This is a genomic window from Streptomyces sp. NPDC086989 (assembly GCF_044745505.1).
Classification (GTDB): Bacteria; Actinomycetota; Actinomycetes; order Streptomycetales; family Streptomycetaceae; genus Streptomyces.
Window position 1 is genome coordinate 570,387 of the sequence record NZ_JBIVAL010000001.1, and the last position, 54,161, is coordinate 624,547.

General features: G+C 74.2%; 44 protein-coding genes and 1 tRNA gene. 25 read left to right on the forward strand and 20 right to left on the reverse strand.

The genetic code is table 11. The features are described 5' to 3' along the window. Positions 1-102: 102 nt before the first annotated feature. Positions 103-633 carry a DUF1203 domain-containing protein gene (locus tag ACIPK4_RS02715; RefSeq protein ID WP_402308783.1) on the reverse strand — a complete coding sequence of 177 codons (531 nt, stop codon included), beginning with the start codon at positions 631-633 and terminating at the stop codon, positions 103-105. A 140-nt stretch (positions 634-773) separates the two neighbouring features. Between ACIPK4_RS02715 and pepN the strand changes: the two genes are divergently transcribed. Continuing rightward, positions 774-3,353: an aminopeptidase N gene (gene pepN, locus ACIPK4_RS02720; protein ID WP_402308785.1), complete on the forward strand. Its 2,580-nt coding sequence runs from the start codon at positions 774-776 to the stop codon at positions 3,351-3,353. A 92-nt stretch (positions 3,354-3,445) separates the two neighbouring features. Here the strand turns inward: pepN and ACIPK4_RS02725 are convergent, their stop codons facing one another. The 4 genes from ACIPK4_RS02725 to ACIPK4_RS02740 form a co-directional block, all read right to left on the reverse strand. After that, complete coding sequence (locus ACIPK4_RS02725) at positions 3,446-4,345, reverse strand: LysR family transcriptional regulator (RefSeq protein WP_376195924.1); 900 nt, start codon at positions 4,343-4,345, stop codon at positions 3,446-3,448. 10 nt (positions 4,346-4,355) lie between these two features. Next, positions 4,356-5,273: a DMT family transporter gene (locus ACIPK4_RS02730; protein WP_402308788.1), complete on the reverse strand. Its 918-nt coding sequence runs from the start codon at positions 5,271-5,273 to the stop codon at positions 4,356-4,358. Positions 5,274-5,320: 47 nt separating this feature from the next. Continuing rightward, positions 5,321-6,268 carry an EamA family transporter gene (locus ACIPK4_RS02735; RefSeq protein WP_402308790.1) on the reverse strand — a complete coding sequence of 316 codons (948 nt, stop codon included), beginning with the start codon at positions 6,266-6,268 and terminating at the stop codon, positions 5,321-5,323. Between the two features lie 121 nt (positions 6,269-6,389). Beyond that, positions 6,390-7,700, reverse strand: a complete 1,311-nt coding sequence (locus ACIPK4_RS02740) for an MFS transporter (RefSeq protein WP_402308792.1) — start codon at positions 7,698-7,700, stop codon at positions 6,390-6,392. 103 nt (positions 7,701-7,803) lie between these two features. Here ACIPK4_RS02740 and ACIPK4_RS02745 point away from each other — a divergent pair, with 103 nt between their 5' ends. Continuing rightward, positions 7,804-8,298: a MarR family winged helix-turn-helix transcriptional regulator gene (locus ACIPK4_RS02745; protein WP_402308793.1), complete on the forward strand. Its 495-nt coding sequence runs from the start codon at positions 7,804-7,806 to the stop codon at positions 8,296-8,298. A gap of 169 nt (positions 8,299-8,467) precedes the next feature. Here ACIPK4_RS02745 and ACIPK4_RS02750 read toward each other — a convergent pair whose 3' ends face one another. From ACIPK4_RS02750 to ACIPK4_RS02760, 3 genes are read right to left on the reverse strand one after another with little or no spacing between them, the layout of a single operon-like run. Next, positions 8,468-8,707 carry a hypothetical protein gene (locus ACIPK4_RS02750; protein ID WP_402308795.1) on the reverse strand — a complete coding sequence of 80 codons (240 nt, stop codon included), beginning with the start codon at positions 8,705-8,707 and terminating at the stop codon, positions 8,468-8,470. 20 nt (positions 8,708-8,727) lie between these two features. Then, complete coding sequence (locus tag ACIPK4_RS02755) at positions 8,728-10,767, reverse strand: 4-alpha-glucanotransferase (protein ID WP_402308797.1); 2,040 nt, start codon at positions 10,765-10,767, stop codon at positions 8,728-8,730. A gap of 22 nt (positions 10,768-10,789) precedes the next feature. Beyond that, on the reverse strand, positions 10,790-11,053 hold the full coding sequence (locus tag ACIPK4_RS02760; RefSeq protein ID WP_402308799.1) for a hypothetical protein: 264 nt from the start codon (positions 11,051-11,053) through the stop codon (positions 10,790-10,792). Positions 11,054-11,212: 159 nt separating this feature from the next. Between ACIPK4_RS02760 and ACIPK4_RS02765 the strand changes: the two genes are divergently transcribed. Further along, positions 11,213-14,287 (forward strand): beta-N-acetylglucosaminidase domain-containing protein, encoded by a 3,075-nt coding sequence (locus tag ACIPK4_RS02765; protein ID WP_402308800.1) that lies wholly within the window; start codon positions 11,213-11,215, stop codon positions 14,285-14,287. Positions 14,288-14,465: 178 nt separating this feature from the next. Here ACIPK4_RS02765 and ACIPK4_RS02770 read toward each other — a convergent pair whose 3' ends face one another. Beyond that, on the reverse strand, positions 14,466-15,005 hold the full coding sequence (locus ACIPK4_RS02770; RefSeq protein ID WP_054226780.1) for an HNH endonuclease: 540 nt from the start codon (positions 15,003-15,005) through the stop codon (positions 14,466-14,468). A 262-nt stretch (positions 15,006-15,267) separates the two neighbouring features. On the opposite strand from ACIPK4_RS02770, the gene ACIPK4_RS02775 reads away from it, so the two are divergent. The 14 genes from ACIPK4_RS02775 to ACIPK4_RS02840 all read left to right on the forward strand — a co-directional run bounded on the left by ACIPK4_RS02775 (position 15,268) and on the right by ACIPK4_RS02840 (position 34,266). Further along, a complete protein-coding gene (locus ACIPK4_RS02775) occupies positions 15,268-16,359 on the forward strand; it encodes a mechanosensitive ion channel family protein (RefSeq protein ID WP_402308802.1) in 1,092 nt (363 codons plus the stop codon). 152 nt (positions 16,360-16,511) lie between these two features. Further along, positions 16,512-17,801, forward strand: a complete 1,290-nt coding sequence (locus tag ACIPK4_RS02780; protein WP_402308803.1) for an ROK family protein — start codon at positions 16,512-16,514, stop codon at positions 17,799-17,801. A gap of 137 nt (positions 17,802-17,938) precedes the next feature. After that, a complete protein-coding gene (locus ACIPK4_RS02785; protein ID WP_402308805.1) occupies positions 17,939-19,273 on the forward strand; it encodes an ABC transporter substrate-binding protein in 1,335 nt (444 codons plus the stop codon). A gap of 5 nt (positions 19,274-19,278) precedes the next feature. After that, the gene (locus tag ACIPK4_RS02790; RefSeq protein ID WP_402308807.1) at positions 19,279-20,241 is read left to right on the forward strand and encodes a carbohydrate ABC transporter permease; all 963 of its coding nucleotides are present in this window, start codon (positions 19,279-19,281) and stop codon (positions 20,239-20,241) included. A 1-nt stretch (position 20,242) separates the two neighbouring features. Next, complete coding sequence (locus ACIPK4_RS02795) at positions 20,243-21,214, forward strand: carbohydrate ABC transporter permease (protein ID WP_402308809.1); 972 nt, start codon at positions 20,243-20,245, stop codon at positions 21,212-21,214. 5 nt (positions 21,215-21,219) lie between these two features. Beyond that, positions 21,220-22,485, forward strand: a complete 1,266-nt coding sequence (locus ACIPK4_RS02800) for a 6-phospho-beta-glucosidase (RefSeq protein ID WP_402308810.1) — start codon at positions 21,220-21,222, stop codon at positions 22,483-22,485. Further along, positions 22,476-23,507, forward strand: coding sequence for an N-acetylglucosamine kinase (locus ACIPK4_RS02805; RefSeq protein WP_402308812.1), 1,032 nt, complete (start codon positions 22,476-22,478; stop codon positions 23,505-23,507). Before ACIPK4_RS02800 ends, ACIPK4_RS02805 begins: the two co-directional genes overlap by 10 nt. Before the next feature lie 175 nt (positions 23,508-23,682). After that, positions 23,683-25,080 (forward strand): hypothetical protein, encoded by a 1,398-nt coding sequence (locus ACIPK4_RS02810; RefSeq protein ID WP_402308814.1) that lies wholly within the window; start codon positions 23,683-23,685, stop codon positions 25,078-25,080. 5 nt (positions 25,081-25,085) lie between these two features. After that, positions 25,086-26,129, forward strand: coding sequence for a glutamate ABC transporter substrate-binding protein (locus ACIPK4_RS02815; RefSeq protein ID WP_402308816.1), 1,044 nt, complete (start codon positions 25,086-25,088; stop codon positions 26,127-26,129). 95 nt (positions 26,130-26,224) lie between these two features. Then, the gene (locus tag ACIPK4_RS02820; protein ID WP_402309065.1) at positions 26,225-27,490 is read left to right on the forward strand and encodes a hypothetical protein; all 1,266 of its coding nucleotides are present in this window, start codon (positions 26,225-26,227) and stop codon (positions 27,488-27,490) included. Further along, entirely contained in the window at positions 27,487-30,249 is a 2,763-nt protein-coding gene (locus tag ACIPK4_RS02825; RefSeq protein WP_402308818.1) for a tetratricopeptide repeat protein, read from the forward strand. Before ACIPK4_RS02820 ends, ACIPK4_RS02825 begins: the two co-directional genes overlap by 4 nt. 3 nt (positions 30,250-30,252) lie before the next feature. After that, positions 30,253-31,800 (forward strand): protein phosphatase 2C domain-containing protein, encoded by a 1,548-nt coding sequence (locus tag ACIPK4_RS02830; RefSeq protein WP_402308820.1) that lies wholly within the window; start codon positions 30,253-30,255, stop codon positions 31,798-31,800. 43 nt (positions 31,801-31,843) lie between these two features. Further along, positions 31,844-33,169 (forward strand): VWA domain-containing protein, encoded by a 1,326-nt coding sequence (locus ACIPK4_RS02835; RefSeq protein WP_402308821.1) that lies wholly within the window; start codon positions 31,844-31,846, stop codon positions 33,167-33,169. 53 nt (positions 33,170-33,222) lie between these two features. Further along, entirely contained in the window at positions 33,223-34,266 is a 1,044-nt protein-coding gene (locus ACIPK4_RS02840; protein ID WP_402308823.1) for an FHA domain-containing protein, read from the forward strand. A 15-nt stretch (positions 34,267-34,281) separates the two neighbouring features. Here ACIPK4_RS02840 and ACIPK4_RS02845 read toward each other — a convergent pair whose 3' ends face one another. Beyond that, positions 34,282-35,298 (reverse strand): methyltransferase domain-containing protein, encoded by a 1,017-nt coding sequence (locus ACIPK4_RS02845; protein ID WP_402308824.1) that lies wholly within the window; start codon positions 35,296-35,298, stop codon positions 34,282-34,284. Between the two features lie 99 nt (positions 35,299-35,397). On the opposite strand from ACIPK4_RS02845, the gene ACIPK4_RS02850 reads away from it, so the two are divergent. Next, entirely contained in the window at positions 35,398-35,802 is a 405-nt protein-coding gene (locus tag ACIPK4_RS02850; protein ID WP_054226817.1) for a globin, read from the forward strand. A gap of 216 nt (positions 35,803-36,018) precedes the next feature. Here ACIPK4_RS02850 and ACIPK4_RS02855 read toward each other — a convergent pair whose 3' ends face one another. From ACIPK4_RS02855 to ACIPK4_RS02890, 8 genes are all read right to left on the reverse strand, one after another. Then, positions 36,019-36,732, reverse strand: coding sequence for a hypothetical protein (locus ACIPK4_RS02855; RefSeq protein ID WP_402308826.1), 714 nt, complete (start codon positions 36,730-36,732; stop codon positions 36,019-36,021). Continuing rightward, the gene (locus tag ACIPK4_RS02860; protein WP_054226819.1) at positions 36,729-37,190 is read right to left on the reverse strand and encodes a thioesterase family protein; all 462 of its coding nucleotides are present in this window, start codon (positions 37,188-37,190) and stop codon (positions 36,729-36,731) included. Before ACIPK4_RS02860 ends, ACIPK4_RS02855 begins: the two co-directional genes overlap by 4 nt. A 16-nt stretch (positions 37,191-37,206) precedes the next feature. Next, the gene (gene ettA, locus ACIPK4_RS02865) at positions 37,207-38,871 is read right to left on the reverse strand and encodes an energy-dependent translational throttle protein EttA (RefSeq protein ID WP_078658346.1); all 1,665 of its coding nucleotides are present in this window, start codon (positions 38,869-38,871) and stop codon (positions 37,207-37,209) included. Positions 38,872-39,323: 452 nt separating this feature from the next. Continuing rightward, positions 39,324-40,805, reverse strand: coding sequence for a bifunctional phosphatase PAP2/diacylglycerol kinase family protein (locus tag ACIPK4_RS02870; RefSeq protein ID WP_402308828.1), 1,482 nt, complete (start codon positions 40,803-40,805; stop codon positions 39,324-39,326). Positions 40,806-40,996: 191 nt separating this feature from the next. Then, on the reverse strand, positions 40,997-42,064 hold the full coding sequence (locus tag ACIPK4_RS02875) for a thioester domain-containing protein (RefSeq protein WP_402308830.1): 1,068 nt from the start codon (positions 42,062-42,064) through the stop codon (positions 40,997-40,999). Positions 42,065-42,357: 293 nt separating this feature from the next. Continuing rightward, positions 42,358-42,765, reverse strand: coding sequence for a single-stranded DNA-binding protein (locus tag ACIPK4_RS02880; RefSeq protein WP_402308832.1), 408 nt, complete (start codon positions 42,763-42,765; stop codon positions 42,358-42,360). A gap of 122 nt (positions 42,766-42,887) precedes the next feature. Then, positions 42,888-44,720 (reverse strand): GTPase, encoded by a 1,833-nt coding sequence (locus ACIPK4_RS02885; protein WP_402308834.1) that lies wholly within the window; start codon positions 44,718-44,720, stop codon positions 42,888-42,890. Positions 44,721-44,724: 4 nt separating this feature from the next. Beyond that, positions 44,725-46,338, reverse strand: a complete 1,614-nt coding sequence (locus ACIPK4_RS02890) for a dynamin family protein (protein WP_402308835.1) — start codon at positions 46,336-46,338, stop codon at positions 44,725-44,727. 332 nt (positions 46,339-46,670) lie between these two features. Here ACIPK4_RS02890 and ACIPK4_RS02895 point away from each other — a divergent pair. Both ACIPK4_RS02895 and ACIPK4_RS02900 read left to right on the forward strand, forming a co-directional pair. After that, a tRNA-Arg gene (locus ACIPK4_RS02895) sits at positions 46,671-46,743 on the forward strand. Positions 46,744-46,910: 167 nt separating this feature from the next. Then, a complete protein-coding gene (locus ACIPK4_RS02900; protein WP_402308837.1) occupies positions 46,911-47,657 on the forward strand; it encodes a class I SAM-dependent methyltransferase in 747 nt (248 codons plus the stop codon). Positions 47,658-47,716: 59 nt separating this feature from the next. On the opposite strand, the gene ACIPK4_RS02905 is transcribed toward ACIPK4_RS02900, so the two are convergent. Further along, positions 47,717-48,226, reverse strand: a complete 510-nt coding sequence (locus ACIPK4_RS02905) for a phospholipase (RefSeq protein WP_402308839.1) — start codon at positions 48,224-48,226, stop codon at positions 47,717-47,719. A 273-nt stretch (positions 48,227-48,499) separates the two neighbouring features. Here ACIPK4_RS02905 and ACIPK4_RS02910 point away from each other — a divergent pair, with 273 nt between their 5' ends. After that, positions 48,500-49,024 carry a hypothetical protein gene (locus tag ACIPK4_RS02910; RefSeq protein WP_402308840.1) on the forward strand — a complete coding sequence of 175 codons (525 nt, stop codon included), beginning with the start codon at positions 48,500-48,502 and terminating at the stop codon, positions 49,022-49,024. 43 nt (positions 49,025-49,067) lie between these two features. On the opposite strand, the gene ACIPK4_RS02915 is transcribed toward ACIPK4_RS02910, so the two are convergent. Further along, complete coding sequence (locus ACIPK4_RS02915) at positions 49,068-49,835, reverse strand: alpha/beta fold hydrolase (protein WP_402309066.1); 768 nt, start codon at positions 49,833-49,835, stop codon at positions 49,068-49,070. Between the two features lie 80 nt (positions 49,836-49,915). Here ACIPK4_RS02915 and ACIPK4_RS02920 point away from each other — a divergent pair, with 80 nt between their 5' ends. The 4 genes from ACIPK4_RS02920 (at position 49,916) to ACIPK4_RS02935 (ending at position 54,030) form a co-directional block, all read left to right on the forward strand. After that, on the forward strand, positions 49,916-50,614 hold the full coding sequence (locus ACIPK4_RS02920) for a 4'-phosphopantetheinyl transferase family protein (protein WP_402308841.1): 699 nt from the start codon (positions 49,916-49,918) through the stop codon (positions 50,612-50,614). Positions 50,615-50,679: 65 nt separating this feature from the next. Continuing rightward, positions 50,680-51,093, forward strand: coding sequence for a GNAT family N-acetyltransferase (locus tag ACIPK4_RS02925; protein ID WP_054220840.1), 414 nt, complete (start codon positions 50,680-50,682; stop codon positions 51,091-51,093). A 78-nt stretch (positions 51,094-51,171) separates the two neighbouring features. Next, positions 51,172-52,434, forward strand: coding sequence for a S8 family peptidase (locus ACIPK4_RS02930; RefSeq protein ID WP_402308843.1), 1,263 nt, complete (start codon positions 51,172-51,174; stop codon positions 52,432-52,434). A 303-nt stretch (positions 52,435-52,737) separates the two neighbouring features. Beyond that, positions 52,738-54,030, forward strand: coding sequence for a hypothetical protein (locus tag ACIPK4_RS02935; protein ID WP_402308845.1), 1,293 nt, complete (start codon positions 52,738-52,740; stop codon positions 54,028-54,030). The last annotated feature ends 131 nt before the right edge of the window (positions 54,031-54,161 follow it).

Here is a 54,161-nt window from a genome sequence, read left to right on the forward strand (position 1 = left end):
GGGTGTGTTTTTTGTTTTGCGGGTTGGCGGGCGGCCGGGGCCGGGGCCGGGGGGGGGGGGGGCCCCCGGCGGGGCCCCCCCCTCCGCCGTGTCCGGGCCCGGTCAGTACGGCCTGCGGACCTCGAACAGGAAGCAGCCGAACTCGGTGGCGCGCACGTGCACGAGCGCGGCTCCGGGCTCGGCGAAGGCCTCCGCCAGGGCTTCTTCCAGGTCCGCGTCCGGCTCCTGCCCGAGCAACAGGGCACGTCCGCCGAGGATGCGCCCGCCGGCGTCGTAGCGGCGCACCGTGCGCAGGGCCCCGGGCTCGGCGAAGGGATGGCCGGGGCCGGCGGTCCCGTCCGGGCCTGCGCAGTCGGCGGCGTGGACGAACACCGGGCCCTGCTCGTCGTAGGCGCCCGGGTCGGCGCCGGTCTCGGCGGCCCAGCGGCGCAGCGGCGCGTAGGAGACGAGTGCGATCCGCTCCCCGGGGCGGCTGCGGCGCAGGCAGCAGCGCAGGGGCGCTCCGCCCTCGGGGTCCTCGTAGGGCCGGCAGGGCCGGCCGGCGTCGTCCAGGATCCGCAGGGCGGCGAGGGCGTCGGGGGCGACGGGGCGTACGGCGTGGAGCGCCGGTCGGGGCGCCGGGTGGGTGGTCATGCCGTCCAGGGTGCGGGCCGGGACCGGATCAAGCTGGCGGAAATCGGACGTCGCGTTTCGCCCGTGGATTACTCCGCCCCCCGGATCGGCCCCGCGTGGAAGGATGGCCGGGCAACGTCACCATCAAAGGAGATGACCGCGTGCCTGGCACGAATCTCACCCGTGAAGAGGCTCAGCAGCGGGCGAAGCTGCTCACCGTCGACTCGTACGAGATCGAACTCGATCTCAGCGGTGCGCAGGAGGGCGGCACGTACCCCTCAGTGACCACCGTGCGGTTCCGGTCGGCCGAGGCCGGTGCCGAGACCTTCATCGACCTGGTCGCGCCCGCCGTGCGCGAGGTCGTCCTGAACGGTACGGCGCTGGACGCGGCCGAGGTCTTCCGGGACTCGCGCATCGCGCTGAAGCACCTGGCGGCCGGCGCCAACGAGCTCCGCGTCGTCGCGGACTGCGCCTACACCAACACGGGCGAGGGCCTGCACCGCTTCGTCGACCCGGTCGACCAGCAGGCCTACCTGTACACCCAGTTCGAGGTGCCGGACGCGCGGCGCGTGTTCGCCAGCTTCGAGCAGCCCGACCTGAAGGCGACGTTCCAGTTCACCGTGACGGCCCCCGAGGGCTGGACGGTCATCTCGAACTCCCCGACGCCCGAGGCTGCGGATGTCAAGGACAACGTCTGGCGCTTCGAGCCGACGCCGCGGATCTCCACGTACATCACGGCGCTGATCGTCGGCCCGTACCACGCGGTGCACAGCTCGTACGAGGGCCCGGACGGGCAGTCGGTGCCGCTCGGCATCTACTGCCGGCCGTCGCTGGCCGAGTTCCTGGACGCCGACGCGATCTTCGACGTCACGCGCCAGGGCTTCGACTGGTTCCAGGAGAAGTTCGCGTACGACTACCCGTTCGCCAAGTACGACCAGCTCTTCGTCCCCGAGTTCAACGCGGGCGCGATGGAGAACGCGGGCGCGGTCACCATCCGCGACCAGTACGTCTTCCGCTCCAAGGTGACCGACGCGGCGTACGAGGTGCGCGCGGAGACGATCCTGCACGAGCTGGCGCACATGTGGTTCGGCGACCTGGTCACCATGGAGTGGTGGAACGACCTGTGGCTGAACGAGTCCTTCGCCACCTACACGTCGATCGCCTGCCAGGCGTACGCGGAGGGCTCGAAGTGGCCGCACGCGTGGACCACGTTCGCCAACTCCATGAAGACCTGGGCGTACCGGCAGGACCAGCTGCCGTCCACCCACCCGATCATGGCCGACATCCGTGACCTGGACGACGTCCTGGTCAACTTCGACGGCATCACGTACGCCAAGGGCGCCTCGGTGCTCAAGCAGCTCGTGGCCTACGTCGGCATGGAGGCCTTCTTCAAGGGCGTGCAGGCGTACTTCAAGGCGCACGCGTTCGGCAACACGCGCCTGTCGGACCTGCTGGGCGCCCTGGAGGAGACCTCGGGCCGCGACCTGACCGCCTGGTCGAAGGCGTGGCTGGAGACGGCCGGCATCAACATCCTGCGCCCCGCCGTCGAGACGGACGCGGCCGGCGTCATCACCGCGTTCGCGGTCCGCCAGGAGGCCCCGGCGCTGCCCGCGGGCGCCAAGGGCGAGCCCACGCTGCGCCCCCACCGGATCGCGATCGGCCTGTACGACCTGGACGGCGGCAAGCTCGTCCGTACGGACCGGATCGAGCTGGACATCGACGGCGAGCTGACCGAGGTGCCGGAGCTGCTCGGCCGCGCCCGGCCGGCCGTCGTGCTGCTGAACGACGACGACCTGTCGTACGCCAAGGTCCGTCTGGACGAGGTCTCCCTCGCCAACGTCACCGCGCACCTCGGCGACTTCACGGAATCCCTGCCGCGCGCGCTGTGCTGGGCCTCGGCGTGGGACATGACCCGCGACGGCGAACTGGCCACGCGCGACTACCTCGCCCTCGTCCTGGCCGGCATCGGCAAGGAGTCGGACATCGGCGTCGTCCAGTCGCTGCACCGGCAGGTGAAGCTGGCCGTGGACCTGTACGCCGACCCGGCGTGGCGGGAGCAGGGCCTGGCGGCCTGGACCGAGGCCACGCTGGAGCACCTGCGCGGCGCCGAGCCCGGCAGCGACCACCAGCTGGCGTGGGCCCGCGCGTTCGCGGCGACCGCCCGCACCGAGGGGCAGCTGACCTACCTGGCCGCGCTGCTGGACGGAAAGGCCGTGATCGAGGGCCTGGTCGTGGACACCGAGCTGCGGTGGGCGTTCCTGGAGCGCCTCGTCGCCACCGGTGTCCTGGACGAGCCGGCCATCGCGGCGGAGCTGGAGCGCGACCGGACGGCGGCGGGCGAGCGCCACGCGGCCACGGCGCGGGCCGCGCGTCCGACGGCGGAGGCCAAGGCCGAGGCGTGGGCCTCGGTGGTGGAGTCCGCGGACCTGCCCAACGCGGTGCAGGAGGCCGTGATCGGCGGCTTCGTCCAGACCGACCAGCGCGAGCTGCTGGCCCCGTACACCGAGAAGTACTTCGCGGTGGTCAAGGACATCTGGGAGAACCGCAGCCACGAGATCGCCCAGCAGATCGCGGTGGGCCTCTACCCGTCGCTCCAGGTCTCCGAGCAGACCCTCGCGGCGACGGACGCCTGGCTGGTGTCGGCCGAGCCGAACGCGGCCCTGCGCCGGCTGGTCTCGGAGTCCCGGTCGGGCGTGGAGCGCGCCCTGAAGGCCCAGGCCGCGGACGCCGCCTCCGCCTGACCCGCAGGCCCCCGGCCTCCGGCCTCCGGCTTCCGGCCCCCGGACCGTTGCGGCGGGCCGGGGGCCTGACCGGGCCCGCCGGAGGCGACGGCCTACCGAGCGGCGGCGGCGTGACGCAGGGCCGCCAGGGCGTGGGCCACCGCCGGTGCGGATTCCGAGCCGCGGCGGGTGGCCGCGATGACGTGCCGCGTGGGCCGGTCGCGGGTCAGGACCCGCACCGTCACCCCCGAGGCCCGGCTCGACACCATGCGCGGCACCAGCGCCACGCCCATCCCCGCCTCGACCATCGCCAGGATCGCCGTCCACCCGGCCGCCGCGTGCGCCTGCTCCGGCACGAACCCCGCGGCCTCGCACGCCGTACGGGCGATCTCCTGCCACGGCCCGCTGCCCCCGTAGATCCACGGGTCCCCGGACAGGTCCGCCAGCCGCAGCTCCGCCGCGCCCGCCAGCGGATGCCCCGGGGGCAGGGCCACGTCGAGCGGGTCCTCCATCAGCACCAGCCGGGTGAACCGCGGGTCCCGGGCGCTCGGGGCGTGCGCGGCCAGCGAGAGGGCCAGGTCGACGGCCCCGGCCGACAGCAGTTCGTACGACTGCGCCGCCTCGGTCTCCCGTACCCGTACCTCCACGCCCGGGTGGCTGCGCCGCAGCGCCGCCACCGCCGGGACCACCAGGACCGGAACGGCCGTGGAGAACGCCCCGATCCGGACCTCACCCGCGTCGCCGGCCAGGTATCCGGCCAGTTCGGCGTCCGCCCGCTCCAGCTGCGCGAACACGGCCTCCGCGTGCCGCAGTACGAGGTGTGCGGCGTCCGTGAGCCGGACCCGGCGCCCCTGCGCCTCCAGCAGCGGCACTCCCAGCTGCCGGGCGAGATTGGTCAGCTGCTGCGAAACGGCCGAGGGCGTCATGTGCAGCGCCTCGGCCGTCGCGGTCACGGTCCCCCGGTCGGCCAGGGTCCGCAGGATCCGCAGCTTCTTGATGTCCCACTCGGTCATGGGAGCGAACCTACCGCCGGGCCCCCAGGCTCACGCCGCCCAGGATCAGCGCCATGCACAGCAGCTGGGCCGGGCCCGTCCGCTCGCCCAGCAGCAGGAGCCCGAGGCCGGCGACGCACACCGGCTGGAGGTAGTAGACGACACCCGCGCGGGCCGCGCCGATGAGCGAGACGGCCTTGTTCCAGGCGAAGAAGGCGACCGCGGAGGACATGACACCGACGTACAGCAGCATGCCGGCGGTGCCCGCGGTGACCTCGAAGCCGCCCTGGACGGTGACGGACACGGCGTACGCGGGGGCCAGCATCAGCGCGCCGAGCACGAAGGTGGTGATGAGGAAGGCCGGTCCGCCGAGCTCGGCGGGCTTGCGCCTGAGCAGCGCGCTGTACGTGGCGAACGACAGGGCGGCGGCGAGCATCCACAGGTCGCCGGCGCCGAAGTCGAAGCCGAGCGAGCCGTCCCCGACGAGCAGCAGCACCCCGAACGCGGCGAGCACCAGGCCGAAGGTGCGCCGGGCGCCGAGCCGTTCGCCGCCGAGGCGGGCGTAGAGCGCCATCACGACCGGCGAGGCGGCCATGATCATGCCCATGTTGGAGGCGGAGGTGGTCAGTCCGGCCTGGTGCACCAGGGTGTTGTAGAGGGCGACGCCGAACAGCGAGGCGAGGGCGGTGAAGCCGAGGTGCTTGCGGATCAGCGCCCGCTGCCGCCAGGCCTGGCGGGCCGCGAAGGGGGCGACGGCGAGGGCGGCGATGATCCAGCGCCAGAACACGGCCTGGACGGGCGGCACGGTGTCTGCCATGCCCCGGGTGGCGACGAAGCTGCCGGACCAGACGACGGTGGCGACCAGGGCGAGCAGGACGCCGAGTCCCGCGGGTCCCCTCGCGGCCTGGCTGCCGCTCTGGTGCTGCGCAACGGTGCGGACCCTGTCCATGACGGCCACGGTGTGTTCTCCCCTTCGGGTGCCGGTGTGAAGTGGGTCTACCGTCGCACTTCGCCATCCGTCAGGTCCATCGAAACATTTCGATCATTCTCTTCAGTGGAACTGAACGGTTCCACCGCGGCGGGGGCGGGGGTGCGGGCGGCGAACAGCTGGCCCGCCACGGTGGCCCCGAAGGCGATCGCCATGCCCACCAGCTGGATCGGCGACAGGGACTGGCCGAGGGCCGCCCAGCCGATGACGGCGGCGGTGAGCGGGGAGAGCGGGCCGAGCAGGGTGACCGAGGTGGCGGTGAGCCGGCCGATGCCGCGGAACCAGAGCCAGTACGCGATACCGGTGTTGATCAGCATCATGTAGCCGTAGCCGAGGAAGGCCTTGCCGTCGAGCGCGGGCGGCGCCCCCTCGACCAGGGCCGCGACGGGGATGATGACCAGCCCGCCCGCGGTGAGCTGCCAGCCGGTCACGGCCAGCGGGCCGACCCCCTCGGGGCGCCCCCAGCGCTTGGTCATGACCGTGCCGGCGGCCATGGAGGCCGAGGAGACGACACCGGCGACGATCCCGACGAGGTCCAGCCGGGCCGCGGCGGTCAGGACGACCATGCTCACACCGAACGCGCCGACGACGGCGGCGAGTACGGTCCGCAGCCGGGCCCGCTCCCCCAGGACGAGGGCGGCGAGTCCGACGACGAACAGCGGGCCGGCGGAGCCGAGGACGGCCGCCACGCCGCCGGGGAGCCGGTACGCGGAGAGGAACAGCAGCGGGAAGAAGGCGCCGATGTTGAGCGTGCCGAGGACGGCGGACTTCCACCACCACGCGCCGGTCGGGAGTCTGCGGGCCAGGGCCGTGAGCAGGAGTCCGGCGGGCAGGGCCCGCATCACGCCGGTGAACAGGGGCCGGTCGGGCGGGAGCAGTTCTGTGGCCACGGCGTAGGTCGAACCCCAGGAGATCGGGGCGAGGGCGGTCAGGGCGACGGTGGCGAAGCGCTTCATGGCAGGTGACTCCTCGGACGGGTGAGGAACGCGGGACGGAAGTCGGGGGGAAGGGAAGTCGGGGGGAAGGGAAGTCGGGCGGTGGGACGCGGCGGGACCGGAGCCGGGCCGGCCGGGCGGCTCAGACCGCGGGAGCCGGAGCCGCAGCCGGAGCCGGCATCGGCGCCGGGGTCCGCGGCGCCGAGGCGGCCGCCACGACCGACGGCTGGGGGTACACGGCCTCGGCGGGCAGCCGGCGCTCCAGCCGGACCAGCGCCAGGGCGGCCCCGGCCGCGGCGACGGCGAGGACGGCCCAGGGCAGTCGGCCGTCGACGGCGAGCAGGGCGGTGAAGAGTGAGGGGGCCACGGCGGTGGCGAGCGAGTAGGACACCTGGTAGGTGGCCAGGTAGCGGCCGCGCACGGCCTCCGGGGCGGCGGAGACCGACAGGGCGCCGCCGGAGGGGCTGTGCACCAGCTCGCCGAGGGTGTAGACGACGACGATGACCATCAGGGCGACCAGGGTGGCGGTCTGCCCGGGGCGCACGGTGCCGAGCACGATCTGGCCGACGAAGGCGCCGGCGAAGAGCAGGGCGCCGAGCGCGGCGGAGCGGGTGCGGCGGGCTCCGGAGCGGCGGACCCGGCCCGCGACGAGCACGCCGATCCCGGCGCACAGGGCGGTGTTGAGGGTGAAGGCGGCTCCGGTGAGGGAGTCGGGCCCGTGCAGCCAGGTGGCGATGTAGAGCGGGAAGAGCACGGACAGGGCGGCGTAGCCCAGCGCGGTCAGGAAGTTCGCGGCGGTCAGGGCGAGGAAGGGCCGGTCGTGCAGGACCATCCGGTAGCCGGCGGCGGGCCGTCCGGCGCGGGCCCTCGGCGCGTCGTGCACCGCGCGGACCCGGCGGACGAGCAGTCCGGCGAGCGCGAAGGCCAGCGCGTTGCCCCAGACCGTGTACGTGAAGGCGGCGGTCCCCCACAGCGCGAGCACTCCGGAGACGATCAGGGCCCCGGCGCCCATCCCGGCGTTCTGCAGGGCGCGCAGCGAGGCCTGGAGCCGGTCCCGGTCGGCGCCGCGCGCGACCTCGCCGATCAGGGACTGCTGGACGACGGGGAAGGACCGGTCGGCCAGGGCGGTGACGAGGGCGACGGCGGCGAAGGCGGGCAGCGAGCCGGCGAAGGGGTAGAGCGCGAAACCGAGGGCGCGGACCCCGTAGAGGGCGAGGACGACCGGCTTGGCGCCGAACCGGTCGACGGCCGCGCCGGCCAGCGGCAGGGCCGCCAGCCCCACCAGGCCGGTGACGGTCATCACCAGGCCGACGAGAGCGAAGGAGAGGCCGGTGACGTGGTGGAAGAAGACGAGCGAGAACGGGACGTACATGCCGGTCCCCACCGCGCTGATACCGGCGCCGACGAGCAGGGCCCGCTCCCCCGCCACCGCTGTTCCCCTTGCCTTGCCCATCGCTTCCCCCCAAGTAGGTTGATGGGAAGTAGCTTACCTCTAAGCTACTTTTCGTCAAGCAACTTTCTTGCGAACAACTGGAGGGACACTTGATACTGCGTGCATGACCGAGGCCAACAAGGACGCCGTCGACGCGATCATCGACCAGTGGCACGCAGTGCGACCGGACCTGGAAACCGCCCCCATGGCCGTCTTCGGCCGTATCTACCGGATCTCCCGGAGCATGGGGGACGCGATGGAACGGGCCTACGCCCGCTACGGGATCTCGCGCGGCGAGTTCGACGTCGTCGCCACGCTGCGGCGCTCCGGCGCCCCGTACACGCTCTCGCCGCGCCAGCTGTCGGCCACGCTCATGCTCACGACGGGCGGCATGACCGGGCGCCTGGACAAGCTGGAGAAGGCCGGGCTGCTCTCCCGCAAGCCCGATCCGCACGACCGGCGCGGACTACAGGTGACGATCACCGACCGCGGGCTCTCCGTCATCGACGAGGCCGTCGCCGCCGGGCTGGAGGTGCAGCGTGCCGCCCTCACCGGCCTCGACGACGAGGAGGTCGCCGCCCTGACGGGCCTCCTGCGCAAGCTGATGGCCGGCGTCTAGTCCGCCCCGCGGGCGGGGCACGCGGCGCCCGGCTGGGGGCGCCGACGGGGGCCGTCTACCGGGCTGCGGAACGCACAACGGGGCGCCCGGGGTCCGCACCGGAGCCGCAAAGGCGTCGGCGTGCGGACCCCCGGCGCCCCGGAAGTCTGTCGGGTGCTGCCCCGCGGGGTCAGCCCCGGGTCTGCTGCTTGCGCGACTTGTCGGTCACGATCACCAGGCCCGCAATGATCGCGAACAGCGCGATCGGCGTGAAAACGTACAGGCCGAGCGTCTGGGCAATGCTCAGGCCCGGGCCCGGGTCGTCGCCGTCGTCGCGGGTCACCGCGAGGGCGGGAGACGTCATCAGCAGCATCATCAGCGTCGATCCGGCCGTGACGGCGCCGGCGCGCAGAGCGTTCTTCTTGTCCACGGTGCAAACGTAGCGAACACCTAAACGCGGCGCGCGCCCGGGGGTGCCGTACGGGCGCGCACCCCCTCCCGCACCGCTCCCAGCAGGGCGTTCGCCCGGGGAGAGGCGATCAGGGCCTCCAGCGTCAGCGGCCGGCCCGCCGGGTCCGCCACCGGCAGCCGCCAATTGGGGTACTGGTCCCAGGTCCCCGGCAGGTTCTGCGGCCGCCGGTCACCCACCGCGTCGGGCAGCCATACGCCGACCAGCCGGGCGGGGGTGCGCAGCAGGAAGCCGTACAGGGCCCGTACGGCCGCCTCCTCGCCCTTGGTGTCCAGGCCGAGCCCCTCCAGGGCGTCCAGCCACTGGGCGGTGTCGGCGGCGTCCTCGGCCCGCTCCCGCTCCGGCGGGCGGGTCAGCAGGCCGAGCCGCTCGCGCAGTTCCACATGGGCGCCGGCCAGCTTGGCGGCGGTGGGCGGCAGGTCGTGGGTGGTGGCGGTGGCCAGGCAGTCGGACCGCCACGCCTCGGGGGCGAGCGGCTGCCCGTCGCCCGCCCAGTCCCGCTCGAACCACAGCACGGAGGTGCCGAGCACCCCGCGCCGGGCCAGCGCCCGGCGGACCCGCGGCTCCACCGTCCCGAGGTCCTCGCCGATGACGGGGGCGCCGGCCCGGTGGGCCTCCAGCACCAGGATCGCGAGCATCGCCTCGCCGTCGTACGAGACGTACGCGCCCTCGGCGGGCGGGGCGCCCTCCGGGATCCACCAGAGCCGGAACAGGCCCATGACGTGGTCGATGCGCAGCGCCCCGGCGAAGCGGAACACCCCGCGCAGCAGGGCCCGGAACGGCGCGTACCCGCTGTCCGCGAGCAGGTCGGGCCGCCACGGCGGCAGGCTCCAGTCCTGGCCGCGGGCGTTGAACGCGTCGGGCGGGGCGCCGACGCTGACGTGCTTCGCGTAGAGGGGCAGGCCGAAGGTGTCCGAGCCCTTCGGGTGCACCCCGACGGCCAGGTCGTGCACGATGCCGACCGCCATCCCCGCGTCGCGGGCGGCCCGCTGGGCCGCACGGAGCTGGGTGTCCGTCAGCCAGACCAGCCAGCGGTGGAAGTCGGCCCCCGCTCTCGGGTCGTCGCCGGCGTGCCCGGCGCACCACGTGGCGTGCAGGTCCAGCTCCGCGCCCTGTTCGGCGCAGAACTCCCGGTAGTCGGCCTCGCGTTCGGGTGTGCGCGGAGCCGCGTACAGCAGCTCCAGTGCGGCGCGCTTGAGGGCCCAGACGGCGTCGCGGTCGATCAGCGCGCCCTTCTCCAGGACCTCGCGGCGCAGTTCGCCGCCCCGGGCGGCGAGTTCGGCGAGGGCCTCGGGGTCGGGGCAGGTGGCGTGCTCGGGGACGTCCTCGATCCGCAGGTGCACCGGGTCGGGGAACCGGCGCGAGGAGGGCCGGTACGGGGAGGGGTCGGTCGGGGTCCCGGGCACGGCCGCGTGCAGCGGGTTGACCTGGATGAACCCGATGTCGTGGGTGCGGCCCGCCCAGCGGGCGAGCGCGGCCAGGTCGCCGAGGTCGCCCATGCCCCAGGACTGCTCGGAGAGCAGGGAGTACAGCTGGACGAGCAGCCCGTGGGCCCGGTCGGGCGCGGCGGGGGCCCGCTCCGGGGCGACGATCAGGGTGGCGGCCCCGGTCCGGCCGTCGGGGGCCTCGGCGCTGAGCCGGTGCACACCGAGCGGCGGCACCCCGCCCGGCGAGCCGCCCGGGCCCCCGGCCGCATCCCCGCCCGGGTCCCCGCCCGGCGACCAGCCGCCGGCCTCGTCGCCCTCCAGCCTGATCCGCGTCCCGGGCGGCAGATCGGCCAGCCCGGCGGGCGGCGGTGAGCCCGCCCACCACACCAGCACCGGCGGCAACAGCCGGTGCGCCGCCTCCCAGTCGGCCTCGGCCAGGTGCCCCCGTACGGCCTGCGGGGTGTCACAGTCCACGCCCAGCTCCCGCAACACGGCCCTGACGGTGGCCTCCGGGACCCGGACCGTGACGCCCTCGGCGGGCTGGTAGGTGGTGGCGACGCCGTGCAGGGCCGCGAGCCGGGCGAGGTCGTCCATGTGAATACCCGTGTCCTTGTGTCTAGTCGCCTGCGGCGGCTGCCGCGGCGGGCGTGGTCGGTTCGCTCGTCAGCGGAGCCTCGTCGGTGAGCGGGGGCTCGCTGGTCAGGGGCGTGTGGGCAAAACCGGCGAGCGGGGGCTCGCTGGTGAGGGGCCCTTCGGCGGGCCCGGCCTGCGCGGGCAGGTGGGCGAGCGGCGGGGCGGCGGGGGCGGGTCGGCTGCCGGGTGCGGTGTTCACGGCGTTGCTCCTTGGTCCGTAAGGGCTCTGAAGGTGGGTCAGTGACATGGAACACCGCCGGGACACCGCAGCCATACCCCGTGGGCAGCGGTGCATTCCTGGCGTATCCAGGTCAGAACACCCGCCCGCATTGACACTCCGGGCGCACGGGTGGTGGGCTCGGGGTCATTCGTACGACCGCGGGACGACACGGGACGAGGGGGCTTCGTGCAGCTCAGGGGCAGGAAGCGGACGACGGCCGCGGCGGTGGCGGTCATCGGGACGCTGCTGGGCGGCGGGGTGTTCGTCATGGCGCCCAGCGCGTTCGAGCTGCCGGGCTCGCCGGCCGTCCCCGGACCGGACCACGGCTCCGGAGCTGCCGCCGGAGCCGGCGGTTCGCGTACGCCCGGACCGGCATCCGCCACCGCGGCGGGGGGCGCCGGGCCCGTCCTCGACCCGGGCGCCGACACCCCGCGGGCGGCCTCCGAGGGGCCGGCCGTGTATCCGCGCCCGCAGTCGATGACCGCCGACACGGCGCGCGAGGTCCCGCTGGGCACCGAGGCCGTTCTGGTGGCGGCGCCGGACGCCGATCCGTACGCGGTCGGGCTGGTCCGCACCGCCCTGCGCGCGGCGGGCGTACGGACCCTGCACGAACCGGCCCCCGGGGCGCCGCTGCCCGAGCGGGGCACCGTCGTACGGCTCCAGGGGCCCCAGGCGCAGGAGGCCCTGCGGGCGCTCGGCGCGTACGGGGCCGGGCCCGGAGCCGGGGCCACCGCCGCGGAGCTGCCCAACGGCGGCTACCGGCTGGCCGTGGGCAGGGCCGCGGGCCGGGACACGGTCGCGCTGGCCGGCGTGGGCGAGGACGGCCTGTTCCACGCGGCGCAGACGCTGCGCCAGGTGCTGGCCTCGGTCGCCCCGGGCACCGGGAAGGTGCCCGGCGTCCTGGTGCGGGACTGGCCGACCGCGCCCGTGCGCGGGACCACCGAGGGGTTCTACGGACAGCCGTGGACCCAGGACCAGCGGCTCGCGCAGCTGGACTTCATGGGCCGGACCAAGCAGAACCGGCTGCTGCTCGCGCCCGGCGACGACCCGTACCGGACGACCGACTGGCGCGAGGAGTACCCGGCCGCGCAGCAGGCGGAGTTCCGGGCCCTGGCCGATCGGGCCCGCGCCAACCGGGTGGTGCTGGCCTGGGCGGTGAACCCCGGGCAGTCGATGTGCCTGGCCTCGGCGGCCGACCGGGCGGCGCTGGCGGCCAAGCTGGACGCGATGTGGGACCTGGGGTTCCGGGCTTTCCAGGTGCAGTTCCAGGACGTGAGTTACACCGAATGGGGCTGCCGGGCCGACCGGGTGCGGTACGGGACGGGCCCGGCGGCGGCCGCGAAGGCGCACGCGGAGGTCGCGGGCGAACTGGCGGCGCACCTCGCCGCACGGCACCCGGGCGCGGCACCGCTGTCGCTGATGCCGACGGAGTACCACCAGAAGGGCGCGACCACGTACCGGACCGCCCTGGCGAGCCGCCTCGACGAGCGGGTGGAGGTCGCCTGGACGGGTGTGGGCGTGGTGCCGCGCACCATCACCGGCACGGAACTGGCGGGGGCCCGCGGCGCCTTCGGCCAGCATCCCCTCGTGACCATGGACAACTACCCGGTCAACGACTGGGACCCGGGCCGCGTCTTCCTCGGCCCGTACACGGGCCGGGAGCCGGCGGTGGCGAGCGGCTCGGCGGCCCTGCTGGCCAATGCGATGCCGCAGGCCTCCCTGTCACGGATCCCGCTGTTCACGGCGGCGGACTTCGCGTGGAACCCGAACGGCTACCGGCCGGGCGAGTCCTGGGCGGCGGCGGTCTCCGACCTGGCCGGGCCGGACCAGGCGGCCCGTCGCTCGCTGGCCGCACTGGCCGGGAACTCGGCCTCCTCGGGCCTCGGTCAGCAGGAGTCGGCGTACCTGCGCCCGCTGGTGGACGAGTTCTGGCGCAGCCGCGCCTCGGGTGACCAGGCGGCCGGGGACAGGCTGCGGGCGGCCTTCACGGCCCTGCGGGAGGCGCCTGCGCGGCTGCCCGGGCTGTCGGCCGAGGCGGGGCCGTGGCTGGAGCGGCTGTCGGCGTACGGAACGGCGGGCGAGCTGGCGGTGGACCTCCTGCGGGCCCAGTCCCGCGGGGACGGGACGGCGGCGTGGAAGGCCTCCCAGGCGCTGGCGGCGGCGCGCAGGGCACTGGCGGACCCGGGCGCCGCCCGGATCGACAAGGCCGTGCTGGACCCCTTCCTGGCGCAGGCCGCGGCGGAGGCGGACGCGTGGACGGGGGCGGCCCGCCAGACGGGCACGGTGTCCCGGGAGACCGACGCCTTCACGGTCACGCTCGACGCGGTGCGGCCGGTGTCGGTGGTGACGGTGATGACGGACCCCTTTGCGCCCGGGAGCCGGGGCGCGGCGGTGGAAGTGCATGTTCCGGGCGAGGGCTGGCGCAAGATCGCGGACGCGGCGGCCTCGGGCTGGACCCAGGCGGACGCCGGCGGCGTGCGCGCGGACGCGGTGCGGCTGTCGTGGGCGGGGCTGCCGGCCCCGGTCGTGCACCAGGTGGTGCCCTGGCTGGCGGACGGTCCGGAGGCCGGGTTCGAGCTGGCGCACGCGGTGGACGTGGAGATCGGCGGGGGTGCGCAGGTGATACCGGCGGAGCTGTCGGCGCTGCGCCCGGCCGGGGTCCACGGGCCGCTGACGGCCGCTGCGCCGCCGGGGATCGAGGTGAGGCTCCCGGCGGAGGCGACGGCTCCGCGGGGTACGCGGGTCACGGTCCCGGTGTCGGTGACGGTCCCGGCGGGAACCCCGGCGGGCAGCTACCCGGTGTCGGTCACCTTCGCGGGGCAGACCCGGACGCTGACCGTCCGCGCGGTCCCGCGGACGGGCGGGCCGGACCTGTTCCGCTCGGCGCGGGCCTCCTCGTCGGGGAACGAGACCCCGGCGTTCCCGGCCTCGGCGGCGGTGGACGGCTCCGCGACGACGCGCTGGTCGTCCCCGCCCGTGGACGGCGCGTGGTGGCAGGCGGAGCTCCCGGCTGCGGCCCGGATCGGCAAGCTGGTGCTGCACTGGCAGGACGCGTACCCGTCGGCATACCGGGTGGAGACCTCCGCGGACGGCGCGAGCTGGCGGCCGGCGGCTGCGGTCTCGGGGTCCCGGGGAGGTCTGGAGACGGTCCGCCTGGACGCGTCGGCGCCGGCCCGGTTCGTCCGCGTCACCTGCGACGAGCGCGCCACCAAGTTCGGCTGCAGCCTCTTCTCGGCGGAGGCCTACGCCACCGTCCCCTAGCAGCCGGCAGCCCGCAGCCGGCTGTCCGTAGCCGGCAGCCCGCGGCCGGGGTACTGCACGGCACGGCACGGCACGGCAACGGCACAGACGCCCCGGTGCGGAACCCGTCGGCGCCCCGGACCCGCGGAAACCCCGGTCCGGGGTTCCGCGGGCCGGCTCCGGGCCCGGGCGGTCAGGGTCAGGAGGCCGCCGCCGCTCCGATGCGGTCCAGGGCGTCCTCCGCGCCGTAGGGCTGGAGGTAGGGCATCCAGCGCGGGTCCCGGTGCCCCGTCCCGATGATCCGCCAGGCCAGACCGGAGGGCGGGGCCGGCTGGTGCCGCAGCCTCCAGCCCAGTTCCAGCAGGTGCCGGTCCGCTTTGACGTGGTTGCACCGCCGGCATGCGGCGACCACGTTGTCCCACACGTGCTGCCCGCCGCGGCTGCGCGGGATCACGTGGTCGACGCTCGTCGCGACGCCGCCGCAGTACATGCAGCGGCCGCCGTCCCGGGCGAACAGGGCGCGGCGGGTGAGTGGAACGGGCCCCCGGTAGGGGACCCGTACGAAGCGCTTGAGCCGGACCACGCTGGGCGCGGGGACGACTCTCGTCGCGCTGTGCAGAAAGGCGCCGGATTCCTCCAGGGAGACGGCTTTGTTCTCCAGGACGAGGACGAGCGCGCGGCGGAGCGGTACGACGCCGAGCGGCTCGTACGACGCATTGAGGACCAGGACGTGCGGCACGGACTGCCTCCTTGTACGTCGGCGGCGCGTGGCTCGCGCCGGGACGATCTGCTCTCCAGTCTCTCCTTACGGCTGGTCGAAGCGCCACCACGCGCCCGTAACGGGTCGGAGGTGTTTTCAACCACACCCGGTTCATCCCCGGGTGAGCCTGGTCTCTCCCTCGAACACGGCAACGGGGTCACTGGAATGCCCCGTTAGTGTGGATGGCCTGCCCCGCACACCCCTCTTTGAGGGCAGACCGCTACACCTGGAGGTTCCCGTCATGCCCTGGCATGCCGCCCTGCTGCCCCTGGCAGCCGACACCCCGGACCCGGCCGCTTCGGTCAAGGAGGCCCACGAGAGCGTCACGAACGCCGCCAGTTTCATCGAGGAGAACTGGGCCGGATGGCTGTACCTGGGCCTGAAGATCCTGCTGATCCTGGTGATAGCGGCCGCGTTCCGCTCTCTGGTCCGCAAGTCGCTGACCAAGCTGATAACGAGGATGAACCGGGGCGCCGAGGCCGTCGAGGGCATGGCGCTCGGCGGGCTGCTGGTCAATGCGGAACGGCGTCGGCAGCGCTCCGAGGCGATCGGTTCGGTCCTGCGTTCGGTGGCTTCGTTCCTGATCCTGGGCACGGCGGGACTGATGGTGCTCGGCGCCCTGGGCATCAACCTGGGCCCGCTGCTCGCGAGCGCCGGTGTGGCCGGTGTGGCGATCGGTTTCGGTGCGCGGAACCTGGTGACGGACTTCCTGTCCGGCGTGTTCATGATCCTCGAGGACCAGTACGGCGTCGGTGACAAGATCGACGCGGGGGTGGCCTCAGGCGAGGTCGTCGAGGTCGGTCTGCGCGTCACCAAGCTGCGCGGTGACAACGGTGAGATCTGGTACGTCCGCAACGGCGAGATCAAGCGCATCGGCAACCTCAGCCAGGGCTGGGCGACCGCGGGCGTGGCCGTCCAGGTCAAGCCGTCGGAGAGCCTGACCCGGATCCGCGAGGTGGTCAAGCACGTCGCGGAGAACATGGCGAAGGAGTCCCCTTGGGACGAGCGCCTGTGGGGCCCGGTGGAGGTGCTGGGCCTGGACGAGGTGCTGCTGGCCTCCATGACGGTGAAGGTGTCGGCGCGGACGATGCCCGGCCAGCAGTTCGCCGTGGAGCGCGAGCTGCGCTGGCGGATCAAGGAGGCCTTCGACGAGGCCGGCATCCGGATCATCGGCGGCCAGCCGGCCGTCGACGGCGACGAGGGCGAGGCCCCGGCCGACCCGTCGGCCTCCGTGGCCCCGCCGTCGGCGCTCGCGAACCCGGCCTCCCCGCAGTCCCTGGCCACCAACCCGATCCCGTCGCCCGCCGTCGGCAGCCCCCGGATCACCAAGTAGCGCTCCCTGCCCTCTGCTCCTCCGCTTCACGCCGCTGCCCCCGCAGGTTCATTTCTGCGGGGGCAGCGGCATTGACAGGGCTCGAACACCGATAGGAAACTTACCTAACAGTTCCTGGCCACCGGCGTGAGCCGATGACGGAGAGAGCGCTCATGACCGGCACCACCCCCGGAACGCCCAGTCTGCTCCGTGTCATGAACGACCGGGCGGCACTGGACCTGCTGCTGGAGCACGGGCCCCTGTCCCGCACCCGGATCGGCCGGCTCACCGGGCTCTCCAAGCCCACCGCCTCCCAGTTGCTGGCCCGCCTCGAAGCGGCCGGGCTGGTCGTGGCCTCCGGGACCTCCGGCGGCCGCCCCGGGCCCAGCGCCCAGCTGTACGGGGTCAACCCGCGCGCCGCCCACGTCGCCGGGCTGGACGTCACCCCGGGCGGCATCGTCGCGGCCGTCGCCGACCTCACCGGCGAGGTGACCGGCCGCCACGAGCTCCCGTACGCCGAGGGCACCACGGCCGTCGACCGGGTCACCCGGGCACTCGGCGAGGCCGTCAAGGACGCGGGGCTCCAGCGCTCCGACATCCACCGGGTCGTCATCGCCACCCCGGGCTCCTTCGACCCGGGCACCGGGGCCCTGCGGTACGCCGACCACCTCCCCGGCTGGCACTCCCCCACCCTCCTGGAGGAGCTGGCGGCGGCGCTGCCGATGCCGGTGGGGTACGAGAACGACGTGAACCTGGCCGCCGTCGCCGAGCAGCGGCTCGGCGCCGCCCGCGGGCACGACGACTTCGTCCTGCTGTGGAACGAGGAGGGCCTCGGCGCCGCCCTGGTGCTCGGCGGCCGGCTGCACCGCGGCTGGACCGGCGGCGCGGGCGAGGTCGGGTTCCTGCCCGTGCCCGGCCATCCCCTGGTCCGTCAGGTCACGCGGGTCAACTCCGGGGGCTACCAGGGGCTGGCCGGCGCCCAGGTGGTACCCGCGATGGCGGCCGCCCTCGGCATCGCGGCACCGCCCGGTACCGCTCCCGGCCCGGGGCACGGGGCCGGACACGGAGCCGCGGACGACGCGGGGGGCGGGGCCGGGCACGGGGCCGGCCACGACGCCGGGGCCGCGCTGGCCGCCGCCGCGGTCGCGCTGCTCGCGCAGGCCGCCGGGCACCCCGAGGGGGCGAACCTGCGGCTCCTGCGGCAGTACGCCACCGCTCTCGCCACCGGACTCGCCTCGCTGGTCGCCGTACTCGACCCGGAGATCGTGGTCCTGTCCGGCGCGGTGACCGCCGCCGGCGGGGACGTGCTGCGCGAACTCATCGGGGCCGAACTCGCCGATCTCGCCCCCTCCCGGCCGCGCCTGGTGTCCGGCACCGTGCGCGAGCGGCCCGTGCTGCGCGGCGCGCTGGAGAGCGCCCTCGCCGCCACGCGCGACGAGGTCTTCGACACCTCCCGCCGCTGACGGGCCCCCGCCCCCCGGCGCCCGTACGAGCAGCACCTCCACCGGCACCACCCGACGCGACGCCGCACCCCTGGCACACCCCTGGCACACCCCTGGCACCCCCCCGGAAGTTCCTCCCGCAGAGAGCGAGCACCGCCATGTCCGGAAACCGCCGTCTGACCGCCGCGGCCGCAGCCGTCGCCGCGATATCCGTCCTCGCCACCGCGTGTACCGGCCAGAGCGGCGGCGCGGCCGCCGACGATCCGGACAAGGACGTCACGCTCAACCTCTGGCACGGCTGGTCCGCCCCGAGCGAGGTCAAGGCGATCGAGGCGAACATCGCCCGCTTCGAGAAGGCCCACCCGAACATCAAGGTCAAGGTCACGGGCAACATGACCGACGACAAGATCAACCAGGCGCTGCGCGCCGGCGGGGACAAGGCCCCCGACGTGGTCTCCTCCTTCACCACCGACAGCGTCGGCAAGTTCTGCAACTCCGGCGCCTTCGCCGACCTGAACCCGTTCCTGCACAAGTCCGGGGTCGACAAGGCGAAGGTCTTCCCCAGGACCCTGCTGGAGTACACCCAGTTCAACGGCAACCAGTGCACGCTGCCACTGCTGAACGACGCGTACGGCCTCGTCTACAACAAGGACGCGTTCAAGGCCGCGGGGATCACCGAACCCCCCAAGACCTGGAGCCAGTTCGCCGAGTACGCGCAGCGGCTGACCAAGCCGAACGGGGACTCGTACGACCAGCTGGGCGTCATGCCGACCTTCCACGGCTACGAGACCACCCCCGTGCGCCTGGCCGCGCAGTGGAGCCCCACGTACTTCGGCGCCGACGGCACGTCCAACCTGGCCAAGGACCCGGCCTTCGCGAACATGCTGACCGCGCAGAAGGACCTGGTGGCCAAGCTCGGCGGCTACGAGAGGCTGGAGAAGTTCCGCAGCACCTTCGGGGACGAGTGGAGCGCCGAGCACCCCTTCCACAAGGGGCAGGTCGCCATGCAGGTCGACGGCGAGTGGCGGGCCGCGATGGCCAAGGAGGCCGGGGTCACGTTCGAGATCGGGACCGCGCCGCTGCCCGTCCCGGACGACCAGCTCGCCGACTACGGCAAGGGCTACCTCTCCGGCACGGTCATGGGCATCGCCGCGGGCAGCAGGAAGCAGAACGCGTCCTGGGAGCTGGTGAGGTACATGACCACCGACACGGAGGCGGTCGTGGCGTTCGCCAACGCCATCCACAACGTGCCCTCCACCCTGGCCGCCCTGGAGTCCCCGGACCTGGAGGTCACCCCGGAGTTCAAGACCTTCCTCGACATCGCCCGGCACCCGAAGTCGAACACCACCCCGGCCCGGGCCGACGGCGGCACCTACCAGCTCACCTTCCAGGACTTCGCCTACGCGGTCGAGAAGGGCGACGTCACCGACATCCCGGCCGGTCTCGCCAAGACCGGCCGGCAGATCGACACGGACATCGCGAAGGCGAAGTAGCCGCGATGACCGCCACCGTGCCCGGCCCCGCCGCGCCCGCGCTGCGGGCCAAGCGCCGGCGGTCCGCCCTGCGGACCGCGGCCTTCATGTCGCCCTGGCTGATCGGGTTCTCCGTCTTCTTCGCGTACCCGCTCGTGTCCACCGTGTACTTCTCCTTCACGAAGTACGACGGCTTCCGCCCGCCCGTCTTCAACGGCCTGGACAACTGGACGTACGTCTTCACCGACTATCCGCTGTTCTGGCCGGCCATGCGCAACACCCTGTGGCTGGTCGTGGTGATGGTGGGCTGCCGTGTCGTGTTCGGCCTCGGCACCGGCCTGCTCATCACCCGGATCAAGACGGGGGCCGGAATCTTCCGGACCCTGTTCTACCTGCCCTACCTGGCCCCGCCGGTGGCCGCGACCCTGGCCTTCGTCTTCCTGCTCAACCCCGGCACCGGCCCGGTCAACACCCTGCTGGAAGCGGCCGGCCTGCCCGCCCCCGGCTGGTTCACGGACGCCGACTGGTCGAAGCCGGCACTGACCGTGCTCGCCGTCTGGGGGGTCGGCGACCTGATGGTCATCTTCATGGCCGCGCTGCTCGACGTACCGAAGGAGCAGTACGAGGCCGCCGAGCTGGACGGGGCCGGCGCCTGGCAGCGGTTCCGGCACATCACCCTGCCGAACATCTCGCCGATCATCCTGTTCGCCGTGGTCACCGGGGTCATCCAGGCCATGCAGTGCTACACGCAGCCCCTGGTCGCCGGCAAGGTCGCCGCGGGGGTCATCGGCGGCTCGGGCCAGCAGTTCGAGCCGGGCTACCCCGACAAGTCCACGCTGACCCTCCCCCAGGTCATCTACAACGTCGGCTTCCAGCGCTTCGACTACGGCTCCGCGTGCGTCGTGGCGCTGGTCCTCTTCGCCCTCTCCATGGCCTTCACCGCACTCCTGATGCGCCGCCGTGGCGGACTGATCGGATCCGGTGACTGACATGGCCCAGCTGACCGACACGACGAACGGAACCGGCACGACGGGCGGGAAGGCCGGAAAGGGCGGCAGGCCCCGGACGGGCACCGCGTCCCGGAGCGCCACCGGCGACCTCGGCACAAGCGGCCGCGGCGACGGTCACAGCGCCCGCCGCAGGGCCCTCCTGCACTGGATCGGCGTGCACGCCCTAGGCGTCGCCGCCGCCCTGTTCTTCGTCCTCCCGTTCGTCTTCCTCCTCCTGACCTCCCTGATGAGCGACCAGCAGGCGCTGACCCGCGACCTGGTGCCCCGCACCTGGGAATGGGGCAACTACGCCGAGGTGTGGCACACCCCCGGCTTTCTGACCTGGTGGCGCAACACGCTCCTGTACGCCGGGCTGGGCACACTGCTGACCGTGGTCTCCTCGGTCCCCGTCGCGTACGCCCTCGCCAAGTTCCGCTTCCGCGGGCGGCGGCTGTCGCTGCTGCTGGTGATCGCCACGATGATGCTGCCGCCGCAGGTGGTGGTCATCCCGATGTACCTGTTCTGGGCCAGGCAGCTCGACCTGTCCGGCACCCTGTGGCCGCTGATCGTCCCGATGGCGTTCGGCGACGCCTTCTCCGTCTTCCTGCTCCGCCAGTTCCTCCTGACGATCCCCGACGAATACCTCGACGCGGCCAAGGTCGACGGCTGCGGCGAGCTGCGCACCCTGCTGCGCGTCGTCGTGCCGATGGCCAGGCCCGGCATCGCCGCCGTGGCGCTGTTCCAGTTCTTCTCCGCCTGGAACGACTACTTCGGCCCGCAGATCTACGCCTCGGACAACCCCGCCGCCTGGACCCTCAGTTACGGACTGGAGTCCTTCAAGGGCGCGCACCACACCAACTGGAACCTCACCATGGCCGCGACCGTGCTGGTCATGGCGCCGGTGATCGTCCTCTTCTTCTTCGCCCAGAAGGCGTTCGTCGAGGGCGTCACCCTGACCGGAGTGAAAGGCTAGTGCCCATGAAACTCGCAGTGGTGGGTGGCGGTTCCACCTACACCCCCGAGTTGATCGACGGCTTCGCACGGCTGCGCGACACCCTGCCCGTCGGCGAGCTGGTGCTGATCGACCCCGCGACCGAGCGGCTGGAGCTGATCGGCGCACTGGCCCGGAGGATCTTCGCCAAACAGGGGCATCCGGGGCGGGTCACCACCACCGCCGATCTCGACGCGGGCGTCGAGGGGGCCGACGCGGTCCTGGTCCAGCTGCGCGTCGGCGGACAGGCGGCCCGGCTCCGGGACGAGACCTGGCCGCTGGAGTGCGGCTGCATCGGGCAGGAGACCACCGGCGCGGGCGGGCTCGCCAAGGCGCTGCGGACCGTGCCGGTGGTGCTGGACATCGCCGAGCGGGTCCGGCGGGCCAATCCGGACGCCTGGATCATCGACTTCACCAACCCGGTCGGGATCGTCACCCGCGCCCTGCTGCGGGCCGGGCACAAGGCCGTCGGCCTGTGCAACGTCGCCATCGGCTTCCAGCGGAAGTTCGCCGCGCTGCTGGATCTGGCGCCGGCCGACATCCACCTCGACCACGTGGGGCTCAACCACCTCACCTGGGAGCTGGGGGTGCGCAAGGGCGGCCCCGACGGCGAGGACCTGCTGCCCGGGCTGCTCGCCGAACACGGCGCGGCCGTCGCCGAGGACCTGCGCCTGCCCCGTGCGGTGCTGGACCGCCTCGGCGTCGTCCCGTCGTACTACCTGCGGTACTTCTACGCGCACGACGCGGTGGTGCGCGAGCTGGGCACGAAGCCCTCGCGGGCCGCCGAGGTGGCCGCCATGGAGAAGGAGCTGCTCGGCCTGTACGCCGATCCGGCGCTGGACGAGAAACCGGAGCTGCTGGCCAGGCGGGGCGGGGCCTTCTACTCGGAGGCGGCGGTGGACCTGGCGGCCGCGCTGCTGGGCGACGGGACGAGCGCCGTGCAGGTCGTCAACACGCTCAACCGCGGCACCCTGCCGTTCCTCCCGGACGACGCGGTGGTGGAGGTGCAGGCCCGGGTGGACCGCTCCGGCCCGGTGCCGCTGGCCACGGCGAGGCTGGACCCGCTGTACGCCGGACTGGTCGCGCAGGTCACGGCGTACGAGGACCTGGCGCTCGACGCGGCCGTACGGGGCGGTCGCGAGCGGGTCTTCAAGGCGCTGCTGGCGCACCCGCTGGTGGGCCAGTTCGACCTCGCCGAGGGGCTGACCGACCGGCTCCTCGCGCACAACAAGGAGCATCTGCCATGGGCGTGAGCGGTGGCGCCCGGATGACGGAGCGGCTCTCCCGGCCCGCCGTCCTGGCCATCGACGCGGGCAACAGCAAGACGGACGCGGCCCTGATCGCCGCGGACGGCACGGTCCTCGGCACCGGGCGCTCCGGCGGCTTCCAGCCGCAGCGGACCGGTGTCGGGGCGGCGCTCGACGTGCTGGAGCGGGCGGTCGCGGAGGCGGCCGAGGCGGCCGCGGTTCCCCGGTCCGCGCCCGGTGCACCGTACGCCGACCGGGTCTCGGCCTGCCTGGCCAACGCCGATCTCCCGGTGGAGGAGCGGCGGCTCGCCGAGGCGATCGGCGCGCGGGGCTGGGGCGCGGCCACGGCGGTGTACAACGACACCTTCGCGATCCTGCGGGCCGGGCTCTCCGGGACCGAGCCGCCGCGCGGGGTCGCGGTGGTGTGCGGGGCCGGCATCAACTGCGTGGGGATGCGGCCCGACGGGCGCACGGCCCGCTTCCCGGCGCTCGGCCAGCTCTCGGGGGACTGGGGCGGCGGGGGCGGGCTGGCCGCGGAGGCCCTGTGGTGGGCGGCGCGGGCCGAGGACGGCCGCGGCGGCCCGACGGAGCTGGCGGCGGCGCTGCCGGCGTACTTCGGGCTCGCCTCGATGGCAGAGCTGATCGAAGCGCTGCACCTGGGGGCCCTGGCGCAGCGGCGGACCCACGAGCTGGTGCCGGTGCTGTTCGCGGTGGCCGCGGCGGGCGATCCGGTGGCTTCGGCGCTGGTGGAGCGGCAGGCGGACGAGGTGGTGGCGCTGGCGTCGGTGGCGCTGGCCCGGCTGGACCTGCTGGACGAGGAGGCTCCGGTGCTGCTCGGCGGGGGCGTGCTCACCGCCGGTCACGAGCAGCTGGACGGACGGATCGCGGCGCAACTGGCGCGGCGGGCGCCGCGTGCCCGTCCGTCGGTGGTCTCGGCGCCGCCGGTGCTGGGGTCGGGGCTCCTGGGGCTGGACGCCCTCGGGGCGCTGCCCGGGGCACAGGAGAAACTCCGTGCCCATTTCGGGTGAACCCGCCCCCGCGGGCCCCGGGTCTGGAACCGTGGCGGCCGTGGGGACGTATTCACGGTGAAGGGGTGGGGTCGGCGCACACAGGGGTGGATCACCGGGATCCGCGACCGGGTGCTGTGGTTGACCGCCACTAAGGCCATACTGCTGCGGAGCAGAGGACCGAGGGGGAGGTCAGGTGGCCATCACATCACGCGCGCCCGCGCCCGGGGGCGCCGTCGCCGTGCCGCCCGCCGGTCCGCCGGACGGGCCTCCCCGGCGCGGCACGGCCTGGGCCGAGGGCGTGGAGCGGCTGCGTGCGGCGGCGACGACCGAACCCGGCCGGCTGCGGATCATCGGTGCTGTCCTGGCCGCGCTGGTGCTGCTGTTCGGCGCCGTGACCGTGTGGGAGATCTCCGACCGGGTCGGCGCCGCCGACGACGTGGTGGGCCGCAGCCAGCCGCTGAGCGCGGACGCGGCGAGCATCTACCGCTCGCTCGCGGATGCCGACACGGCCTCCTCCAGCGGGTTCCTGGCCGGCGGCGACGAGCCGCGCGAGGTGCGCCAGCGGTACGAGAAGGACATCTCCAACGCCTCGAAGCTGCTGGTCAGCGCGGCCGCGAACACCGGGGCGAACGAGGACTCGCGCCGGCAGATCGCGTTGCTGGGCGAGCAGCTGCCGCGCTACACGGGCCTGATCGAACAGGCGCGGGCCACGAACAAGCAGGGCCTGCCGCTGGGCGGCGCCTATCTGCGGTATGCCAACGAGCAGATGAGCACGCAGCTGCTGCCCGCCGCGCAGCGCCTGTACGAGGCGGAGACGGACCGGCTCTACACGGACTACGACGACGCCCGGTCGCTGCCGCTGGCCTCGCTGGGCACGGGTCTGCTCGCGCTGGCGGCGCTGGCGTGGGCGCAGCGCCGCAACTACCTCCGGACGAACCGGGTCTTCAACCACGGTCTCGTGGCGGCGACGGCCGCCTCGCTGGTGGTGCTGATGTGGCTGGCCGTGGGGCACACGGTCGCCCGGTCGGGGCTGGCCGAGGCCAGGTCGGACGGGCAGGAGTCGCTGAAGGTGCTCAACGACGCGCGGATCGCCTCGCTCCAGGCGCGCGCCAGTGAGAACCTGACCCTGATCGCGCGGGGCGCCGTACTGGCCTCGGACAACAAGTCCGACAAGTACGACGTGGACTTCACGAACGAGATGAAGGAGCTGGACGCCGGGCTGGCGACGGCGCTCGGGCTCGCCGACGACAGCAGCGGGCGCGAGCCGGTCGCCCGCGCCGCGGACGGGGTCAAGCAGTGGAAGCAGCGGCACGCGGCGGCCCGGGAGACCGATCTGCGCGGCGACTACCAGGACGCCCTGCCCCAGGTCATCGGGGACAAGGACCACAAGGACAGCAGCGGGGCCTCGTTCGACACGGTGGACGCGTCCCTGGAGCAGGCTGTGGCCCATGAGCAGAAGGAGTTCACCCGGGCTGCCCGGGGCGGGCTCGACGCGCTGGGCGGTTTGGTGACGGGTTCGGCGGCCCTGGCGGTCGTCGGCGCCGCGGCGGCACTGCTCGGCATCGGGCGCCGGCTTTCGGAGTACAGGTGACGGCGATGCGGATACGCGTGAAGTCCCATGACGAGGGCCGCGACGGCACCTGGGTGCGCCGTGCGGGGGCCCGGCTGCGCGGCTGGGGCGGGGTCACCGCGATGGCCGCCGCCTGCGCGGTGACGGCCGCGGCCGTCCTGCTGCCGCTGGCCCAGGCGGCCCCGGAGGGCGGCAGCCACCCGGCCGTGGTCCGCGAACCCGCCTCGATGGCGGCCGCCCCGGCGCCCTGGACCCTCACCGACACCTGCCAGACCCCGGAGGCCAGCCTGAGCCCGTCCGCCGGGGACGGGCCGACGATCGAGCGGATCCGCAAGGCGGGCAAGCTCGTTGCGGGCGTGGACCAGAACAGCTTCAAGTGGGGCTACCGCAACCCGGTCGACGGCCGCCTCGACGGGTTCGACATCGCCCTGGTCAAGGCCATCGCCAAGGACATCCTGGGTGACGAGAACGCGGTCATCTACCGGGCCATCCCCACGAGCCAGCGCGTCCCGGCGCTCCAGGACGGCCGCGTCGACGTCGTCGTGCGCACCATGACGATCAACTGCAAGCGCCTGGAGGACGTCGCGTTCTCGACGGCGTACTTCGAGGCCGGCCAGCAGGTCCTGGCGCCCAAGGGCTCGCCGATCACCGGGTACGACGCCTCGCTGAAGGGCCGCCGGATCTGCACCGCCGCCGGCTCCACGGCCGAGGCCGCGCTCAAGGCCCAGCCGTACGGCTCGGTTCCGGTCAGCGTGCCCAACCAGCTCGACTGCCTGGTCCGGCTCCAGCTGGGCGAGGTGGACGGCATCATCACGGACAACGCGCTCGCGGCCGGCCAGGCCGCGCAGGACCCGTCGGTGCGCCTCGTCGGCTCCCCGTTCACCAAGGAGTTCTATGGGGTGGCCATGAAGAAGGACGCCTCCGACCTGGTGCGCCGGGTGAACAAGGTGCTGGAGAACTACCGCGCCGGCGGTGACAACAGCCCCTGGATGCAGGCCTACGTCACGCACCTCAAGCCCGTTCTGCCCGGGGTCGCCGGACCGCCCGCGCCGAAGTACCGGGACGGCTGAGGCCGGTGGTGGGGGTACCTCCCGCTCGCGGGGGAGAGTCGGAGCCCGATGTCAGGAAAGCGGAGGCGGGGTCTGTGGAGGCGCAGTCGGCAGTGATGGACCGGGACGACGTCGACCGTGCCCTGGCCCGGCTCGGCGCGGAGCACGAGGCCGTGGAGACCTCGCTGCTCGCCCTCCAGGACCATGCCGGGCGCCGGCTGCTGGAAGGGGCCGGGCTGACCGGCGTCACCAAGGAGCGGTGGGCGGCGGCCGACGCCGCCATCACCCGGCTGTGGACGTACTTCGACGCCTACAGCGGGGCGCTGGAGGCTGCCCGGGAGATCCGCGAGCGGCGCCGCTGGCCCGGCCGCGACGAGCTGGTCGAGCTGACCGAGCGGCTGCGCGGGCCCGGGGTGCTGATCGCGGGGGCCGCGGCGGAGGGCGCGGCGCTGGCGGAGCGGCTCTCGCTGGCCGAGCTGGTGGCCCGGATGAACGAGCTGTACGCGAGTTCGCTGGACGTGGTGGTGGCCGCCGACTCGGTGTGGTCGGCGCTGCCCGCCCGCATCGACCTGCTCGCCGCCGAACTGCACCGCACGCGTTCGCTGGCCCACTCGGTGGGGGTGCGGCCCGGGGAACACCCCTCGGGCGACGACCTGGAGGCCATCACCGCCGAGCTGACGGCCCTGCGGGAGCAGGTGATCGCGGATCCGCTGGCGTTCTGGCAGCCGGTCTCGGGGAGCTCGGCGCCCGGCGGCGGCCGTCCGGACACCACCCGCTACGACCGGGCCGCGGTCGCGCTGGAGGACGTACGGCGCGAGATCGAGGCGGTCCTGGCGGTACGCCAGGACGCCGAGCAGCGGCTGATCGCCCTGCGGGACGTGCTCTCGCGGGCCGACCGGACCCTGGCGGAGGCGCGGACCGCGCGCGGCGAGGTGCTGGCGAAGATCGCGGCTTCGGAGGTGCCGGTCGTGAGCGGGCCGCCCACGGCGCTCCAGGAGCAGCTGGCGGCGGCGGCCGAGTACCGGCGCCAGGCCCGGTGGCACCGGCTCTCGCCGCTGCTGGACTCGCTGGAGGAGCGGGCCGAGGAGGAACTGCGCCGGGCCCGCGAATCGTTGACGGCGGTGACGGCGCCCCTGGCGGTACGGGCGGAACTGCGCGGGCGGCTGGACGCGTACAAGGCGAAGGTGGCCCGGCACGGCATGGCGGAGGATCCGCTCCTGATCGAGCGGTACGACACGGCGCGGCGGATGCTGTGGAGCGCGCCCTGCGACCTGCGGGCCGCGGAGCAGGCCGTGCTGCGCTACCAGCAGGCCGTGGCCGAGTCACTGGCACCGCCGCAGCCGCAGTACCGGCCCGAGGGGCCGGGGAAGGAGGACGCATGAGTCCGGTCGGAACCGCGTGCGTTCGCCCCGGCTGCCCGGGGTCGTACGAGGACATGGGCGGTGGCGAGCTGTACTGCGACACCTGCGGTCTGGCGCCGGTCGGGGCCGTCGCGGCGGGTGCGCAGGAGCTGGTCTCGCCGCCCACGGGCATGACGAGCGCGGCCCGGAACGGGGATTCGCACGGCTCCCGGGGTTCGCACGGCTCGGACCGGTCGGGCCGGTCGGGGTCGGCGCGGTCCTCGCGGTCCTCGCGTTCGTCGTCCTCGCGGCGCTCGGTGTCGGGCCGGCTCTCCCGCTCGCTGCCGGGGGCCTCGTCCACGCGCTCGGTGTCGGTGCGCAGTTCGGGTTCGGCGGCCGGCCCCTCGGGGCGCAGCCGGCTGGGCGCCGGGCTGGTCAACATCCCGGAAGTGCCGCGTCCCGACCCTGCGGCGGCGGTGCTGGAGAACCCGGAGGTGCCCGAGCGCAAGCGGTTCTGCTCGCGTTCGGACTGCGGGGCTCCGGTGGGCCGCTCCCGCGGTGACCGGCCGGGCCGGACCGAGGGCTTCTGCACCAAGTGCGGGCACCCGTACTCCTTCGTGCCCAAGCTGCGCGCCGGGGAGGTCGTCCACGGCCAGTACGAGGTGGCCGGCTGCCTGGCGCACGGCGGCCTCGGCTGGGTGTACCTGGCGGTGGACCGGGCGGTGTCGGACCGGTGGGTGGTCCTCAAGGGCCTGCTGGACACCGGGGACCAGGACGCGATGGCCGCGGCGATCTCGGAGCGGCGTTTCCTCGCGGAGATCGAGCACTCCAACATCGTGCGGATCTACAACTTCGTGGAGCACCTGGACCAGCGGACGGGTTCGCTGGACGGGTACATCGTCATGGAGTACGTGGGCGGCAAATCGCTGAAGGAGATAGCGAACGAGCGGCGGCGGCCCGACGGCCGGCGCGATCCGCTGCCGGTCGAGCAGGCCTGCGCGTACGGGATCGAGGCGCTGGAGGCGCTCGGGCACCTGCACAGCAGGAACCTGCTGTACTGCGACTTCAAGGTCGACAACGCGATCCAGCAGCAGGACCAGTTGAAGCTGATCGACATGGGCGCGGTGCGCCGGATGGACGACGACGAGTCGGCCATCTACGGCACCGTGGGCTACCAGGCGCCGGAGGTGGCCGAGCTCGGCCCCTCGGTCGCCTCCGACCTGTACACGGTGGCGCGCACGCTGGCCGTCCTGACCTTCGACTTCCAGGGCTACACGAACGTGTTCGTGGATTCGCTGCCGGACCCGGAGCACATCGAGGTGTTCGGGCGGTACGAGTCCTTCTACCGGCTGTTGGTCCGGGCGACCGACCCGGATCCGGACCGGCGGTTCTCGTCCGCCCAGGAGATGGCGGACCAGCTGACGGGCGTGCTGCGGGAGGTCGTCGCGCTGCAGACGGGCCGGCCGCGGCCGCAGCTGTCGACGCTCTTCGGGCCGGAGATCAGGGTTCCGGACACCCGGCTGTTCACCGAAGGGGCCGGGGCCGAGGTGTCCCGGCTGGGCGCGCGGGCGGTGCCGGGGCGCGCCGTGGGCGGTCTGCGGCTCGGGCGCAGGCCCGGGGCCCCGGCGACCGGGCCCGCTCCGGCGCTCGCGGGTGCGCCGGTGCCCCCGGTGCCCGCCGGGCCTCCGGGGGCGGCGGCCCTCTCGGCGCCGCTGGGGACGACGGCCACGCACAAGGCCGGCGCCGCCGCGCTCGCCTCGGCCGGTCGCCGGGCCCCGGTGCCGGCGGCCCGGCAGGCACCTCCGGCGACTGCGGCCGCACCCGCGGCTGCACCGGGGGCGGGGCCGGTGCCGGTGCCGGCGGTGCGGCCCATCGAGCTCGCCGCGCTCGACGCCCGGGGCATGGCGCTGGCCCTGCCGGTACCGCTGGTGGACTCCGGTGACCCCAACGCCGGCTTCCTGGCCGGACTGCTGGCCACGGCACCGGGTGACCTGCTGGGCGCCCTGCGCTCGGCGCCCGCGGACTCGGCCGAGCTGCGGCTGCGCGAGCTGCGGGCCCGGCTGGAGCTCGGTGAACTCGCGGCGGCCGGTGCCGCCCTGGCCGATCTGGAGGGCCGGCATCCCGACGACTGGCGGGTGGTGTGGGCCCGCGGGGTCGCCTCGCTGGCCAGCGGGGACGACGAGACGGCGGCCCTGTCGTTCGACGCCATCTACGACGCCTTCCCGGGCGAGCCCGCGCCGAAGCTGGCGCTCGGCCTGTGCGCTGAGGTCCTGGGGCAGTTGGACAACGCCGCCGAGTACTACCGGCTGGTCTGGATCACCGACCCCGGGTTCGTCAGCGCGGCCTTCGGACTGGCGCGCGTCCAACTCGCCGCGGGCGACCGGCCCGGGGCGGTGCGCACCCTGGAATCCGTGCCGGAGGCGTCGATCCACTACACCGCCGCACGGGTGGCGGCGGTACGGGCACGCCTGCGCGACCGGTCTCCCGAGGAGGCCCTGCTGCCCGATCTCGTGGCGGCTGCCGCGCAGGTGGAGGCCCTGGAGCGGTTCGGCCTGGACGCGGTGCGCCACGAACGGCTGTCGACGGAGGTTCTGGGCTCGGCCCTGGACTGGGTACTGTCGGGTAGCCGGGGTTCCGACCCCGGCCGGACCTCGCTGCTCGGCAGTCAACTGGACGAGCGGGGCCTGCGCTTCGGCCTGGAGCGCTCGTACCGCGTCCTCGCGCGGCTGGCGCAGCGGGGCGAGGACAGGATCGAACTGGTGGAGCGGGCAAACCGTTTCCGCCCCCGGACGTGGGTGTGAGTGATGTCGATGCATCGGCCGTCTGGCTGCCCCAGCTGTGCGGAGCCCCTTGAGGAGGGTGACCGTTTCTGCGGCGTCTGCGGCTCGCCCGTGTCCGCCGCTCCCCCGCCCGTGTCCCGGGACAATCCGACGCTCCCGATCCCGACGCTCCCGCCCGCCCCGGCGGGCCCGACGGGGGGCTACGCCCTCGCGGAGCCCGCGCCCGGGTGGGGCAGCGTCGCGGCCGGGGCGGCGCCCACGCTGGTCGGCGACACCGCCGGATGGCAGGGGCAGGCGGAACCGGCCGACGACCCCGCCGCGGAGCCGGCGGCCCGGCCCGGTCCGGTCCCGCCCCCCGCCGCCGCGGCCCGGCCCCTGCCACCGCCGCCGCCGGCCGCCGCGCCCGCCCCCGTACCGCCGCAGGGCTCCTCGTACGGCACGCCCGATCCGGCGGCGGGCGGCGAGATCCGCCACGACCGGCCGGGCAGCACCCCCACCCCGCCCGACGGGACCCCGTGGGGCTCGCCCGAGGCCCCGTACGGCGGTGCCGGCCCCGGGCACGAGGACCCGTACGCCGCAGCGAGCGCGCAGGCGGGCGGTTCCGCGGACGGCGGGAAGACCTGCGTGGCCTGCCGGGCCGGGCGGGTCGACACCGACGGGTACTGCGAGCACTGCGGGCACGCCCAGCCGCGCGAGCGCGACCACCTGGAGGAGGAGCTCGGCAGCGTCGCCGCCGTCAGCGACCGGGGGCTGCGCCACCACCGCAACGAGGACTCGTTCGCGGTGGCCGCCACGGCCCTGCCCGACGGCTCGGCCGCCACGGTGGCCGTCGTCTGCGACGGCGTCTCCTCCGCCAGCCGCCCCGACGACGCGTCGGCCGCCGCGGCCGCCGCCGCCAACGAGGCCCTGCTCGAAGCCCTCCCGCGCGGCACCCACCCCCAGGAGGCCATGCACGGCGCGATCCTGGCCGCGGCCGCCGCCGTGAACGCCCTGGCCCCGGAGGTCCCGGGCGCGCAGAACGCCCCCGCCTGCACCCTGGTCGGAGCCGTGGTCAGCGGCGGCCTGCTGACCATCGGCTGGGTCGGCGACAGCCGCGCGTACTGGATCCCGGACGACCGCGAGGCGCTGCCGCGCCGCCTCACCGAGGACGACTCGTGGGCGGCCCAGATGGTCGCGGCCGGGCTGATGGGCGAGGCCGAGGCGTACGCCGACGTCCGCGCCCACGCCATCACGGGCTGGCTCGGGGCGGACGCGTACGACCTGGAGCCGCACACCGCCACGTTCAAGCCGGACCACGCGGGAGTGGTGGTCGTCTGCACCGACGGCCTGTGGAACTACGCCGAGTCCGCACAGGACATGGCCCAGGTGCTGCCCGCCGACGCAGCCGCCCGCCCCCTGCACAGCGCGCAGGTCCTGGTGGGGCACGCCCTCGACGGGGGCGGCCACGACAACGTCACGGTGGCCGTCGTACCGTTCGCCGCGCCCGCCGTCACGGCGACGGAGGCCGCACCGGGGCCGCAACAGCCGCAAGCGGAACCGGAAACGGAGGCGGAAGCACCCCCTCAGCCCTGATCCACCCGCCCCGCACCCCGTCCCTCTCCCAGGAGTCCAGTCGATGGCGAACTTCGCCAAGCCGAGCGCCCCGCGCTTCAGCGTCGAGGTGTACCAGAACGAGTTCCTGCCCGAGGGCGGTCGGGACGTCCACGCCATCGTCACGGTCACCTCCTCGGGCGGCGCCACCGCCACCCGTGCGGCGGCCGCCCACGGCTCGGCCGCCGTCGTGATCATGGTGGACTGTTCGGGGTCCATGGAGTACCCGCCGGACAAGATGCGCGGAGCCCGGGAGGCGACCGCCGCCGCGATCGACACCCTGCGCGACGGCACCGCGTTCGCCGTCGTCGCGGGCACGCACGTGGCCAAGGAGGTCTACCCCGGCCAGGGCCGCCTCGCCGTCGCCGACCCGGCGACCCGGGCCCAGGCCAAGGAGGCCCTGCGCGGCCTGAGCTCCGGCGGCGGCACCGCCATCGGCACCTGGCTCCGCCTCGCCGACGGCCTGCTGCGCCAGTCCTCCGCCACCATCCGGCACGGCATCCTGCTCACCGACGGCCGCAACGAGCACGAGGATCCGGCCGTGCTGCGCGCCACCCTCGACGCCTGCGCGGGCCGTTTCACCTGCGACGCGCGCGGGGTGGGGACGGACTGGGAGGTCAAGGAGGTGACCGGCATCGCGAGCGCCCTGCTCGGGTCGGCCGACATCGTGGCCGACCCGGCGCACCTCACCGAGGACTTCACGCTCATGATGGAGAACGTCATGGGCAAGGAGGTCGCGGACGTCGCGCTGCGCCTGTGGACCCCGGTCGGCGTGGAGATCCAGTACGTCAAGCAGGTCGCGCCCACCGTCCAGGACCTCAGCGACCGCCGCACCGGGGCGGGCCCGCGCGCCGGCGACTACCCGACCGGGTCCTGGGGCGACGAGTCCCGCGAGTACCACGTGTGCGTCCGGGTCCCCGTCGCGTCCGTCGGGCAGGAGATGCTCGCCGCCCGGGTCACGCTCCTGCTGCCCGGCGCACCGGGCGAACCGCCGGCCACCCTCGCGCAGGGCCTGGTCCGCGCGGTGTGGACGGACGATCTGGCCGCCTCCACCGCCATCAATCCCCAAGTCGCCCACTACACGGGGCAGGCGGAGCTCGCGCAGGCTATCCAACAGGGGCTGGAAGCGCGCAAACTGGGCGATGTCGACGGCGCCACGGCCAAGCTCGGCCGCGCCGTGCAACTGGCGAGCTTCTCCGGAAACGCAGACACGGCCAAATTGCTGGCGAAGGTGGTGGATGTCGTCGATGCGGCGGCGGGTACTGTGCGGCTGAAGGCGAAGGTCGCGGACGCCGACGAGATGACCCTCGAAACGCGTTCGATCCAGACCGTCCGAGTGAAGAAGTCCTGAGCAACCTGAGAAGACCTGACGCGAAGACGCAGGCTGAAGGGGGAAGAGCCGCCATGCCGACCTGCCCGAACGGGCACCAGTCCGCCTCCGACGACTGGTGCGAGGTCTGCGGCCACCGCATGGCTGCCGCCGCTGCGGCGCCCGCGGCGCCCTCCTACGGCTACGGCTACCCTCCCACGACCGGTGAGCCGACCGCCCAGGCGGAGCTCTGCCCGCAGTGCCGGACCCCGCGCGAGGCCATGGCCCCGTTCTGCGAGGAGTGCCGGTACAACTTCCTGACGCGCTCGGCGACCTCGTACACCCCGCTCGGGACGGACGCGGGAGCCGCCGGCGGTAACGGCGCCGGGGCCATCCCGCCGCCTCCTCCGCCGCCGCCCGCACCGCCGGCTCCCGCACCGGCGGCTGCCGCAGCGGCGCCCTTCGCGCAGGACCACTTCGACTACCAGGGTTCCCGGCCGTCCCGGGTCAACCGGCCGGCCGAGCCGCTGCAGGGCGAGGACGACTGGCTGCTGCCGCCGCCGGCGCACGAGCAGCCGCAGCAGGTTCAGGCCCCGGCCCCGGCCCCGCAGCAGTACCGGCAGCCCGAGTACCAGCAGCCCGAGTACCAGCAGCAGAACGAGTACCAGCAGCCGCAGCCGGCTCACCAGGCGCAGCAGCAGGTGCCCCCGCAGCCGTTCCCGCCCCAGAGCACGGGCGCCTGGAGCGCGACGATCGGCCCCGACCGCTCGTACTTCATGGCGATGATGCAGCGCAGCGGCCCCGAGGCGGCCGCGCTCAACCTGCCCGCGTACTCCCCGGAGCAGCACCTTCCGCTGTCCGGCGGCCAGATCACCATCGGCCGCCGCCGCGCTTCCACGGGCGAGTCCCCGGACATCGACCTGTCGGTGCCCCCGGAGGACCCGGGCGTCTCCCACCAGCACGCGGTGCTCGTCCAGCAGCCCGACCTCAGCTGGGCGGTGGTGGACCAGAACTCCACCAACGGCACCACGATCAACGGCGGCGAGGAGCCGATCCAGCCCTACGTCCCGGTCCCGCTCTCCGACGGCGACCGGGTCCACGTGGGCGCCTGGACCACGATCACCATCCGCCGGAGCTGATCCCGGCCCGCTCCGCTACTCCCCCAGGGGCCATACGTAGGGGCCCTGGGGGTCGTCGAGCCATGCCCACTGCCCCTCCGCGCTGACGGTCACCCCGAACCGCTCGCGGCCGGGCCGGCCCTCGCCGCGCCACAGGTCCAGGGCCTCGCGCGGATGCAGGGCGCCCGCGGTCAGCACGAGCATGAACTGGAACCGCTCGTTCTCCACCAGCTCGTACGGGAGCCCGTACGGCAGCCCGGGCGCGGCCGGCGAGGCCGTGGCCCCGCGCAGCGGGACGAAGTACGCCGGGGTGTGCAGGAAGCGGCCCTCCGCGAGGTCGGCGTCCTGGACGCGCAGCGCGATCAGGCCGGTCGACAGCGGGGCCAGGATCCGCGCCCCGGGCCGGCACTGGCCGAGCCAGGCGTGCGGGACGAGCGGCAGCGTGCAGGTCACCAGGATCCGGTCGAACGGCGCCCGGGCCGGGCAGCCGCGCGCGCCGTCCCCGGTGACCACGGCCGGCCGGTAGCCGAGCCGGGCCAGGTGCGCCCGCGCGGACTCGGTGATCTCCTCGTCCAGGTCGACGGTGGTGACGTGCTCGTCGCCGAGCCGGTGGCACAGCAGCGCGGCGGTGTAGCCGGTGCCGGCGCCGATCTCCAGCACGTCGTCCCCGTCGCGGACGTCCAGCGCCTCCAGCATCTTCGCCATCAGGGACGGCTGACTGCTGGAGGAGACCAGCTCGCCGTCGCGCAGCCGGGTGGCGAGCGGGGTGTCCGTGTAGACCCCGCGCAGCCAGCGCGCCCGGCGGGCCGGGTCCGGGTCCTCGCCCCACAGCCGTTCGTGGCCGGCGCCCCGGCCGGTGAAGAAGTACGGGACGAAGACGTGCCGGGGCACCGCCGCGAAGGCGGCCCGCCAGGCGGGGTCCTCCAGCACCCCGGCGGCGGTCAGCTCCCGCACCTGCGCGGCGTGGGCGGCGTCCCGCAGGTCCCGCGTCTCGCCCTCCGCGCCGTGCGGGGGGCGCGCGGTGCGCGTCGAGCGTCCCGGATGTGCACCCATGGCTCCACTGTCCTGCCGACGGGCGCCGGAGGCGAGCGGGGGTCCGGGGGCGGTCCTAAGTCCCCGGTCCTCCGTCCGGGCGTCTGAGACGATGGTCGGGTGAATGAGATTCCGCGGGGCACGCTTCAGGAGCAGACGTTTTACGAGCAGGTGGGCGGCGAGGAGACGTTCCGCCGCCTGGTGCGGCGCTTCTACCAGGGGGTCGCGGAGGACCCGCTGCTGCGCCCGATGTACCCGGAGGAGGACCTCGGACCGGCCGAGGAGCGGTTCGCCCTGTTCCTGATGCAGTACTGGGGCGGCCCGAACACGTACAGCGAGAACCGCGGGCACCCGCGCCTGCGGATGCGGCACGCCCCGTTCCAGGTGGACGCCGCGGCGCACGACGCGTGGCTGGGACACATGCGCGTGGCGGTGGACGAGCTGGGCCTGTCGCCCGAGCACGAGGCGCAGCTGTGGCGGTACCTGACGTACGCCGCTGCCTCGATGATCAACACCGCGGGGTAGCAGGAGGCCTCACCGTACGCACCCACGTACGCGGAACCCGGACCGGAACGCCGGGGCGGCCCGGCCGGCCGGAGGCCACGCCGACCGCCGCCCGGGCCGACGGGAGCCCGGGTCGGCGGGAGGTCAGGCCGACCGGAGCCCGGGCCGGCGGGAATTCGGGCCGACCGGAGGCCGGACCGGCGGAGGCTAGAGCGGCGGAGGCCGGAGGCGCGGAGGCTAGAGCGGCCGGACCTGGAGGGCGCCCAGGCCGCCGGCGCCGCCGGGGCGGCGCACCGCGATCGAGCCGTACGGGGTGCGCAGCCGCAGCCAGCCCCCGGAGGCGAGCAGGGCCACGGGGGCGGGGGCTTCGGGTGCGCCGGCGCCGCTGGCGACGGCCGACCGGACGGGCCGCAGGAAGCCCAGGGACTGCGCGGCGTGCACGGCGCGCAGCGGGAGTTCGGTGTCGCCGAGCGTCCGCGACCAGATCTCGCGGCCGATGCGGTCCCGCTCCGCCCGGGTCCGGTGCTGCGGGGGCAGGGCTTCGTCACGGGCCCGGAATTCGGCGACGGACGCGCTCACCGCGGCCCGCACCTGCTCGGGGCCGGGCAGCCCGGGCAGCTGCTGCCAGCCACCGCGGGGCGGGAGCACCCCGGTCCAGGGCGGGCCGGTGACCGGCCCGGGGACGACGGCGCTCGCGGCGTCCTCGTCGACGGATTCCAGCAGCTCACCGGCGGACACGGTCACGTCCAGCGGTCCGGGGACGGGCACGGCGAGGCGCACCGTGCGGATGGCCAGCACCTCGAAGGAGGCCGGCCGTCCGAAGACGGCGACCGCGCCGCCACCCGCCTGGAGGCGGACGGCGGCGGCCCGGTCGTAGTGCAGCAGCCGGCCCAGGAAGGCGGCGAGGTCCGCCGCCTCCCCGGAGTCGGCGAAGCACAGCCGTTCGGTCATGCGGCGATGCGGCCTTCCGAGCGCGGGCCCACGGGCTCGTCGAGGTACTTCTCCAGGAAGTGCTTCTCCTCGGCCGTGATGCGGCGGGGCCGGCCCTCGGCGAGGTTGTACGGCACGACCACGGTCGAGGCCCGTACGTAGACCTTCTCCGGTGCGTCCTCGGTCGCCTCGTCCTTGACCTCGTAGCCGATGGTCAGCGACGCGGCACCGATGCGGGTCACCCAGGACTCGATCAGGACGGGCTCGTGACGGTGCACGAGGGGCAGCTTGTAGTCGATCTCGTGGCGGGCCACGACGGACCCGCCCGTGAAGGACTCGCTGCCCTCCCCCGGCGCCAGCCGGAACATGAAGTCGATCCTCGCCTCCTCCAGGTAGCGGAGGAAGACCACGTTGTTCACGTGGCCGAAGGAGTCCATGTCCGACCAGCGCAGCGGGCACCGGTAGTGATGTCTGGCCATGATGAAGGTCGCAGCCTCAGCCTCGGGTGAGCTTCTTGTACGTGGCGCGGTGCGGACGGGTGGCGTCCGGGCCGAGCCGCTCGATCTTGTTCTTCTCGTAGGACTCGAAGTTGCCCTCGAACCAGAACCACTTCGAGTCGCCCTCGTACGCGAGGATGTGCGTGGCGACGCGGTCCAGGAACCAGCGGTCGTGGGAGACGACCACGGCCGCACCGGGGAACTCGAGCAGTGCGTTCTCCAGGGAGCCCAGGGTCTCGACGTCGAGGTCGTTGGTGGGCTCGTCGAGGAGCAGCAGGTTGCCGCCCTGCTTCAGGGTGAGCGCGAGGTTCAGGCGGTTGCGCTCACCGCCGGAGAGCACGCCGGCCGGCTTCTGCTGGTCCGGGCCCTTGAAGCCGAAGGCGCTGACGTACGCGCGGGACGGCATCTCGACGTTGCCGACGTTGATGTAGTCCAGCTCGTCCGACACGACCGCCCAGAGGGTCTTCTTGGGGTCGATGTTGGCGCGGCCCTGGTCGACGTACGAGATCTTGACGGTCTCGCCGACCTTGATCTCGCCGGAGTCCGGCTTCTCCAGGCCCTGGATCATCTTGAAGAGCGTGGTCTTGCCGGCGCCGTTCGGGCCGATGATGCCGACGATGCCGTTGCGCGGCAGCGTGAACGACAGGTCGTCGATGAGGACCTTGTCGCCGAAGGCCTTCGAGAGGTTGTTGACCTCGACCACGATCGAGCCCAGACGCGGGCCCGGCGGGATCTGGATCTCCTCGAAGTCCAGCTTGCGCATCTTGTCGGCCTCGGCCGCCATCTCCTCGTAACGGGCGAGGCGGGCCTTGGACTTGGCCTGGCGACCCTTGGCGTTGGAGCGGACCCACTCCAGCTCTTCCTTGAGGCGCTTGGCGCGCTTCTCGTCCTTCTTGCCCTCGACCTTGAGGCGCTCGGCCTTCTTCTCCAGGTAGGTGGAGTAGTTGCCCTCGTAGGGGTGGGCGCGGCCGCGGTCGAGCTCCAGGATCCACTCGGCGACGTTGTCGAGGAAGTAGCGGTCGTGGGTGACCGCCACGACGGCGCCCTTGTACTGGGCCAGGTGCTGCTCCAGCCAGTTCACGGACTCGGCGTCGAGGTGGTTGGTGGGCTCGTCGAGGAGCAGCAGGTCGGGGGCCTCCAGCAGCAGCTTGCAGAGGGCCACGCGACGCTTCTCACCACCGGAGAGGTTGGTGACGGGCCAGTCGCCGGGCGGGCAGCCCAGGGCGTCCATGGCCTGCTCCAGCTGGGCGTCGAGGTCCCACGCGTTGGCGTGGTCCAGGTCGTCCTGGAGCTTGCCCATCTCCTCCATCAGCTCGTCGGTGTAGTTCGTCGCCATTTCCTCGGCGATCGCGTTGAACCGGTTGAGCTTCTGCTTGATCGGGCCGACGCCGTCCTCGACGTTCTCCAGGACGGTCTTGGACTCGTCGAGCTTCGGCTCCTGCATGAGGATGCCGACGGAGTAGCCGGGCGAGAGGAAGGCGTCACCGTTCGACGGCTGCTCGATGCCCGCCATGATCTTCAGAACGGTGGACTTACCGGCACCGTTCGGGCCGACCACACCGATCTTCGCGCCGGGCAGGAAGTTCAGGAAGACGTCGTCAAGGATCACCTTGTCGCCGTGTGCCTTGCGCGTCTTGCGCATGGTGTAGATGAACTCAGCCAAGAGAAACCGTCCGGCAGATCGATGGTGGGCAGATACACCCCATCTTGCCAGTCGTCCACCCCTACGGGCGAATGGGTAGGTCACCCCCGGGGTCAGCGCAGGCGCAGGGCGCCCGGGCCCGGCCCCCGATGATCTCCCCCAGGACGTCGAGCAGGGTCGGGCCACGGCGGCTGCCCGCCTGCACGAGCTCTCTGGCCGCGCGACCGCCGTTCGTCGGGTGGCAGCGCGCGGGCCCGCCCTCCGGAGGGCGGGCCGTCCCAGGGGTGGCCGAGCGCTGGGCGGGACAGCTCGTGATCGCGCCACTCGACCTGCGGCCCCCGAGCCCAGGCCACCGCCCCGGCTGGCCGGGCGGTCGGGCGGCCAGGGCGGCTGGGCGGCCGGAGCGGCCGGGCCGGGCGGAGCGGTCGGGCCGGCTGGGGCGGCCGGGCCGGCTGGGGCGGCCGGAGCGGTCATTACGGGCGGTAGACGGTCAGGGCGTCCGGGAGGGTGTCGAGGACGAGCGCGACCGGGGCCCGGCTGTACTCGCCGTCGTAGGCGAGCGGGGTGCCCGGCGGGATCTCCCCGATCCGCAGGCTGCGCAGCCGCGTGGCCGTGTGGACGGGGCTGCGGCTCAGCGGTCCCGCGAAGGCGGCGGCGAGCAGACGGGGGCCCGGGCGGCCGCCGCCGTGCACGAGGCGGAGGTCGAGCAGGCCCTCTCCGAGGCTCTCGCGGCGGCGGGGGGTGGGGCCGGTGCCGTGGTAGGTGCCGTTCCCGGCGAACAGCAGCCAGACACTGCGCGGACGCCCGGCCAGCAGGAGCCGTACGGGCCGCTCCGCGCGCAGGACCCGCCAGGCGGCCAGCAGCGCGGCGGGACCGCCGCCGATACGGGGCCCCCAGCGCAGCCGGTGCCGCAGCAGTTCGGGGTAGGCGCCGATGCTGAAGGTGTTCAGGAAGTAGCCGGGCCGGCCGTCCTCGGGGTCCGGGCCGGGGGTGAAGCGGCCCACGCCGACCCGCACCGCACGGCCGGCGGCGAGGGCGCGGCAGGTGTCCTCGGCCCCGCCCAGTCCGAGGTCCAGCGCGAAGTGGTTGAGCGTGCCGCCGGGGAACACGGCCAGCGGAATCCCGGCGCGCAGAGCGGCGGTGGCGGCGGCGTTTATCGTGCCGTCGCCACCGCACACGCCGAGCACGGTGGACCGGGCGGCCGCGGCCGCCAGTTCCGCGGGCAGGTCGGCGCCCGCGCAGTGGACCACCTCGGCCTTGGGCAGCCGGGTGCGCAGGATGTCGAGGCCCGCCTCGGCGGCCGTGCCGGACCCGGTGTTGACGACCACGGTGAGCCCGGACCCGTCCGGCAGTGCGGGTGCGTCGCCGGCCGTCCTTTCGGCGCCGGGCGACAGCCGGGCCTCCTCCAGGCGGCGCACGACACGGCGTACGGCGAAGCCCGCGGCCACGCCCAGCGCCGCGCCCGTGACCACGTCGGAGGGGTAGTGGACCCCCGTGTAGACGCGGGAGAACGCCACCGACGCGGCCACCGGCGCCAGTGCGGCGCCCCACCCGGGCGCCTGCAGCGCCAGCCCGGTGGCGAAGGCGAACGCGGACGCCGAGTGGCCGGACGGGAAGGAGGTGGTCGTCGGCTGCTTCACGAGCCGGCGCACCTCGGGGACCCCTTCCAGCAGCGGCCGGGGCCTGCGTACGGACCACTTGCCGATGGTGTTGACGGTCGCCGAGGCCAGCGCCAGGGAGGCGGCTCCGCACAGCGCCGCCTTGCGCGCCCGGGCCGAGCCGACGACCGCGATCACCGCGGCGGCCCCACCCCACAGCACCCCGTGGTTCGCGGCCCGCCCCAGTCCGGGCAGCACCCGGTCGGCCGCGGGCCAGTGCCGGCGGGCCACCTCGTCGAACAGCTTCCGGTCCCAACGCGCGGCGGCGCCCCGCCAGGTCAGCTCTTGATCAACCATTTCGAGCGCTTACCCGCAGCACCCGCCCCGGAATCAGCCCTCTTTGCCCAACCATCCCGAGGAAGCGTCCCGCCAGCCGAATGCCGGAGCGGCCCCGGTGAACAGGTCCCGGTCGTGTCGTCGACGTCCCGTCCCGCCGGCGGGGCCGGCCCCGCCCTTCCGGCGGCCGACGCTACTTCGACGACGCTCCCCTAGGCCTGGTCCTCTTCCTCGTCCAGCGGGCGCTTGCGCAGCAGGAGGACCACCAGGCCGCCCAGCACCACCAGGCCCACCGCCAGCGAGGCGATGACGGGGGTGGCGGCCGAGCTGCCGCTGGTGGCGAGCCGTTCCTCGTCCGGGCTGGACTCCGACGCCGCCGCGGCCGCGGCGGCAGCCGCTGCCGATGCCTGCGTCGGGGACGGCGCCTCCCCGGCGGCCGGTGCCTGCGCCACGACGGGCTGCGGCCAGACCGCGTTCGCCGTCACCGCCGACGCGGACTCGCTGGAGCCGGCCACGATCTGCGCCTGGGCCGGCAGCTCACCGGTGAAGACCCGCCCGACCGGCACCTTCGTGGATCCCTGGACGGTGACCGAGGCCGTGCCGTCAGGGGTGCCCGCAGGCACCTCGAAGTACAGCCGGCTGCCGTTGCCGGCGGTGGTCAGCGGCCGCCCCTCGGCGTCCACCACCCGCACCCCCATCGCCACGGCCGCCGCGTCCGGGGTGACCGTCACGCTCTGCGCGCCGGTGCGCACGGTGACCGGCCCGAGGCGGGAGCCCACGGGGCCCGACACGCTGCCGGGATCCAGCCCCAGCGAGGCCGGCGGCTCCGGGAGCCTGCCCGCCGACCGCTGGAGGTAGTCGGCCAGCTTCTCCGCCGCCGGGTCGGCGGCCTCCACCTGTGCCCCGTCCGCCAGCCGCCAGATCGCGACCTGGGTGCCGGCCGCGGCGCTCTCCGCGGTCAGCGCTCCGGCCCCGGCCGCCTTGGCCAGTCCGGCGAGGTCGTTCAGCTGCGGATAGGAGTGTTCGAGGACCCAGCGGATCCGGCCGGCCTCGCCGTTGCCGGCGAGCAGGCTGCCGTTCCAGCCGGTCTCCGTGTACCGGGTCTGCGGCAGGGCGTTGCCCGCCACGCCGACTCCGTAGGTCTGGAGCATCCCGCCGCCGTCGACCCGCATCTCGTACAGCCCGGCGGGAATCTGCCGGACCGACCCGTCCTTGGCGCGCAGGACCGCCTGCCCGTACGTCTTGAGTCCGTCCAGCACCGCGCTGGCGCCCTCGCTCATCCGGGGCGTGGATCCCCCGGTGTCGGCGGCCGCCCGCGCTCCGGGGGCGGCGGCCAGGGCCGCGGCCAGCAGCGCGGCCGCCAGCGGTCGCCGCCCGGCACCCCGCGGGGACGACGGACGAACGGAATCCGGAACCGATTCGATGAACGAAGCAGGTACCGGACCAGGTACCGGACCAGAATCGGAATCAGGAGCGGAGGATGCGGGAACGGCAATCGACACAGTCTTCCCCTTCGGGCCGGCAGCGGCCCAGGTGCCCGTGAGTACCGGGGAATCCTAACCGCCACGAACACTCAGACCACCGCCGCCTTCTGAGTGGCCATCAGTGGGGGTTCCGCCTTGACGACCCGCCGGAACGCCGCCGTCCCCCGGTTCAGGTCGTGTCCGACGGCGGTCGCGTCGATCTCCGCCGAGATCCACCGGTTGCCGTCGCCGTCGGGTGGGTCCTCCCGCACCCGCAGCCTCCCGTGCACCACCAGCGGCTCCCCCACCGCGACGGATCCGGCCAGGTTCACCGCGAGCGTGCGTCGCGCCCACACGGTGTAGAAACTGGTGGACCCGTCCGTCCAGGCGTCCTTGCGCCGGTCGAAGTACCGCGGCGTGACGGCGAACCGGAACCGCGCCGACGGCCCGTTCACCGTCTCCTTGTAGTCGATCTGCGTGGCCACATGGCCGACCAGCGTCACCAGGGTGTCGTTCATCCCGGCAGCCCTCCCCCGTTTCCGTACCCGTGTCCGCATCCGCGTCGGGCCCCGCACGGACCATCCGCACGAGCTGCGCACCATGCTGGCGGGACCCCACGCTTCCCGCTCGGGCCTGTGGACTACTGGCGGGTTGTGGACAACCTCGTCCCCCCTGCGGACACCGTCGCGTACTGCTCGCGCACCTCGCGGTAGCGCAACAGCTCCGCCGCCACCGGCTCCAGCACCCGGGCCCGCCCGCAGCCCGCCGCGGCCTGCCTCAGCCGGCGCTCCGCGTCCTGCCCGTACCGTCGCGCCGGGCCCCGGGCCGCGATCGAGCAGGCCCACTCCACGAGCGGCCCGCCGACGATGCCCGCCGCCATCAGCAGCACCGGCGGCATCAGGCGCGGCCCCAGCACCCCGGCGATCTGCCCGACCAGCCACAGCCCGCCGTAGATCTGCACCAGGGTCATCGCGGCCTGGGCGAGCACCGCCGCCGGCCACCACCTTGGCCGCGGCGGCTTGACGCTGGGCACCGCGACCGCGGACCCGAGCGTCACCGCGATCTCGTCCAGCGCCTCCGGGAGCTGCTCGGCCCCGCGCACCGCGGTCTCCCGTACCGCCTGCGCCCAGGCGTCGGGCAGCCCTTCGGCCGCCGCGTCGGCGACCGTCCGTACGGCCTGTTCCACGCGCTGGCGGGCCGTCACCTCCTCCTCGGCGGGGGGCTGCGCCGCTGCCGGGCCGCGGCCGCCGATCACCGCCAGTGCGGCCAGCCCGGCCAGTGTGCGCGGGGCGCGCCGGTTCTCGTACCAGCGCCACAGCCGCAGCCACGGGGTGCCGCAGGCCTTCCCGGCGTTGCGGCGCCAGGCCCGCTCGGCGGCGAGCCCGGCCGCGTACGCGCCGACCGCCTCCGCGAGGCGGTCCTCGAACTCGGCGCGCGCCGCCTCCCCGATCTCCGGCCCCGGGTGGCCGTCGGCCACGTACAGCGGGCGCAGGCGCAGGGCGGCCCGGTCGACGTCGGCGGAGATCCGGCGGGTCGCGGCTCCCTTCTCCTGGGTGAACTGGGCGAGGAGCTCCCGCAGTTCCCCGACACCCTCGCCCGTCAGCGCGGACAGCCCGAGGACGGTGGCGCCGGGTTCGTCGTGCTCGCCGAGGGCCATGCCGTCGTCGTCCAGCAGCCGCCGCAGGTCGTCCAGTACGAGGTCGGCGGACTCCCCGGGCAGCCGGTCGATCTGGTTCAGGACGACGAACGTCACCTCGGCGTGTCCGGCCAGCGGCCGCAGGTACCGCTCGTGCAGGACCGCGTCGGCGTACTTCTCCGGGTCGACGACCCAGACGACGGCGTCGACGAGGGCGAGCACCCGGTCGACGTGCTCGCGGTGGGCACCGAGCGCGGAGTCCAGGTCCGGCAGGTCCACCAGGACCATCCCGCGCAGCGCCCCGGCCTCGGAGGTCTCGCGCGGCCGACGGCGCAGCCGGCCCGGGATCTCCAGCCGGTCGAGCAGCCCGGCCGCGCCGTCGGACCAGCTGCAGGCGATGGGTGCGGCGGTCGTCGGCCGGCGCAGTCCCGTCTCGGAGATCTGCACTCCCGCCAGTGCGTTGAAGAGTGTGGACTTGCCGCTTCCGGTGGCTCCGGCGATCGCGACGACGGTGTGCTGCGGGGACAGGCCGCGCCGCGCGGCCGCCTCGTCCAGCACCCGGCCGGCCTCGGCGAGGGTCTTGCCGTCGAGCCGGGTCCGGGAGAGCCCGACCAGCTGGCGCAGCGCTTCGAGGCGGGTGCGCAGGGCCTGCCCTTCGGGGCTGAGCGGCGGCGAGGGCACCTTGCCCCCGTCGCTGCCGACACCGGAGACGGCACGGACCAGCGCGTCGTCGCCCTCGTCGCCCCCGTCCTCGACGTCGGTCTCGCCGGTGCGGCGCGAGCGTGCGATGAAGCCGTCGTCCCAGCGGTCGTCGGTGCGGTCGGTCACGGTGGTCACCGCGTCACCTCTCCTTCTGCAGTAGGGACAGCGCGGCGATCAGCTCGGCCTGCGGTTCGGGCGTCACCTCGAGCGCCTCCAACGGGGCCAGCCGGCGGTCCCGTTCGGCGCGCAGCACCTGTTCCAGGTGTTCGGCGACCAGTTCGCCGCCGCGGTCGCGCAGCCGTACGGCGGCCTGTACGCCGATCCGCTCGGCGAGCTTCTCCCCGGCGGGCCGGGCCCGTTTGCCGCCGAGGAGGGCCGCGACGAGCAGGGCGGCGATCCCGTCGGGGTCGGGCGCGGGCTGCTTGTCGAGCCGGGCGACCTCCTCCTCGGCGAGTTCCTCCAGTACGCGCCGCCAGCGCCGTACGGCCACGCCGATACGTTCCGCCGCCACGGGGTCGGGCCCGGGCAGCCGCACCGCCCCGGCGGCCGGCTCGCGCCGCCAGGCCTGGGCGATGCGCTCGTCGGCGGCGGCCACCGCGCACTGGAGCAGCGCGGCGAGCGACTCGGCGAGGGAGTCGAGCAGTTCGTCGGCGCTGGTGTCGAGGGGGTAGCCGCGCCAGCGGGTCAGGGCGTCCCCGGCCAGTACGGCGCCCTGGTCCAGCCGGTTGCGCACCCGCTTGCCCTCCCTCCTGTACGCGTCCTCCACGGCCGCGGTCAGCCGTACGGCGGCGGCGTGCTGGGCGGCGACGGCGGACGCCAGCTCCGGCATCCGGCGCCCGAGGGAGTCCAGCGCGCCGAGCGCGGTCCGCCCGACGGCGTACTGCCGGGCGGCCGGGTCCTGGGCGTGGTGGGCGAGCCACGCGAACAGCGGGGCGACGGCGCTGGCGGGCAGCAGTCCGCCCCCGCCGGCCGATTCGGGCAGCTCGGGCACCGTGAACCGCGGTACGTCGCCCAGCCCGGCCCGGGTGAGCAGGGCCCCGTACTGCCGCGAGACCTCGGCGAGCACCTGGTGCGGGACCCGGTCGAGGACGATGCCCAGGGTGGCCTTGTACTGCTTGGCGGTGCGCAGCAGGTGCCAGGGGACGGCGTCGGCGTACCGCGAGGCGGTGGTCACCATGACCCAGACGTCGGCGGCGCAGATGAGCTGGGCGGCGAGTGTCCGGTTCTCGACCACGAGGGAGTCGATGTCGGGGGAGTCGAGGATGGCGAGTCCGCGCGGCAGGCCGGCGACGGTCTCGATGCGCAGCTCGCGGGTGGCCGCGGTGTTCTTGTGCCCGCGGTGGGAGCCGCGGTGGGGGCCGGGGAGGGGGTCGTCCTCGCCGGGCGGCGCCCAGACGCGCATCAGGTCGGGCAGCACCCGCATGCCTGCGAACCAGTGGTGGTCGTCCGGATGGCAGACCAGGACGGGGATCCGGGTGGTGGGGCGCAGTACGCCCGCCTCACTCACCTGGCGTCCCACGAGCGAGTTGACGAGCGTGGACTTACCGGCCCCGGTGGACCCGCCGACGACGGCGAGCAGCGGCGCCTCGGGCGCCTTCAGCCGGGGTACGAGGTAGTCGTCGAGCTGCGCGAGCAGCTCGGCTCTGGTCTGACGGGCGCGCGGGGCGCCGGGCAGGGGCAGCGGCAGACGCACGGACGCGACCCGGTCGCGCAGGGCGGACAGGGCATCGAGCAGCTGAGGCCGAACATCCAAGGTCACCACATGCGAAGAATGCCCAATTTAGGACCATTTTTGAAGCTTATACGCCCTCTGCGCGCCGACCGCGACTCCAGCGGGACCTTCTGGACACAGCGGACGAGTGGGGCGCAGGCATAACGAGTGCACAACACCAGGGGCGCCGCGGCGCAAAAGCGGTGCGAGAATCGCACCTGCCTGCGATTATCGGGACCGCTTCACCGAACCTCCACATCGTGGCACGCGGGTGAAGCAACCGGGACAAGGCAACCGGAGCCCTATCCTTGACCCGGCACGGACGACAGTCCCACCCCCACCCCGGGGCTCCAGGCCACCACGGCCACCTTCCGGCCCCCGTAGCTCAGTGGATAGAGCAGGTGCCTTCTAAGCACTTGGCCGCAGGTTCGAGTCCTGCCGGGGGCACTCTCCACGTCCCACCTCCAGCCCTCCCCCCGGGGAGGGCTTTCGTGCAGGTCAGGGGCTTGCTGGGGGCCTGGTGAGGGGCCGGCCGAGGGGGCGGGGGCGGGGCGACTCCACCTACTCGGGGCGCGTTCGGTGCCGTTCGGGGGTGCCTGCGGGAGGATGGGGGGATGACGGACGGATCCCGGGAGCGGGCGCGGTCGTTCAGTTCCGCGGCGCAGCGGTACGCCGAGCACCGGCCCTCGTATCCGGACGCGCTCCTCGATGCCGTGGAGGAGCTCGCCGGGTTCGCGCTGGCCGGGGCGCGCGTCGCCGATGTGGGGGCCGGGACCGGGATCGCGACCGCCCTGCTGCACGCCCGCGGGGCTCGGGTCGTCGCCGTCGAGCCGGGCGGGGGGATGGCCGCGGAGCTGCGCCGGCGCAACCCGGACGTACCCCTCGTACGCGGGGACGGGGACCGGCTGCCGTTCGCCTCCGGTTCCCTCGACCTCCTCACGTACGCGCAGTCCTGGCACTGGACCGACCCGGCGCGCTCGGTCCCCGAGGCCCTGCGCGTGCTGCGGCCCGGCGGGGCGCTGGCCGTCTGGTCCAACGACCCGGACACCGGCGTGGGGTGGATCGCCGACCAGCAGGCGCGCATCGAGAAGAGCTTCGGCCCGGGCTGGTACATCAACGACCATCCCCGGTCGCAGGGCGGCCTGGAGTTCACCACCCGGCTGCTGCACTGGTCGCGCCGGATCCCGGTCGAGGCCCACCTCGCCAAGCTGGCGACGCACTCCCTCTTCCTGATCGGCGCGCCGGGCACCGGCGAGTTCCTCGCCGCCGAACGCGATCGGCTCCGCGCGCTGTTCCCCGGGGGGACGGTCGAGGAGCACTACGTGGTGGACCTCAGGCTCGCCCCTGCGCCGGGGGTCTGAGGAGTGTCGTCAAACTCCCCTCGTCGCCCGCGGAGCAGAAGGGACTCCGACGACCCGACCTAGGCTGCGGGCGCGCCGTGGGCGACGTCCTGCGGGACGTCCTGCGGGACGTCCTGCGGTGCGACGCCGAAGGCCTTGACGGCCTGGTAGTAGGTCCAGGCCGTGCTGTCGCAGGAGCCCTTCTTCACACCCGAGTAGGCGGAGCAGACCCGCTTCAGGTCCGCGTAGAGGGCGTCGTCCAAGCGGGCCTTGTTGGCCGGGAACGCGCCTGCGGCCTTGTAATTGCGGTAGCCGAAGTCGTGGCGGGCACAGGACGTCTGGAAGGGGAACCCGAAGGGGTTGTCGGGCGAGGAGGAGCAGTAGTCCGTCGACCAGTCGAACTTGTACGCCGCCCACTTGCCCTGGTCGCCGCGTGCCGCGACCCAGGCGTTGTGGCTGGCGGCGCTGGTCTGCGTCCAACTGCCGAGGAGCTGCGGCTTGTCGGCGGGGACGGCCGACGCGGGGGACGCGACGACCAGCACGACGGCCGCGGCCGCCGGTGCGAGGAGAGGAGCGAGACGACGGCGCATGGCATTCCTCCGGGACGGGGGTGGGGGACCGCGCCGGGTAACCCCCCGGTACGGCGTGGGATCCACCGTCGGGGCACGTCCTATCGCCGCCCCTTAACGCCGCTATAACGGCCGCTCAGAGGCCCGGGTGGCGGGCGGGAAGGGGGAGGTCGCACATCCCGGCCGTAGCCGGACCGGCCCTCAGGTATGAGGCGGCATCAGACTTCCGGCAGACATCGGGTTCGTCCTGCGGAGGGACGCGCCGGAAGGCCCCGGCGGCCGAGACTGGATCACATGAAACGCCGTCCCCTCGTCATCGCCGCCACCACCGTGGGAGTCGTCGCCGCCGCTGCCCTCGCGCTGCCCAACCTCCCGCCCAACCCGTTGACCGACTCCATCAACGACCAGGTGTTCAAGGAGAAGAGCAAGCACTTCGCGACCACCGCCGACGCGCCGACCCGCGGCAACCCGGCCTTCACGCTGCCGTCCTGGGTGCCCAAGGACGCCACGGACATACGCATACGTGCGCGCACCACCGGCGAGGCCAGGCTGATCCGCTTCACGCTCGGAGCGACCCCGCTGGACGGCCCGCAGTGCACGGCCGGCGCGCCGAGGGACCTGGGCGGCCGGCGGATGGACGCCAAGTGGTGGCCGCACGGCACCCGGGCCGAGGAGCGGCCCGACTGCCGGGACTACTACCAGTACCAGGTCGCGGTACGGGGCAAGCGGGTCTACGCCTGGACCGACGGCACCCCGTCACCGGTCGCGAAGACGGCGGACGGCGCCCCGGCGCAGGCCCACGCCCGCAGCCGCGGCTAGGGCCTGGCCTGGCGCCCCGGCCGGGCCCGGACCGGCCCCGGTCCTAGGCGGTGAGGGCGGCTGCGGTCGCCCGGGCGAAGGCCTCCGGGTTGTCGAGCATGATGTTGTGCCCGCAGTCCGGGACGGGGACCACGGACACCCCCGCGGCCTCCAGGGCCTCCGCTCCGGCGAGGGGTCCGTCGGCCGCGGGCAGCAGGTAGGTGCGCGGGACCTTCAGCCCCAGCAGCAGCTCGCGCATGGTCGGCGTGGTGCCGGCCGCGAGGTGAACGGCGCTGCGGTGCAGGGCCGTACGGTCCGCCAGGCGCATGGTGGACCACCAGTGCGCGCCGACGCGGTCGCGCACCTCGGCCCAGCCGCCGGCGAGGAACTCCTCCTCGGTGTAGGAGGCGATCCCGCTGCTGCCGGCGACGCGGGGGACGACCGGTACCGGGTCCAGGTTGGCGTCGACCAGGACCAGCCGGGACACCAGGCGGGGGTGCCGGTGGGCGAGGACGACGGCCACGGCTCCGCCCATGCTGTGGGCGATCACCTCGGCGCCGGTGACGTCCGCCGCGTCGAGGGCGGCGGCGAGGGTGTCGGCGTGCGCCTCCAGGGTGTACGGGAAGTCCTCGGGACGGTCGCTGTGCCCGTGTCCCAGCAGGTCGACCAGCAGGGAGCGGCGGCCCGCCAGCAGCGGGTGCACGGCACTCGCGGCGAAGTAGGCGGGCGAGGTCGACCCCAGCCCGTGCACGTACACGCGGGCGGGCTCCGCGCCCGGCAGCTCCACCCAGCGGATCCGGTCATCTCCCGGCGTGACGGCGGCACTTCGCACCATGGGCTCCTTGATCGACGAGAGAGCGAGAGGACGAGGGTAACCGGGGTGGCGGCGGGCGCCTCGACTACCCTCATGGCGTGAGCACGCACGTGAACCGACTCGGCGAGGACATCCCGCGGACCGGCCTGCCCCCGACGGGGACCGGCGTGGCGGTGTGGTCCCTGGACACCACCCTCGACGTGGTCGGCGGTCACCGGGTGGAGGACGCGCTGCCGGTCCTGGACGCCGACGAGCGGGACCGGGCCGGGCGGCTGCTGCGGGCCGGGGACCGGCACCGGTACCTCGCCTCCCACGTGGGGCTGCGGGTGCTGCTCGGCGGCTACCTCGGGGTGGCCCCGCAGGAGGTCTCCCTGGTCCGGGAGGACTGCCCGTGCTGCGACGGGCCGCACGGGCGGCCGGCGGTGGCGGGAGGCGCGGTGCAGTTCTCGCTCTCGCACAGCGACGACCTGGCGTACCTCGCGTTCGCGGCGGTGCCGGTCGGGGTCGACGTGGAGGCGCTGCCGAGCGCGGCGGCGGTGGCGGACGTGCTGAACGCCCTGCATCCGGCGGAGACCGCGGAGCTCTCCGCGCTGCCCGCGGAGCGGCGGCCGCAGGCGCTGGCCCGCCTGTGGTCGCGCAAGGAGGCCTACTTCAAGGGCACGGGCACCGGCCTGGCCGAGGGCCTGGCCGAGCCGTACGTGGGCTCGGGCCCCGGCCCGGCCCCCGTCCCCGGCTGGGACCTCAGGGACCTCCCGGCCCCGCCGGCCTACGCGGCGGCCCTGGCCCTGCGCCTCTGACCCCGCCCGCCGCGCCGGGGGGAAATCCCGGTCGCCGCAGGCCGGGCACGCTTATCGTGGCCGCCATGGACATCCGCGCCGCCCGCACCGTCGCCGAACTCCAGGCCGCGGAGGGTCTCTTCGACGGCCCCGCCCCGCTCGACCGGTCCGAGCGCTTCCTCGCCGCGCCGGGACACCTGATGCTCATCGCCTACGTCGACGGCATCCCCGCCGGCATGGTCTCCGGGGTCGAGATGAGCCACCCCGACAAGGGCACCGAGATGTGCCTGTACGAGCTCTCCGTCGACGAGGGCTACCGGCGCCGCGGCATCGGCCGGGCCCTGACCCGGGCCCTCGCCGACGAGGCCAGGGCGCGCGGCTGCTACGGCATGTGGGTGGGGGTCGACACCGACAACGAGGCCGCACTGGCCACGTACGCCTCCGCCGGAGCCCGCGACGAGGGCGTCTTCGCCATGCGCGGCTGGCCGCTGTCGGGCTAATCAGTCCGGCGGCGTGTCGTGCGGCCAGTCGGCGCACCCTCCGCGCGCCCGGCCCGCGGCTCGCCGAGCATCGGGCGCATGACCGCATTCACCGCGCTGCTCCCGGCCGCCGCCCTGCTGGCGGCGGCCACCGCCCTGCCGCCGCACCCCGCACTCGCCGCCACAGACCGGGCCGCCGACCGGGCCGCCGCCGTCACCGACCGGGCCTCCGCCGTCGCCGACGACCGGGTCGCCGCCACCGCCCCGTATGTCGTGGTCCTCAAGGACACCTCCTCCCGCGCCCCGGCCCGCGCCGCGCTGGCCGCCGAGGCCACGGCTGCCGGTGACCGGGTCGGCACCGTCTACGACACCGTCGTCAGCGGTTTCGCCGTCCGCACCACCGCCGCCCGGGCCGCCGCACTCGCCGCCGATCCCCGGGTCGCCTCGGTGGAGCCGGACTCCGAGTTCCGGATCAGCGACGCGCAGAGCCCGGCGCCCTGGCCCCTGGACCGGATCGACCAGAGCGAGCTCCCGCTCGACGGCTCGTACACGTACGCCACCACCGCGCGGGGGGTCACCGCGTACGTCGTGGACACCGGGATCAACACCGCCCACCAGGAGTTCGGGGGCCGGGCCCGGACCGGCTACAACGGGGTGTTCATGGAGACCTCCGGTGACTGCAACGGCCACGGCACGCATGTCGCGGGCACCCTGGGCGGGGCGACGTACGGGGTCGCGAAGGGGGTCTCCCTCGTCGGGGTCAAGGTCGCCAACTGCAAGGGGTCGGCGAGCCTGACGTCCATCCTGGGCGGCCTGGAGTGGATGGTGAAGGACGCCGCCAAGGCTCCGGGCACCCCCGCCGTCGCCAACATGAGCATGGGCGGCACCCGCAGCTACTCCCTCGACGCGGCGGTGACCCGGGCGGTCGCCGCCGGGATCACGTTCACCGTGGCCGCGGGCAACGCCGCCGACGACGCCTGCACGGGCTCCCCCGCCGCCGTGCCGGCCGCGGTCACGGTCGGCGCGGTCGACGCCGCGGACCAGTGGGCTCCGTTCTCCAGTCACGGCCGCTGCGTGGACCTCGCCGCGCCGGGCGTGGCCGTCACCTCGGCCTGGAAGGGCTCGACGACCGCCCTCGCGCGCGCCTCCGGCACCTCCATGGCCGCCCCGCACGCGGCGGGCGTCGCCGCACTCATCCTCGCCGAGGGCCTCGCGGCGGGCGGGCTCGCGAAGACTCCCGCGGAAGTCTCCGACGCGCTGGTGCGGGGCGCCGTGGCGGGCCGCCTCACCGGCGTTCCGGCCGGCACCGCGAACCTCCTCCTGCACGCCCCGACGGCCGCCGGCCCGCTGCTCCGGCCGTAGGGCGACACCCGGCGGCCCGCTGCTCCGGCCGTAGGGCGAGACCCGCCGGCCGGCAACTCCGGCCGTAGGGCGAGACCCGGCGGCCCGCTGCCGGGTCGGCACCCGCCGGCACCCCTCCCATCCCATCCGCCCCGCACCCCGAAGACCCGGCCTGATGGGACATCAATTTCTGTGTGCTTCGGGCGAAAGCAAGTCATTGACTTCTCAACACCGCGACGCGTCAATGTCGGCCACCGCACCGGCTCGGCCTCCCCCACACAGCGGGTGGGGGGAGGGTTCGTCTGACGAAGGAGTCGCGACCCAGTGAGTACAACGTTCCGACGAAGAGTCCTGGCCGGGGCGGGCGCCCTGTCCCTCGCGCTGGCGGGCGGCGTCGTGGGCCTGACCGGCACCGCTCAGGCGGCGACCGTGACCACCCCCGTCTTCGAGAACTGCGATGCGCCGGCTCCGCAGCCGGACGGTTCGGGCAACCAGAACTACACGATCACGGTGCCCGACGGGGCCAAGGCCGGCGACGTCGTGCCGATCACGATCGACCCTGGTGCGAGCCCGCTGATCCCCGGCTTCTCCGTCACGACGGTGAACACCACCAAGATCACCCTCAAGGTGGGGACGACCACCCAGGTGGTCACCAGCCCGCCCGAGACCGTCAGTGTCGTCGCCGGCACCCCGCTCGACCCGAAGGCCTTCTCCGGAACGATCAAGATCCCGGACGGCACCGAGGGCACCAAGGTCGACGTCCGACTCGACCTGGCGGTGACCGACGCGGACCTCAGCGGTTCGGTGTTCACCACCACCTGCACCCCGGCGCCCCGGCCCAGCGCCACCCTCGGTTCGGTCGCGGTCGAGGCCCTGCCGAAGGACCCGGTCACCACGAAGCTGACGCCCAACAGCGGCAAGGCCGGCACGGCCGTCGTCGTCAACGGCGCGAACTTCCCGGCCGGCCCGGTCACCTGTTCCGCCCTGCTCGCGGGCGCGGCGACCGGTGACACCGGCACCGGTACGGCGGACGCGACCGGCGCCGCCACCTGCAACATCACCGTCAGCAAGAAGGCCGACGCCATCAAGATCGACGGCTCGGTCACCCCGTACAAGTCCTTCGTGTACCTGGAGGACCAGGCGGGCGTGAAGAACCCGGTGAACATCGAGGTCCTCCCCGGCCCGCTGGCGCTCGGCCCGAAGGACGGCCAGCCGGCCGTCTCCTTCCCCTCGGTCACCATCAACGGCAAGGCCCAGTCGGTGGTCGGCATGTTCAACGCCGCGACCGTCCAGGACTTCCGCGGCGGCTCGCTCGGCTGGGACGTGACGGCCACCCGTACGCCGTTCCTGAACCAGGCGACCGGCCACTCGATGGCGAAGGCGCAGATCGGCATCCAGCCGTCCTGCACCGTGACCAACCCGGACAGCCCGAGCACCTGCACCGCGGGCACCCCCGGCGCGATCTCCGAGACCCCGATGAAGGTGGCCTCGCAGGCCGCCGGCGGGGACGAGCTGACCGGCGGTGAGTTCGCCGTCGGGGGCGCCGGGATGATCCAGCTCCCGCCGTTCATGTTCGCCGACACCTACCAGACGGTCGTCACCTTCTCGATCGCCTGATCCGGCAGGAGCAGCGCAACCCCGGGTGGTGGGGGGGGCCCGCGGCGCCCCCCCCCCCCCCCCCCCCCCCCCCCCCCCCCCCCCCCCCGCCCCCCCGCGCCCCCCCCCCGTCCGGAGTTGCCCGATATATC

Bases quoted from the DNA above. Each gene is read 5' to 3' on its own strand.
- ACIPK4_RS02905 (WP_402308839.1), bottom strand. From the start codon at position 48,226: ATGCGCCGTCGTCTCGCTCCTCTCCTCGCACCGGCGGCCGCGGCCGTC.
- ACIPK4_RS02725 (WP_376195924.1), bottom strand. From the start codon at position 4,345: ATGACCGAGTGGGACATCAAGAAGCTGCGGATCCTGCGGACCCTGGCC.
- ACIPK4_RS02870 (WP_402308828.1), bottom strand. From the start codon at position 40,805: ATGGTTGATCAAGAGCTGACCTGGCGGGGCGCCGCCGCGCGTTGGGAC.
- ACIPK4_RS02820 (WP_402309065.1), top strand. From the start codon at position 26,225: ATGGACCGGGACGACGTCGACCGTGCCCTGGCCCGGCTCGGCGCGGAG.
- ACIPK4_RS02815 (WP_402308816.1), top strand. From the start codon at position 25,086: ATGCGGATACGCGTGAAGTCCCATGACGAGGGCCGCGACGGCACCTGG.
- ACIPK4_RS02775 (WP_402308802.1), top strand. From the start codon at position 15,268: ATGCCCTGGCATGCCGCCCTGCTGCCCCTGGCAGCCGACACCCCGGAC.
- ACIPK4_RS02835 (WP_402308821.1), top strand. From the start codon at position 31,844: ATGGCGAACTTCGCCAAGCCGAGCGCCCCGCGCTTCAGCGTCGAGGTG.
- ACIPK4_RS02785 (WP_402308805.1), top strand. From the start codon at position 17,939: ATGTCCGGAAACCGCCGTCTGACCGCCGCGGCCGCAGCCGTCGCCGCG.
- ACIPK4_RS02790 (WP_402308807.1), top strand. From the start codon at position 19,279: ATGACCGCCACCGTGCCCGGCCCCGCCGCGCCCGCGCTGCGGGCCAAG.
- ACIPK4_RS02860 (WP_054226819.1), bottom strand. From the start codon at position 37,190: ATGGCCAGACATCACTACCGGTGCCCGCTGCGCTGGTCGGACATGGAC.
- ACIPK4_RS02930 (WP_402308843.1), top strand. From the start codon at position 51,172: ATGACCGCATTCACCGCGCTGCTCCCGGCCGCCGCCCTGCTGGCGGCG.
- ACIPK4_RS02875 (WP_402308830.1), bottom strand. From the start codon at position 42,064: ATGAGCGAGGGCGCCAGCGCGGTGCTGGACGGACTCAAGACGTACGGG.
- ACIPK4_RS02740 (WP_402308792.1), bottom strand. From the start codon at position 7,700: ATGGGCAAGGCAAGGGGAACAGCGGTGGCGGGGGAGCGGGCCCTGCTC.
- ACIPK4_RS02910 (WP_402308840.1), top strand. From the start codon at position 48,500: ATGAAACGCCGTCCCCTCGTCATCGCCGCCACCACCGTGGGAGTCGTC.
- ACIPK4_RS02855 (WP_402308826.1), bottom strand. From the start codon at position 36,732: ATGACCGAACGGCTGTGCTTCGCCGACTCCGGGGAGGCGGCGGACCTC.
- ACIPK4_RS02760 (WP_402308799.1), bottom strand. From the start codon at position 11,053: ATGTCACTGACCCACCTTCAGAGCCCTTACGGACCAAGGAGCAACGCC.
- ACIPK4_RS02755 (WP_402308797.1), bottom strand. From the start codon at position 10,767: ATGGACGACCTCGCCCGGCTCGCGGCCCTGCACGGCGTCGCCACCACC.
- ACIPK4_RS02825 (WP_402308818.1), top strand. From the start codon at position 27,487: ATGAGTCCGGTCGGAACCGCGTGCGTTCGCCCCGGCTGCCCGGGGTCG.
- ACIPK4_RS02845 (WP_402308824.1), bottom strand. From the start codon at position 35,298: ATGGGTGCACATCCGGGACGCTCGACGCGCACCGCGCGCCCCCCGCAC.
- ACIPK4_RS02805 (WP_402308812.1), top strand. From the start codon at position 22,476: ATGGGCGTGAGCGGTGGCGCCCGGATGACGGAGCGGCTCTCCCGGCCC.
- ACIPK4_RS02795 (WP_402308809.1), top strand. From the start codon at position 20,243: ATGGCCCAGCTGACCGACACGACGAACGGAACCGGCACGACGGGCGGG.
- ACIPK4_RS02715 (WP_402308783.1), bottom strand. From the start codon at position 633: ATGACCACCCACCCGGCGCCCCGACCGGCGCTCCACGCCGTACGCCCC.
- ACIPK4_RS02830 (WP_402308820.1), top strand. From the start codon at position 30,253: ATGTCGATGCATCGGCCGTCTGGCTGCCCCAGCTGTGCGGAGCCCCTT.
- ACIPK4_RS02780 (WP_402308803.1), top strand. From the start codon at position 16,512: ATGACCGGCACCACCCCCGGAACGCCCAGTCTGCTCCGTGTCATGAAC.
- ACIPK4_RS02745 (WP_402308793.1), top strand. From the start codon at position 7,804: ATGACCGAGGCCAACAAGGACGCCGTCGACGCGATCATCGACCAGTGG.
- ACIPK4_RS02840 (WP_402308823.1), top strand. From the start codon at position 33,223: ATGCCGACCTGCCCGAACGGGCACCAGTCCGCCTCCGACGACTGGTGC.
- ACIPK4_RS02800 (WP_402308810.1), top strand. From the start codon at position 21,220: ATGAAACTCGCAGTGGTGGGTGGCGGTTCCACCTACACCCCCGAGTTG.
- ACIPK4_RS02730 (WP_402308788.1), bottom strand. From the start codon at position 5,273: ATGGACAGGGTCCGCACCGTTGCGCAGCACCAGAGCGGCAGCCAGGCC.
- ACIPK4_RS02735 (WP_402308790.1), bottom strand. From the start codon at position 6,268: ATGAAGCGCTTCGCCACCGTCGCCCTGACCGCCCTCGCCCCGATCTCC.
- ACIPK4_RS02925 (WP_054220840.1), top strand. From the start codon at position 50,680: ATGGACATCCGCGCCGCCCGCACCGTCGCCGAACTCCAGGCCGCGGAG.
- ACIPK4_RS02900 (WP_402308837.1), top strand. From the start codon at position 46,911: ATGACGGACGGATCCCGGGAGCGGGCGCGGTCGTTCAGTTCCGCGGCG.
- ACIPK4_RS02880 (WP_402308832.1), bottom strand. From the start codon at position 42,765: ATGAACGACACCCTGGTGACGCTGGTCGGCCATGTGGCCACGCAGATC.